Origin of the sequence: Pseudomonas sp. zfem002, assembly GCF_032621685.1 — a bacterium.
In the GTDB taxonomy this organism is placed as follows: Bacteria; Pseudomonadota; Gammaproteobacteria; order Pseudomonadales; family Pseudomonadaceae; genus Aquipseudomonas; species Aquipseudomonas japonica.
Map to the genome: position 1 here is coordinate 112,660 of NZ_JAVYJH010000023.1, position 57,548 is coordinate 170,207.

The following is a 57,548-nucleotide window of genomic DNA, read 5'->3' on the forward strand; positions in this document are numbered from 1 at the left end:
AGGGCCACGCGCTTCTGCGCATTGGGCAGGCGCGCCAGTTCGCACCAGCGCCGCGCCAGCTCGGCGACGAAGTCCATGCGCTCGACCTGCGGCCGGTAGCAGACCACGTCGGACTGGCTGCGCTCGCTGCGCCAGGCCAGGTCCTTGAAGCTGATCGGCCGGGTGATGATGCGCCCGTCCAGTTCCGGCAAGGCGATGTGCATGGCCAGGTCACGGGCCCCGAGGCCCTGCTCGCTGGCCTGCCAGCCGGGCTCGTTGTCTTGCGCGCAGATCGCCTGCAGCACCGGGATGTCGCGGCGGAACGGGCGCAGATGAGGTTGCTCGGGGCTGGACTGGGCGAAGCCGGTGGTGTTGATGATCAGCGCCGCGTCGGTTTCGTCCAGCCAGTCCTCGACCTGGGCCAGGCAGCCGGCCTCCTTGAGGCTGGCGACGGCGATCGGCAACGGATTGAGCCCGGCGCCGGCCAGGCGCTCGCAGAACACATCGATGAACGCGGTATTCGCTGCCTGCAGGTGCGAGCGGTAGAACAGCACCGGCACCACCGCTTGCGCGGGCTGCCAGTCGGCGCGCCAGTGGGCCAGTTCGGCCTCGGCCTGGCGCGGGTGATACAGGCTGGTACGCGGCAGTTGCCGTGGCTCGTCCCAGGGATAATCGCGCCCCAGCCAGAGACTGGCCAGGCAGTTGAACAGGTTCAGGGCGTTGGCCTTGCCCCCCTGGCGCAGGAAGTGCCAGAGACGCTCGGCCGTTGCGTCGGTGACGCTGCCCAGGCGGGTCAGTTCCGGGTCCGGACGGTCATCGCCCGGGACCAGGATCAGCTGCACGCCACGGGCAGCCAGCTCCACCAGTTGCTCGACGCCATAGCGCCAGTAACCGATGCCGCCGTGCAGCGACACCAGGATCACCTTGGCATGGCGCAGCACCTCATCGACATACAGGTCCACCGACGCATGGTTCTGCACCTGCATCGGGTTGGCCAGGCGCAGGCTGGGGTAGTCGGGCGGCAGGTCGCGGGCGGTTTCCGCCAGCAGCGCCAGGTGCGAGTCGCCGCTGCAGAGGATCACCAACTCGGCCGGGGTCTGGCCGAGGTCGGCAATGCTGTCGTCCGGCACGAAGCCGCCGGGCTGGGTCCGCAGCAGGTGCATGGATCAGGCGCCCAGGGCCGCGCGCAGACGGGCTTCCAGGGCCGCGGCATCGAGTTCCTGGCCGATCAGCACCAGGCGGGTGATGCGCGCTTCGTCACTGCGCCAGGCACGATCGAAGTGCTTGTCGAAACGGCTGCCCACGCCCTGGATCAACAGGCGCATCGGCTTGCCGGGGATCGCCGCGAAGCCCTTGATGCGCAGGATGCCGGTGTCGGCCACCAGTTGGGTCAGGGCATCGAGCAGCAGGCTTTCGTCGGCTTCGGGCAGGTCGAGGGAGATGGAGTCGAAGGCGTCGTGATCATGGTCGTCGTGATCGTCGTCGCCGTCATGGTGCGAATCGTGGTGGGTGCGCCGGCCATCGATATGCGCTTCCGCCTCGGCCCCCAGGCCCAGCAGCACTTCCAGCGGCAGCACGCCCTTGCTGGCCTCGATCACCTTCACCGCCGGCGGCAGTTCTTCCTGCACTTCGGCGCGCACCGCGGCCAGGGCTTCAGGGGCGATCAGGTCGGCCTTGTTGAGGACCACCAGGTCGGCGCTGGCCAACTGGTCGGCGAACAGCTCATGCAGTGGCGATTCGTGGTCCAGGTTCGGGTCCAGCTTGCGCTGGGCGTCCACCTGCTCGGGGAAGGCGGCGAAGGTGCCGGCGGCCACGGCCGGGCTGTCGACCACGGTAATCACCGCGTCGACGGTGCAGGCGTTGCGGATTTCCGGCCACTGGAAGGCCTGCACCAGCGGTTTCGGCAAGGCCAGGCCGCTGGTTTCGATGAGGATCTGGTCGAGGTCGCCACGGCGCGCCACCAGCTCGCGCATCACCGGGAAGAACTCTTCCTGCACGGTGCAGCACAGGCAGCCGTTGGCCAGTTCGTAGACGCGGCCGTTGGCCTCTTCCTCGGTGCAGCCGATGCTGCATTGCTTGAGGATCTCGCCGTCGATGCCCAGCTCGCCGAATTCGTTGACGATCACCGCGATGCGCCGGCCATTGGCGTTGTCCAGCATGTGCCGCAGCAGCGTGGTTTTGCCCGAGCCGAGAAAGCCGGTGACGATGGTGACGGGGAGTTTGGCCAGTGTTTTCATGTCGGATGCCCTTGGCAGGATGGCGGGCATGCGGGACGGGAGCCGGGTGCCTGACACCCGGGCGCGTTCGCCACCGGATCACCCCGCCCGGTTGTATGTGGAAACTGTCCGAGGCAGGTCTCCTGGCTCGCGCTGTGCCCGAAGGGCGGCTTCGACGCCTTCCCGCCTCGGTTGTCGGCAGTGGCAATGGTCGATGGATCAGCACTTACAGTTGCGGGGGCAGCCGCGGAATGGCCTTTGGCAAAGCGCACCGCGTTCCCGTCTTAGCTCCGGCCAGCGCCGGAGAACCTCGAAGCGGCAAGGCTACGCAGTGCTCCGGAGCCGGTCAACCGCTGTATTGACGGATGTCAACGCGCGTGATTTCCTAACGCGATTCGTTTGGGTGCCTTTTTTATTACAAGGTGAAACGGGAAACCGGTGCGTCGCAGCCTCCACAGGGTGTCGACAAGGCCGGTGCTGCCCCCGCAACGGTAAGCGAGAAAAGCGTCTTGACCACTGTGCCAGCCGTACGGCATGGGAAGGTGACGCTCCCCGGCTGAAGTCCGCTTCCGCCCTCGCCAGCCCGGAGACCGGCCCAACGCAGACTTTGACACAACCCGCGGTGGGCGGGCGCTGTTGCACCCCCTGGGCGACTCCGCGCAGGGGTTTCGCGCGCTTGCCTGTTGCCGACAACACCCAGAGGAAAGCGCCATGCCCGTCTCCACCACCGCCCGTCACGCCGTCGCCACACCGACGACCCTCAGCCAGCGCATCGTCGCCGCCGTCAGCGCCTCGGTGCTGGGCCTGTGCCTGGTCTATTTCGCCGGGTTCTCGCACATCGAAGCGGTCCACAACGCCGCCCACGATACCCGCCACAGCGCCGCTTTCCCTTGCCACTGAGGCCCGACCGCATGTTCACTCGCATCGCCCGCACCGCCGGTTTCACCGGCCTGCTCGCCGCCCTGCTGCTGACCCTGCTGCAGAGCTTCTGGGTCGCACCGCTGATTCTCCAGGCGGAGACCTACGAGAACGCGGCGCCGGCCGCCGCCCAGGAACACCAGCACGCCGACGCCGCCGCGGCTGCCGACGGTCATCACCATGACGAAGAAGCCTGGTCGCCGGAAGATGGCTGGCAGCGCGTGCTGTCCACCACCGGCGGCAACCTGGTGGTCGCGGTCGGCTTCGCTCTGCTGCTGGTCGCCATGTACACCCTGCGCACCCCCGCCAGCATTGGCGCCGGCGCCCTCTGGGGCCTGGGCGGCTTCGCCGTGTTCTGCCTGGCGCCGAACCTCGGCCTGCCACCGGAGCTGCCGGGCACCGCCGCCGCCGACCTGGCCCAGCGCCAGTTCTGGTGGGTCGGTACCGCCGCGGCCACCGCGGTGGGCCTGGCGCTGATCGCCTTCGCCGGCAACTGGGTCCTGAAAGCCGCAGGCCTGGTGCTGCTGGTGATCCCCCACGTGATCGGCGCGCCGCAGCCGGAAGTCCACGAAAGCCTGGCGCCGGAAGCCCTGGAAACGCAGTTCATCATCGCCTCGCTGCTGACCAATGCCGGCTTCTGGCTGGCCCTGGGCCTGCTCAGCGCCTGGCTGTACCGGCGTCAGGCGGCCTGATGCCCTTCCCGCCCGGCGTCATCCCGCTGTACGCCGGGCTGGGCTGTCGCCGTGGCATCCCGGCCAGTGACCTGGCCGGTCTGCTGCGCGACGTGCTGCAGGCCCATGACCTGCCGCGCGCCGCACTGGCCGGACTGGCCAGCATCGATCTCAAGCGCGGCGAGCCCGGCCTGCTGCAATTGGCCGAAGAGCTTGTCCTGCCCCTGCACTTCTACAGCGCCGCGCACCTCGCCGCATTCACCCCGCGCCTGAGCCATCGTTCGGCCACGGCCTTTCGCCACAGCGGCTGCTATGGCGTCGCGGAAAGCACTGCCCTGGCCCTGGCCGAGCAACTTGGCGGCGCCCCGGCGCAACTGCGGGTCGAACGTCACGTGCAGGGCGACATGACCCTGGCATTGGCCTGGATACCCGCTTCTGGCGGATAATCCGCCGCCTTCCGTTCAGAGACTGCGCAATGACCGTCTATTTCATCGGTGCCGGCCCCGGCGATCCGGAGCTGATCACCGTCAAGGGCCAGCGCCTGATCCGCCAGTGCCCGGTGATCATCTACGCGGGTTCCCTGGTGCCCGCCGCGGTGCTCGAAGGGCACAGCGCCGCCAGCGTGATCAACAGTGCCGAACTGCACCTGGAGCAGATCATCGAGGCGATCCGCACGGCCCACGCGCAAGGCCACAACGTGGCCCGCGTGCACAGTGGCGACCCGAGCCTGTATGGCGCCATCGGCGAGCAGATCCGCCATCTGCGCGAGCTGGGCATTCCCTACGAGATCGTCCCCGGGGTCACCGCCACCGCGGCCAGCGCCGCCCTGCTGGGCTGCGAACTGACCCTGCCGGACATCGCCCAGAGCGTGATTCTCACCCGCTTCGCCGACACCTCGCCGATGCCGGAAGGTGAAGCGCTGGCCAGCCTGGCCAGCCACAAGACCACCCTGGCGATTCACCTCGGCGTGCGTCACCTGGCCAGAATCGTCGAGGAACTGCGCCCGCATTACGGTGGCGACTGCCCCATCGCCGTGGTCCACCGCGCCACCTGGCCGGACCAGGACTGGGTGCTGGGCACACTGGACGATATCGTCGAACTGAGCGCGGCCAAGGGTTTCCGGCGCACCGCGCTGATCCTCGTGGGACGGGTGCTGGCCAGCGATACGTTCAGCGAGTCGGCGCTCTATCGCGCAGGGCATGCGCACCTGTACCGCCCCTGAAACATATTGCATTGCCCTTGGGGCGCCTGCACATTAGCGCGACGACCACCCTTGAAAGGACCGCCCCGATGCTGGAACTTCGCCCCTGTTGCGAATGCTGTGCCACGCCACTGCCCGGCGACAGCCGCGACGCGATGATCTGTTCATTCGAATGCACCTACTGCCGCAACTGCGCCGAACACACCCTCAAGGGCCAATGCCCGAACTGCGGCGGTGAACTGCAGCCACGCCCGACGCGGGTGGGCGAGAAACTGGCGAAGAACCCGGCGACGACCCAGCGCACGGTGAAGGCCGAGGGCTGTCCGGTGCATTGAGCTCCGGCGTTCCTTATTGATCCAGCGGGGCCGGCGTGGGAGCGGATTTATCCGCGATTGGGCGCGAAGCGGCCATAAAACCTGTATTGGGGGGTGTCAGAAGAACCCAGGATTCAGGATTTACGACGGCTGCGCCGCCGATCGCGGATCAATCCGCTCCTACACCAATCCCACAAGTGGCGCGGCGCACGACTCATCCTGTACAGGGCATCCATGCCCACCATCCCGAATCCCGAGATTCAATGCGCCTGCATCTTGCTCTTGATGAACCCCGCCACCCAGGTCAGCACCGCGCCGCCGGCGCCGCCGCCGATCACGCTGCTGATGATCGCTGGAAGATCCAGGGAACCCTCGGCCCCGGCCTGAGCCAGGGATTGATCGCCGGTGAGCGTGGCCAGGATCTGCCCCACCACCACACCGCCCACACCGCCAAGAATGGAATTGAGCAGCGGCCCGAGGCCGTGCTTGGTCATACCTGCCGCATTGCCGCCTACCACACCACTGATGACCTGCACGGCCAGACTGATGATATCCATCGCAAATGCCCTCTGTAGCGCCTGAAATGACGACTCGCGTGCGGGCTACTACGGATACGGCACTACCACCGGGCATTGGAGACGTCGTGGTCCGACCAACGACGGCAAGCTGTTGCGGATATCCGACAGTATATGTAGGACTTTTCAGTTACGCGAATGACGTGCCACGGCTCAGGGCCTGACGTTCTTCAACTCGTTGAGCAAGCCCAGCAGCGCCTGCAGTTTCTCGTCGCCGAACTGTTCGAGGATGCGCTGGTAGTTGCGCTCCATGTCCTCGCTCATGTCGACGAAGCACTGCTGGCCCTGCTCGGTGAGGCCGACGAAGACCCGCCGCTGGTCCTGCGAGGACTTCTTGCGACGCACCAGGCCATCGCGCTCCAGGCGGCTGAGCACGCCGGTCATGCTGGGCTTGAGGATGCACGCCTGCTCGGCGAGCTGATGGCTTTCCAGCTCGCCCTGCTGGCGCAGGATGCGAATCACCCGCCACTGCTGTTCGGTCAGGCCGTGTTCGTTGAGGGAGGGACGGAAGAAGGCCATGGTGGCCTCGCGGGCTTGCAACAGGGTCAGGGTCAGGGAAGGTCTTGGAATGGGCATGATCAGGCTGTTGTCGACGGTGATTGCGCAGCTTAAGAGCGGGGCTTTCGTGTCGCAAGGGCCATCATGGGCATGGTTTCCCGATCGTCAAATATATTGAACTGAAGCGCCAGGTAAAAATCACATTTCTGCTTGGTAAATCAGCCAGTTAAACGATAAATCCAAGGTTTAACGTTAAAAAATACGGACACAAACAGCTTATTCCGCTTGATATATTTAACGGCTCTGGCAAGCTATGGGCAGGTTTCGACCGGGAATCGACGTTCGCGTGCAACCCGGCAGTGCTCGAAACCTCAGGCAGTACCAGGTCCGCACCGGTGCGCCTGCACAACAATGACAGGCTGCGCCTGTCCCAAGGTGACATATGCCCAACAGCAACATTGGCAATAAGAATCAGAAATCCCGCAAACCCGTGGTCCTGATGACCATGGGCGCTCAAGAGCGCAAGGGTCACGACTATCAGGTGATGACCCACAAGTACATCGTGCCGCTGGTGGAACACGCCGGCTGCGTCCCGGTCCTGGTGCCGACCTGCTGTGGCATCGAAGACCTCGAACAGTACCTGGACATGGCTGACGGCGTTTACCTCACCGGTGCCGGGAGCAACATCGACCCTGCCCTCTACGGCCAGGAAAACCAGACCCCCGGCAAAGCCCAGGACCGCGACCGCGACCTGTTCGACCTGCCGCTGGTGCAACTGGCGATCGCCCGTGGCCTGCCGATCTTCGGCATCTGCCGCGGCATGCAGGAAATCAACGTGGCGCTGGGTGGCGACATCTACCAGAAGGTCTACGCCGAACCCGGTTTCAACGACCATCGGGAAAACCCGGAAGATCCGGTGGACGTGCAGTACGCCCCTTCGCACAGCGTGCGCCTGAAACCGGGCAGTTGGCTGCGCGACCTGCTGCAGAGCGACGAGATCCGCGTCAACTCGCTGCATGGCCAAGGCCTGAAAACCCTCGGCGACGGCGTCGAACCACTGGCCCATGCCGAAGACGGCCTGGTCGAGGCGATCCACGCCCCGAGCCTGTCGCCCTTCCTCTTCGCCGTGCAGTGGCACCCGGAGTGGCAGGCGGCGCAGAACCCGGATTCGGTGCGGATGTTCGAAGCCTTTGGCGAAGCCTGCCGCGCCCAGGCGGGCAAGAAGCAGCAGAGCAAGACTCAAAGCATTGCTTGAGAATTAAATCGTGAAACATTGATTTAAAAGAAATAAACGGCCGTATCGAAGCAAGCCTCGATACGGCCTTTTTATTTCTTAAAATACTTTCATATTCATCTGTATCAGATTGATTTTTAACGATAAAAATCATTCGAGAATTCACTTCAACATGACCGACTACGGAATCGCGTCCATCCGGGGCTCCATCTGCGCCGGCTCCATCAGATTCCCCTCGATCTGCCCCGACAACGACCAGACCCCGGCCATCACCCCGGTGGCATGGTTCTCCATCAGGTTCTGCCACTCCTCGTTCAACGCCACGTTGAGGATCACCCGCAGTTGCTCGACCATCTCCGGCCGATCGCTCTCGTGCATCATGGCGCCAATCCCGGCCGAGGCCAGGGAGATCGCCATCCCCGCCGCCTTGCCCACCGCCGCCGCCACCGCGCTGAGTGCGCCACGGGGGGCCAGGGTCGCCTCGAGACGGGTGCTGGCCTTGCTCGCCACCGAGGACAGGCCGTTGTCCGCTGCCGAAGCGTTGGCCGCGGCAGCCCGGCGAATGTTCTCGTCCAGGGCCAGCCACGCCGGCAACTTTATCAACGGCCGCGCCGCCAGCAGTTGCCGCAGGCTGGCGTCCCGCGCCGCCGGCGGGCCCAGGGCGATGGCGGGAATGCGCTGCAGATGCAGGGCGAACTGATCGGGGGCCGGGCGATAGCGCTGCTGTATCCCCGCCAGTTGCTGGCCGAGCAACTGCACATAGAGTTCGGTGGCGCGCTCGCGGATCAGGTCGGGGTTGATCTGCTCGGCCACCGGCTCCAGCACCCGCTCGCGGTAGGCCTCCTGCAGGTACAGGGCCAGGCGGTTGTCGCCCTGCGCATGCTCGCGGTCCTGGCTCATCTTGTACCAGGCCACCTTGAGGGTCAGCCATTGCTGAGTCCAGTAGCCGGTGAACCAGGGAATGAAATTCGCCTCGGTGTGCTTCTGCACTTCCTCGCGCCACACACGCATCGAGCGCCGGGCATAATCGCCGGCGGAACCGGCGGCGCCACGAGACGCCATGACGATCTCGCGATCGACCTGCTGCCAGGCCGCGGGCGACAGCACCACCGGCGGGATTTCCGCCACACGCGGGGACGAACTGCAGGCGGCCACCACCAGCAGTGCCAGCAACAACGCGAGATTCAACAGAGGCCGGACCACGACCGCACCCCGCCAGCAACGAGGGACCTTCCCCGAGTATAGGAAGCGCCACCCGGCGCCGATCTAACTTCTGGCGATATCAGCCAGCGGCCATTGCCCCAGGGCTGGATAGCGGCCCCTGGAGGATTCGTAGAGCACGAACTCGCGCGCGTTCCAGTGAAACCCCGGCGCCTGCGCCGTTTCCGGCACGCCATCGCGAAAATCGCGCATCAGGGTCAGGTGCGGACGAAACTCCCGCGGGTCGACCAGGAAACCCAGGGGCGACATCGCCTCCTGCAAGCCGTAGACCCAGCGCAGCAACGCCGCCGGCGCGTGCTCCGCGGTAAGCACCAGGGCCTGGCTTCGGCGCCACACTTCCAGGCGATCGAGCACCAGCGGTTCCAGGCGCTCCAGCGGCCGCAAACGCGCGGCGGCTTCAAGGATCGCGGGCAACTGCGTCACCCCCACCGAGCCAAGGAACATCAGGGTCAGGTGGAAATTCTCGGTCGCCACCGGCCGCCCGCTGCGCAGCCGCAACTCGCCGCGCCAGCGGGACAGCGCCCGGCCCTGCTGCGGCGTGCAGGGCAAGGCGAAGAACAGGCGCTTGAACGGTTCGTTCGGGCCGGCTTCGTTGCTGCTCATGGGCATTCCCCCCTTCGTGGTCATGGGCAAGCGTGCATTGACCTGTGACCTGAAACAAGACGTTGCGATCCGCGACGTTTATCCTCGTCCCTGTCCTCGCCTGAAGAAAGGAGTCCCCATGAGCCTGGAACTACGTGCCGCCACACCGGCGGATGTCGAAACCCTGTTCGCGATCCGCACCAGCGTCGTGCAGAACCATCTGTCCCGCGAGCAGATGGCCGAACTGGGCATCACCCCCGAAGCGCTGGTGTCGATTCTTGCAGCAGAGCCCTGCGCCTGGATTGCCGAGGTCGACGGCGCGGCCGCCGGCTTTGCCATGGTCGATAGCGAGATTGGTGAGGTATTCGCCCTGTTCATCCGCCCGGAGTTCGAGGGATTGGGCATTGGCCGGGCCTTGCTGGCCCTGGCCGAGGCCTGTCTGTTCCAGCGCCACGAACGGATCTGGCTGGTCACCGACGGCAACCCGCAGGTGCGCGCCAACGGTTTCTACCAGCGCCTGGGCTGGCACCAGGTGGCGCGGGTGGACGCACGGGATGTGCGCTTCGAGAAGCAGCGCTGAAACGCGAAATTGCCCAGGACTCTGCAGGCACTTGCCTCACGGAGTCACTGGGCCCGACAAGGGCAGCGCACCCTCACACCGGTGAAATCGTCCCCAGCGCGCCAATCACGATCGCCAGCACCAGAAACCCGAACAGAAAAATCGCCATCTTGCCCATCACAGCCTCCACTTACCGATGACCACGGCGATCACCACCCAGGTGATCAGCCGGTCAGACAGCCCGGACCGGGAGCGCCCGCTCCGTCCTGGGGCCGTCTGCATGGGGCCTATTGTCGATAAGCAGCTGTTTGCATAACAGCGTCAGAAAGCACTGAAAAATACGGATCAGATTCAGAAGCGGAAGTGCCCCACCATCACATGCAACTGGTTGCTCAGGTGGCTCAGCTCGGTACTGGCGGCGGAAATTTCCGCGCTGGCGGTGGCCGATTCCTCGGCGGTCTCGCGCACCCGGGTCACGCTCTGGTTGATTTCCTCGGTCACCGCCGCCTGCTCTTCCGCGGCGGTGGCGATCAGCTCGCTCATCTGCTGGATATTCGAGACCTGGCGGGTGATGTGCTCCAGCGCCATGCCGGTGTCGCGCACGCCATTGACCGAGGCATTGGTCTGCTCCAGGTTGGTCTGCATCATCCCGGTGCTTTCGTTGGCGATCTGCTGCAGCGTGATGATCAGTTGCTCGATCTCGCTGGACGACGCCTGGGTGCGCTGGGCCAGGTTGCGCACCTCGTCGGCGACCACGGCAAAGCCGCGCCCCGCCTCGCCGGCACGGGCCGCCTCGATGGCGGCATTGAGCGCCAGCAGGTTGGTCTGCTCGGCCACCGCCTTGATCACATCGAGAATCGCCCCGATGCGCCCGCATTCCTGCTGCAGACGGCCCAGGGACTCGGCGGAGATACCCACGCCACTGGCCATCGCTTCGATCTGCCGGATCGCCTGCTGCGACAGGGCCAGCACGCTGGTCACTTCATGATCGGCGCCCTTGGCGGCGCTGGCGGCTTCCTCGGAGTTGCGTGCGACTTCCTGCACGGTGGCGGCGATTTCGTTCATCGCCGTGGCCACCATGTCGGTCTCGTTGCGCTGGCTGTCGATGCCTTCGCGGGTGGTGCTGGTGATCGCCGCCAGTTGCGAGGCCGAGGCCGCCAGTTGCTGCGAGCCGCAGCCGATCTGCGAAATCACTTCGCGCAGGCTGCTGTTCATGGTGTCCAGCGCACGCAGCAGCACGCCCAGCTCATCGCCGCGCGCCGAGGGGATATCCACGGTCAGGTCGCCATTGGCGATACGCTGCGCGGCTTTCACCGCCTGGCGCAGCGGGTAGACGATCTGCCGGCTGATCAACAGGGCAACGATGATGCCGCAGACGATCGCCACCAGGGTGATCGCCGCCAGCAGCATGTGCATGCTCTTCACCTGTGCCGAAGCACGCGCCTCCTCGGCGTAGTACAGCGCGTTGGCGCCGTCCTGCAACTGCGAGAGCAACTGGTTGGCGGCGGTCAGCTCGGCCACCGAGCGGGCCTGGTCGCGCGCCTTGCCGTAGGCCTCGAGGCCGCTCTGGAGCTTCTCCGCGGCCACCAGGTCCTGGGCCGGCCAGCGCCCCTCGCGGGCATCCAGGACCAACTGGTCGAAGCCTTGCTTGAGTTTTTCGTGATGCTCCCGGTGCAGCGCCTGGTGACTGGCATCGCTGCTCAGGGCGAGGTTGTAGTTGGCCTCGCGGGTGAAGACGATCTCGTCGAACAGGCCACTGATGAAACTGATGCGCGCCAGCGATGCACTGCTGTTCTGCAGCCCGAAGCCGCCGAGCAGCGACAGCAGCAGGGCGAACACCAACAGCAGGCCAAAGCCGAGGCCCAGTTTGCGGGTAACGCTGAGGTTCTTCAGCGTGAATGCCTGTGACATACCTTTCTCCAACCTGTGAATTCACCCTCGCCGGTCCGCAGGTAACGGTGACCGGCACGTCCCTGAACATCCGGGAGTACTGTCGTGACGTCGAAGCCATTGGCGAGCCGAGCCGAGCCGATGCCGATGGCACAGGCCCTGGTGCACAGGAGTGTTCCGGAGGGGATTCACGCGCTGGGCATCCATGCGGCTCCCCAGGGGCGGGAAACCTCAATTTGCCCGGGCGTCCACTGCCCGGCATTCCCATACTTAAAGTAAGGGAATGGTACATCCGCAAACGATTGATCTCAATATGACACTAATGTCCGTTTGCCGCTATCGTCCCTCCCGCTCAGTTGCACGCTCCTACGCGGAATCCATCCAATCAATCGAAAGCGTGAAACAACCGCTCCAGCAACTGCGGCCGCCATTCCAGGTCGCCCAGCACCCGCTCCAGCAGGCCCTTGTGCGGCGCACCCGGCACCACCAGCAGCGAACGCCATTGCGCATTGACCGCCTCGTCGTACAGGCGTCGGGGGATTTCCAGTGGTATCACCTCGTCGTCGCCAGCGGCGATCACCAGCAGCCGCCCGCGATAACGCGAGAGGATGCCCCAGGCATCGCTGCCCTCCCAACTGCGCGGCTGGCGGATCAGCGCGGAAAACGCCGGACCGAAGGGCACGGCGTGGGCAGCGGCGTGATAGATGCCCGGCACCACCAGCACCAGGACCGACGGCTGCCAGGTTTCGCTCAGGCGCACGGCGTTGTACGCGCCCATGCTCGCGCCGATGATCGCCGTAGGCCGGCGCGTGGCCTCGATCACCGCACGGGCCTGCGCTTCCCGCTCGCGCAGCGACGAGCCCTCCTTGACCCCGCCGGTCAGGCCATGGCCGATGCAGTCGAAGGCGGTGGAACCGATACCGCGCTGCCAGAGCGCCTGGCGAACCCCGGCGAAGACGCCCAAATGCCCCTCTCCAGCGCCGTGGATCGCCAGCAGATGGGCGTCGCCGGCCCCCGGTCGGTGATCGACCTGCAGCCGCCGACCGGCATAACGCACTTCAATCCTCATGTAGCTCCTTCGCCGCCTGCGCCAGCAGCCAGTCCTGCACCAGCGCCAGGGTCGCCTCGTTGCGTGCCTTGCGCGGTGCCACCAGATAGAAACCCGCGTCCGCCCGCAGGACCTTGTCGAACACCCGCTGCAAGCGCCCCGCGTCGATATCGGCCTGGACGAACAAACGACTGGCCAGCGCCAGGCCCTGCCCCGCCACCGCGGCATCGATCGCCAGGCTGGTCTGGTTGAAGCGCAGGTTCTGCGCTGCCACCGGCAGGGCCTGGCCGAACACCTGCTGGCAGAACTGCGGCCAGGCGTTGTGGGCATCGTGCAGCAGCGCAAAGCGTTGCAGATCCGCAAGCGTAGCCGGCCGGCCCAGGCGCTCCAGCAAGGCCGGACTGGAGACGGCGACGATGCCCTGCTCGAACAGCAAGCGGGTCTCCAGCCCTGGCCCGAACGGCGGCTGGCCAAAGCGCACGGCCAGGTCCACCGCATCGGTGTGGAAGCTGGACAGGCGCTCGGTGGCCAGCACCCGCAGGTCGATATGCGGCCAGGCCGCGGTGAAATCGGGCAAGCGCGGAATCAGCCATTTCGAGGCAAAGGTCGGCGTCACGCTGATGGTCAGGTGCAGAGGTTCCGGGCGCAGCGCACGGGTGGCCTCGGCGATCAGCTCGAAGGCGCGGCGGATGCTGGCCTGATAGCCGCGCCCGGCATCGGTCAGCGCCAGGCTGCGCGGCAGGCGCTCGAACAGGCGGATCTCCAGGTCCGCCTCCAGCCCGCGGATCTGCTGGGCCACCGCGCCCTGGGTGACCCCCAGTTCCTCGGCGGCGCGACGGAAATTCAGCTGACGCGCCACCACTTCGAACACGCGCAGGGCATTGAGGGACGGCAAGCGTTCGGACTGTTCACTCATGACGATAGATTTTCTACAGGATCGAAGACATAAAACTGACTCTCTCGGCCAGCCTGATCGCTGCTAGCCTTGATCCAGCTTAAACCTTCAGACAGGAGAACGCGCAATGACAGTAGAAAAAGTGGCGATCATCACCGCCGGCGGCAGCGGCATGGGTGCGGCGGCGGCGCGGCGCCTGGCGGCGGACGGGTTCAAGGTCGGCATCCTCTCCTCCTCCGGCAAGGGCGAGGCTCTGGCGCGGGAGCTGGGCGGCATCGGCGTGACCGGCTCCAACCAGTCCGACGCCGACCTGCGCAGCCTGGTGGACCAGGTGGTCGCGCGCTGGGGGCGCATCGACGTGCTGGTCAACAGCGCCGGCCACGGCCCGCGCGCACCGATCCTGGAAATCAGCGATGAAGACTGGCACCGCGGCCTCGACACCTACCTGCTCAACGTGATCCGCCCCACCCGCCTGGTGACCCCGGTGATGCAGCGCCAGCGCGACGGCGTGATCATCAACATCTCCACGGCCTGGGCGTTCGAGCCGAGCGAGATGTTCCCCACCTCGGCGGTGTTCCGTGCGGGCCTGGCCTCCTTCAGCAAGATCTTTGCCGACACCTATGCCCGCGACAACCTGCGCATGAACAACATCCTCCCCGGCTGGATCGACAGCCTGCCGGCCACCGAGGAGCGTCGCGCCAGCGTGCCGCTGCAGCGCTACGGCAGCAGCGAGGAAATCGCCGCCACCGTGGCCTTCCTCGCATCCAAAGGGGCGGCGTACATCACCGGGCAGAATCTCCGGGTTGACGGTGGGATCACCCGCTCGGTGTGACTCACAGCCACATCCTTTTTCACGGAACAGGGCTTTCGGGCCCTGCCTCTGCCGATATCTCGTAGTACTTTTCTTTAACCATAAGTAGGGCCATTCGGAAAATATTGAAGTCCATCCATTTCGCCTTGCCCCTCCGCGCCCGCCTGGTCCAAGTTGCCCGGCGTCGCGCGGCAGAGCTCTTCTGCGAGGACTGAGGAAGCGCCGTGCGTGCTCCCCGGTTCAGTTGCGACAGCGCACTGGACCCATTTGCCACGGATCGACTTCCCATGTTCGGAAAAAATCCCTACGACCTGCGCGTCCGCGACCTGGACGACAAGTTCCTCGACGTCTACGCCTTCGAGGGCCAGGAGTACCTGAGCAAGCCCTTCCGCTACACCATCCGCTTCACCTGCGGCGAGCCGCGGGAGGTGTTCAACGGCGTCGTCAGCATGACCCAGGAGCAGTTCCTTGCGCGCAACGAGCGCAAGAACTCGCCGCTGGACCTGGACATGCCCAGCATCCTCAACCGCACCGCGCGTTTCGCCATCTATGGCAAGCCGCCGAAGGTGTTCGCCTGGCGGATCAAGAACGAGATCCATGAACCGTTGCGCGAGCTGTTCGGCCTGATCACCGGCTTCCGGCGCATCGGCGGCTCGGTGGACGAGGGGCACTACGAGATCACCCTGGAGCCGCGCCTTGTGCGCCTGGCCCGAGGCAAGCGCTATCGGATCTTCCAGCATCAGTCGGTGCCGCAGATCGTCCGGCAGATCCTCGAGGACCATGGCTTCTTCGTGAACAGCGCCTTCCGGTTCGACCTCAAGCGCGAATACCCGCGGCGCCGGCAGGTGATGCAGTACGGTGAGAGCGATCTGGCATTCATTGAGCGGCTGCTGGCGGAAGTCGGCATCTGGTACCGCATCGTCTTCGTCTCGGAGCTGAAGGTCGACCAGGTGCGCTTTCATGACTGGCAGTGCCACCTGGACTTTGGTGTCGAACTGCCTTGCCTGACCCCCAGCGGCCTGTCCAGCAGCGATGCCGATGCGGTGTGGCAGCTGCGCACGCAGCACCAGGTGGTGGAAAAGGAGGTGTTCTTCCGCACTTACGATCCGCGCCAGGCCAATCTGCGGCTGCAGGGCGAAGTCAGCCGGCCGCCGGGTTTTTCGCTTCCCGAGATCCGTTATGGCGAAACCTATGAATACGCCATGCCCTACACCGAAATGGGCACGCAGACGATGCATGGCTATGGCGCGGAAACGGAGTCCGGGCATTTCTTCGCGCGGCTGAGTCAGGAACGCAGCCTCAACCAGCGCGTCCTGCTGAGCGGCACCACCTGCAGTCCGACCCTGATGCCGGGGCAGGTCCTACGGGTAACCGGGAATGCGCCGCAGGATTTCGCCAACCGGGTGCTGGTCCACACCATCGATGTCAGGGGGGCGCGCAACAAGCTGCACACGGTCGAGTTCAGCGGCATTCCCTACGACGAATACATCTGCTTCCGACCGCAGCTCAAGCCCAAGCCGAGCATCAGCGGCACGCTGCCGGCACGTATCACCAGCCAGAACGACGACGATCTCTACAGCCATATCGATGACGAGGGGCGCTACCGGGTCAGGTTTCTGTTCGACCGGGACGAATGGGATGCCGGCAAGGAAAGCGTCTGGTTACGCCTGGCCCGACCCTATGCCGGTGCCACCTACGGTCTGCACCTGCCGCTGGTGCAGGGCACGGAAGTGGCGGTGGCTTTCGAGCAGGGGGATCCGGACCGGCCCTACATCGCCCATGCGCTGCACGACAGCCAGCATCCCGATCACGTCGCCAACCGCAACAACCGACGCAACGTGCTGCGGACGCCGGCCAACAACAAGCTGCGCATGGAGGACGAACGCGGGCAGGAGCACGTCAAGCTCAGTACCGAGCACAGCGGCAAGAGCCAGTTGAACCTGGGGCACCTCGTGGACAGCCAGCGCAAGCCCAGGGGTCAGGGCGCCGAGTTGCGCAGCGACGGCCATGGCGTGTTTCGCGCGGGCAGCGGCCTGTTCCTCACGGCCGACAAGCAGACCAAAGCCCAGGGCGACATGCTCTCCATGCCGGAAGCCATCGGCCAGCTCGAAGAGGCCCTGCTGCGCGTCCAGACCCTGGCGCGCAACGCCGCGGCAGCGGGCGCCCAGGAGGTGGACAGCAGCGTTCCGGAGCACCTGAAGACGGCGCTCAGCCAGTTGAAGGAAGCGGGTTTCCTGGTTTCCGCCCCGGCGGGCATGGCACTGGTCACGCCGGAACATGTGCAACTCTCTGCGGGGCGCACCCTCAACGGTGTCAGCACCGACACCGAGTTCAGCGCAGTGAAGAACTTCACCGTCGCCGCCGGCCAGGCCATCGGCCTGTTCGCGCAGAAGCTCGGCCTGAAGTTCTTCGCCAACCAGGGCCCGGTGGCCATCCAGGCGCAGAACGACCGCATGGACCTGCTGGCGCGGCAAGGCCTGGACATCACCAGCAGCGAAGACGAGATCCGCATTACCGCAAAGAAGAAGATCACCCTCAACTGTGGCGGCAACCACATCACCCTGGCCCCCTACCGCATCGAGATCGGCTCGCCGGGCGATATCGAGATCAAGACGCCGCACTTCGCCTACATCGGCGCCCCCGGCCGCGTGAAAAACCCGCTGCCCGACCTCGCCGAACGCCTGCCCGACGCCCCGCGCCGCCTGGCGCTGAACTTCTTCGACGCCAATGCCAGACCGGTGCCGGGGGTCGGCTACACCCTGAGCTTCGAAAACGGCCAGGTGCTCGAAGGCACCCTGGATGACAAGGGCCACGCCGAGCACCTGATCGCCACCGACGGCGCGGCGCGGGTGACGTATCGCTTGCCGGAGCCGGAGGAGGATGCAGCCTGGCCGACCTATGACGAGCTCTACGGCAGCTTCCCGGAGACCGAAGCCAGCAAGGAGACCCCATGAACGAAAACATGCAGAACGCCTTGGCCTTCTTCAGCCCCGCCCCGCAGGGATGGTTCCATGACGCACAGAGGCGGGTCGAAGCCGGCGGCGTCTGGTTGTGGGAAACCTTGCAGGGCGACTTCCACGACAATCCCACCACCGCCCAAGTGGTCACCGGCACGGTGATTTCCATGATCCCGTTGGTGGATCAGATCTGCGATGTCCGCGATTTCGTCGCCAACTGCCGGGCGATCGATGAAGACCCGGACAACACCGCGGCCTGGGTGGCACTGGTGGTGACGCTGGCCGGGACCTTGCCGGTGCTGGGGTCGTTGGCCAAGGGTTGCTACAAGGTGATGTATTACCGCAAGCAGGTGAAGTTCCAGGAAAAACGCCTCGCCCATCACAAGGAAAACAAGGATGTCGGCAGGACGCCGGATGAGTTCGAGGCGCCGCTGCGCCGACTGACCCAGCATCTGGACAGTGCCCCGGTACGAAAGACACTGAGCTGGATGCGAATTCACAGCCCTTATCAATACATGGCCGAAAAGCTCGACGTACTGCGCCAGGTGCTCGATTCGGCTGGAGTGCTGAAGGCAATGCAACAGATGCGCGAGGTTTCGCAGAAGTTGCTTGAGCGCGCAGCGAAATGGGGGCCGGAAAGCATAAAGGCACCGATTCGACAGACCATCGAGCTGATTGACAGAACCGTCGGCAGAGCCGGAGCGCACCTCAAAGGCCTGGATGAAACGGCTGAGTATCTGGAGGGGTTGGCTAACCGCTTGCGGGTGGAGGCAGACAAGGCTTATCGCGCACGGCCGGGGGAGAATAATCATGTTCTTGGGCAGCGTGGATCTGCCGAACTGCAGTTGTTCGAGAACAAGCAGCCGAATTGGGTGGACAATGATGCAAAAATGCAATTTAAACCTTTAAAAAAGGTTCCTGAAATTGTCCCCAGCAAGATAAGCGACGGCTGGCCAGATGTAACAAAAAACTTTGACACCTTTGATAACAGCATGCGAGCAGCAACTGTCGCTCCGGGTGAACGTCTTTACCGAGTGGTTGACCCAAACTCCTCTGACAACTCTTTTTTCTGGATGCGAGAAAAAGAATTTCATCAGCTCTCGTCAAAATCCGAATGGCGCCGAAATTTTTCCGTCTGGAAGCATTGGAACGAGAACGGGGAGTTTGTGACATACACAGTACCCAGGGATAGAACTTTAAAAGTATGGGAAGGCAGAGCAGCTTCGCAGCAGTTCGATTCTTCGTCCAAATACACGCTTCAGGGTGGCCGTGAACAAATATTCGTGAACACCAAGGATTTAGACACAGCACATATAAGCGCACGGAAACGTACTGGATGGGGCTACGATGACGGAACAGGTGATATTGATCTGGACCCTTCAAAGCCTTTCCTTGGGCTGCCAGAATTGACGCACAAATGGTATCCACAATAAGGAAAAAACAATGGCAGTCTTGCACCCGATTGAATGCTATCTACTGGAGCATTTTACTTCCGCCGAATACATAGCTAAAACGCGCGACGCGGTCATTCGACTTATTGATGCGCATGAAATAGCTTTTGCAAGGCATCAGAGCGAGCTTGAACCTCGTGTACGTAGCCAGCCGACTTGGCAACAAGGCGACATAGTATGGGGAACACGAGTACTACCTAATATCCGCCCCGCCAGGGAGCGGTATATAAAGTCACATATTGATCGCACACATAATGACCCAATGTGTTTTAGCCGTATCGGAAATACACTATCGAATTGGAATCGCGGAATTTGCGAATTCTGGGATGGGTGGATGACAGAGAAAGAGAAAGAGCAGATTTCAAAAGCCAAGGCTACAGCGTCAAAACTGGATCTTGCTTTAGGAGCCAGCATTAACGGAAGTTGGGAAGAAGGCGACTTGACTTACGGAGGTGTGAGTCATTTTTACAGCAGGTCAGATTTTCCCTCTGCTATACCACGGTACGAACTGGATCCATCTATTCGAATCGAAAAATATGCCGAGATCAAGGAAATGGGGATCTATCTGCCAGACGTTGACTTCGCGCCAGCACGTTTTCTATATCCAAACGGGTCTCGGAGAGCTATCGAAGCAGTTCAAGGAATACGCCGGAGCGACTATATCTGCGAGATGACAGGTAAACGCTCTCATGCATGGATAGAAAGTCGCGATGTCGAAACAACCTGGACCCTCATCCGCAAAGTCAAAGGCGAATTCATCCTGATCCCCCCCGAGGGGCACTTCCCACAGGGCGTTCCAGGTGAGCTCTACAACTGGCCTTCTCGCGAGAATTACTACGTCGAGCGCCGCAACAGACGCCCTACCTTCCGGATGTCAGGCGACCGCGTGCCATGTGCCGGACTCTGGAGTATCGCGGAAGGAAACAAGAGCGGTCATGTAACGCTCCAGACCGATCAGATCCTGCCTGACCACCAAGGCAAACCTGTCAGGTGGATTCTCAATCATCGCCCTGACGGTGGAGAGCTTGAGGAGTTGATACCTGACTACGAATAGCTTTCTTTTTCTTATCCGGTGAATCCCGATGCACAGGAGTTGCTGACGTCGCAGCGCTTCAGCGAACGCCGGTTTCAGCAGTTCATGACATTGCCAATCCTCACCCACCCGGAACCTGATGCCCCATGCCCGTTCGCCTGTACGACATACCCCCGTTCCAACCACGCCCGCCCTTCCCTCACTTCATTCCCTGGACACTGTTCCTGCTGCTCTGTCTGTCGATTGCCATGACGCTGTCCTACACCCCTCAGGAAGACGACACGGTGGTCCTCGACCCGGACTGGAAAATCTCGCTGATGAAAGCCCTGATCGTGTGGATGTCGGCGTTGATCCTGCGAATGGCCTGCTACTCCTGGGTCTTCGACCGTACCCAGGCAGAGAACGCGGACAACCAAGCCTACCGACAGGTGGCGATACGGATAGGCCAGCGCTGCCATGACGTGCTCGCCGTCAGCCTGCACACAGCCTTGCGCCCGGAGGGCGGGAACGCGGCCGAGCTGCAACGGGAGGCGCTCGCTCGCGGTGACAAGGCCCTGAAAACCCAGGCCGACTGGCAAGCCTCGGAAGAAGGCAGTCGCCATAGCCGACTACCGGTGTTGCCTGGCGACACGGCGCAGGCCCTGCTCGAACGCACCCTCCGGCAGGGTCTTGCCGACATCGCGCCAACACTGGCGCAACTGCCGGAAGACACGCCGCTGCGGGTGCTGCGCGAAATCGACAGCAGCATCGACGAGGAACAATGTGAAGCACTCTGGCAAGACGCCTGGGCTGCCTCGGGCATCCGCCAAGCCGTTTCGTACAGCGACGAACGCGGGCTTGCGGTGGTGGATAAACGCCTGGATGAAGATGCCAAGCCCACTGCACTGCTGCTGGTAGTGGCGGGTCGGATTGCGCCGGAGGCCGTGGCCGACTCCGCCGAATCACTGGCCTTGCTGTTGCTGGCAGACGCGCGACAGCAGATCACCCTGCCCTCTCTCGCCCGTCTGCATCGACCGGAGCTGGAATGTGAAACGAGCAGCAACGACCTGTCCCGTACCCTGCTCCAGGCCCTGGACTGGGCGCCGCTGGACGCTCAGGCCATTCGCCATTTATGGGTGGCGGGTCGTCCTGCGCAGCGCAACGGCGACTTCAACCAGTTGCTGGTCGACACCTCGCTGCTCAAGGAGGATCACGCAGCACTGCATGACATCGACGCTTTCCTCGGCCAACCGGGGGTCGTCGCCCCCTGGCTGGCAATCGCTGCTGCGAGCGAATCGATCAAGGCCGTCGCAGAGCCGCACCTGGTGCTCAGCGGCGATCAGGCCCAGGGCCAGCGTCTCTGGTGCACCAGCGTGTCGCCGCCCAGCGCCAGACCTCAATAGACAGTCCCCACCGGATAGACAAACGCATTCACGTCATAGAACGGCGTGCGCTGATAGAACCAGTTCAGGCGCGCCTTGGGATCCGCGGCGAATGCCGGGTCGTCCTTCAGCTTCTTGTCGAACGCGGCCTTCAGCGCCGCGTCCTGCTCCAGCATCTTGCGCGCCATCGGCTCCATCACGTACTCCTCCGGTTCTTCGGCGGCGATCAGGGTCGAGTTGAAGAAGCCCCACGACCAGAACGAATCCGGGCTTTCCGGGTGCAGCAGGTTCACCGCCAGCACGCCCAGCGGCTGGTCGACATCGATCAGCACCGAACCCGCCGGGAAGGTCTGCAGACGCTGGAACGGCTTGCCCGTGCCGCTGACCAGCAGATGCCCCTCGTACCCGGGAATCTGGTTGACCGCGGCGCGGTCCGGCTCGAAGCCGCCCGCCACCTTCACGTCATCCATGCGGTACAGGGTCACCGCCACGGCCGTGGGTTTGTCGAGGGTGCGCATGGCGATGCCGTGGGCCTTGAGGCGGGCGATGACCTCGCGCCACTGCGCCGGGACGATGTACTGCTTCGGCCGCTTGACCACCAGGTCCGGCTCGGTGTTGCCGGTCACCGGCACGTCGAGCTGCTTGGGCTGGTTGCTCCAGACGATGCTCCTGGCCCCGGTGATCGGCGAGGTTTCGTAGCGGTAGTCACCCACGGTGAACGGCACGGTCTCGGCCTTGCCGGGTTTCCAGGTGAGGATGACGTCCTTCTGTGCGGCAAGGCGCGCACGGTCCTGGTCGATGGCCGCGCGCAGCGACCCGGCCTGCTCGCCGATGACCTGGAACATGGCCTTGAGCATCACGTAGTTGCCCAGCACCTGGGTGCGGTACGGATGCAGGGCATGCTGCTCGATGAGGATCGAGGGCACGTTGCGGATATCGCCGTACTGGTTGGAGAAGCGCGCCAGGTCGCTGCGGTAGGGGTAGTAGCCCTGGGTCGGGTCCTGGTTGTCGTTGAAGCTGATGCATTCGTGGACCACATGGCCCTCGTCCTGCAGCGCCTTGTACACCGGGGCGCGCAGGGTCTGGTCCATCCACGCGCTGCTGGCCGGCGACCAGCCGTTGCCGTTGTGGCAGTACGAGCTGTCGTAGGGGTACATGGCGCCGTCGGTGGAATGGGTATCGGCGAAGAAGCTCAGCTCGTAGGTGTTGAAGACCCAGGCGACGTTGCGGATCTCGGCGCTGTCGAGCTTGGTGAAGTCGCGGTTGAGGTTGTAGTTGAGGCCGTTGACCCGCCAGCCGGCGATGTCCGGGCCGTTCTGGTTGATCCGCCCGTAGGCGCTGCGGCGCACGTCGCCATCGATGTTGACGGTGGGGATGAAGAGGATATTGACCTGCTCCAGCAGCGCGGCCAGGGGTTTGTCGCCGCTGGTCATGTCGCGCAGGAGCATGAACATGGCGTCCTTGCCGTTGGATTCGCCGGGGTGGATCTCGGCTTCGACGAAGATCGTCGGCTTGCCGGTTTTCTTCAACCCGGCGGGAGACTTGTCGCTGGACAGGGAGACCACGGCGAGGATCATCGGGTAGCCTTCGGCACTCTTTTCCGGCAGTTCGCTGAGGGCGACCTTGCCAGCGGAGGCCGCCGCCAGCTTGCGCAGCCAGGCGCGGCTTTCCTCGTAGGTGCTGGTCTGCTTGAAGTCGCTGGCTTCGGCGGTGGTGATCAGCGGGTTGTCGGCCTTGGCAATGTAGCGGGTGCTGGTCAGGTGCTGTTCGAACATCGGCGGCAGGATGCGCTGTTTCGCCGCCGGCGGGTAACCGCTGTCATCGATGTAGGCCGGTGCCGACGGCAGGCTGGCGGCATGGACGGACTGGCTGGCGCCGAGCAGCAGCGCGGCGAAAAACAGGTTCGGGTGGGGCATGAGGAGTTCCTTCTCGCACAGGAACTGGCAACCTTAGAACACATTGCAAAATCATACGAGGGGCGTTTCAGCCATGTTGAGCAACCTGTTCAGCGGTATCACCGACTCAGCCACGGAAGAACGTTTCGACGATCTGCTCGCGCGGCCCGGCGTGCGCATCGAGCGCATCGTGTCCAGCGGACAGAGCAGTCCGCCGGACTTCTGGTACGACCAGGACGAGGGGGAATGGGTGCTGCTGCTGAGCGGCTCGGCGGGGCTGCGCCTGGAGCACGAAAGCCAGACGCGGGTGCTGCGGCCGGGGGATTTCCTGGATATTCCGGCGCACTGTCGGCATCGGGTGGAGTGGACGGATGCCGGGCAACCGACCGTGTGGCTGGCGGTGTTCTATGCCATGTCTTGAGGGCCTCATGGCGGCCTGGGTATGTACACAGCTTTTAGGGCCTGGCGGGGAAACGCATGAAGGCCGCCAGGTGCCTGACTTGAGCCTTGCAGCGCCCTCCAGATCGAGCGCCGCCCGCGCGGCGCATCGCGGATGAATCCGCTCCCACATTTGTTGCAACGTTCCATGGCCTGTGGGATTTGGGTTGTCAGCCTTTGTTTTTTCGGCGATGTATCGCGGGGAGGCTGTTGGGCACGACTCGGTATCGAGTCGAACCAACAAGGCGGTCAACCATGGCCTGACAGACATAGGTACGTTGCAACAAATGTGGGAGCGGATTCATCCGCGATGCGCCGCGCGGGCGGCGCTCGATCTGGAGGGCGCTGCAAGACTCAAGACAGGCACCTGACGGCCTTGATGCGGTCCCCCGACAAGCCTTCGAAGATGTATAGATACCCACGCCCATCGCGGGCAACGCCCGCTCCCACAAGGTCCGAGTACGCCGCAGGGCGTTGCCCGCGATGAGGCCAATGGGCTTCACACCGCCCGCAACATCCCCCGATCGACGATGAAGTCGATCAGCGTCTGCAAGCCATGCCCGGTCTTCAGGTTGGTGAACGCCCACGGCCGCTCCGGGCGCATGCGCCGGGTGTCGCTCTCCATCACCTCCAGCGACGCGCCGACATAAGGCGCCAGGTCGATCTTGTTGATCACCAGGAAGTCCGACTTGGTGATCCCCGGCCCGCCCTTGCGCGGGATCTTCTCGCCCTCGGCGACATCGATCACGTACACGGTGAGGTCGGCCAGCTCCGGGCTGAAGGTGGCGCTGAGGTTGTCGCCGCCACTCTCGACGAAGATCACTTCGAGGTTGCCGAACTTGCGCGCCAGCTCTTCCACCGCCGCCAGGTTCATCGAGGCATCCTCGCGGATCGCCGTGTGCGGGCAGCCGCCGGTTTCCACCCCGACGATGCGCTCCGGCGCCAGGGCCCCGGCCTCGGTGAGGATGCGCTGGTCTTCCTTGGTGTAGATGTCGTTGGTCACCACGGCGATCTCATAGTGGTCGCGCATGGCCTTGCACAGCGCTTCCAGGAGCGCGGTCTTGCCGGAGCCGACCGGGCCGCCGACGCCGACACGCAGGGGTTGCTTGTAGCTTTGCATAGGGAATTCCTCAGGAGCGGAACAATCGGGTGTATTGGGTTTCGTGGCGCGACGAGGCAATCGCCAGCAATGGCAGGCCGCCGCCCAGTGCGTCATCGGGCAGCGCCAGGGCACGCTCCAGCACTGCCGGCAGGTCTTCGCAGAGATCACGCAGCAGGCTCTGCGCCGCCTGCTGGCCGAACGGCACCAGCTTGACCCCGGCCATCACCGCGCCCTCCAGCCAGGCGAAGCCATGGCCCAGGGCCAGGTCGCGCAGCGGGATACCCCAGTGCGCGCCGAGCCAGGCCATGCCGCCCAGCTGGCTCAGCTCCAGGCTGGCCCGCCACTGCGGCGCCTGGCCCAGTTGCCAGCCATCGAGCAGGCGGGCCAGGGCGGCACCGCGTTGGCGTTCTTCGGTGCGCAGCTCGGCGGTTTCGCGGTTGGCCAGGAGGAAACGGCTCCAGTGGCCGAAGGCCTCGGCGTCGTCGGCTGCGCAGGCACGGTACAGGCGCGCCAGTAGCGGCCAGTCGAGGTAAGCGAGGGTGTCCTCGATCTGCTGCCGTTGCCAGGCCCGAAAGCCCTCGGCGCCCTGCACCCAGCCCGCCTCCACCGCCCATTCCAGGCCCTGCGAGTAGGTGAACCCACCCACCGGCAGGCCGGGACTGGCCAGTTGCAGCAGGCGCAGCAGCTTCAGCTCGCTGTTCATCAGCCCGCCAGCAGCATCGCCGCGCCGGCCAGCAGGCCGCCGCCGAAGGCTTTCTGCAGGCCGCTGTGCCGGCGCAGCAGGCAACCCACGGCGAAGCCGGCCAGCAACAGCGCCGCGCTGACCGTGACGAAACCGGCGCTGAACAGCCAGAACGCCCCCGGGCTGGCTTCGACGCCATGGGCCCAGCCGTGGAACAGGGCGAACAGCGGCATCAGCAACGACAGCAGCAACTGGCGCTGCGGCAGCAACAGCGCCGCAGCGGCCACCAGCAGCGAGCCGAGGATCATCTGTTCCATGCCGATCACGCCACCGAACAGATGCCCCAGCAGCGCCCCGCCGAACATCGCCGCCAGGGTCAGCGCCGGCAGCAGCAGGCGGCGACCGGTCAGCGCGGCGAGGATGCCGGTACCGAGCAGCATCAGCAGGTGGTCGGGGCCGGTCAGCGGGTGCAGCAGGCCATCGTGCAGGGGGTTGCTGTCATGCCCGGAGTGGGCCATGGCCGGAACGGCCACCAGCAGCAGGGCGAAGGTCAGAAACGCTTTCATGGATCTCTCCTTGTTGGAATTCACAACGCCGCCTGGGCCGGCAGGCGGACGAACAGGTGGTCGGAATGCGTGTGGCTGTGCGGTGCGCTCTGGTAGGCGCCCGCTTCGGGCTCGAAGGGTGCCTGCTCGACGACGACGTCGAGGCCGAAGCCGCGGACCATCTCGTCCAGTACATGGTCATGCTGGTAACGCAGGAAACCGGCCTCGACCTGCAACGGCACATGGCGGTTGCCCAGGTGATAGGCGGCGCGGGCCAGGGCCAGCGGATCGCTGCAGTACACGCTGGACACCTCTTCCGAGGCGGCCACGACCCGCACCAGCGTCTCGCCCGCGTCGTCCGCCAGCAGCTCGCCGCCGCGGATCAACTGCCCGCGCTCCAGCATCAGGCCGGCATCGCGGCCATCGTCGAGGGTGATACGCACTCGGCTCTTGATCCGTGTATCCAGGTTCAGCGTGGCCGTGGCGGTGGGCTCGCCGTCGCTCACCCTGCGGGTCAACAGAATCATCGGGGTCCTCCTTGCTCAGAACAGAAAGTAACGCTGCGCCATCGGCAGCACCGTGGCCGGCTCGCACACCAGCAGCTCGCCGTCGGCGCGCACCTGGTAGGTCTGCGAATCCACTTCGATATTCGGCATCAGGCCGTTGTGCACCATGTCGTCCTTGCGCACCGTGCGACAGCCATGGGCCAGGCCGATCAGGCTGCGCAGGCCGAGTTGCTCGTGCACCCCGCGATCGAGCGCCTCGCGGGACAGGAAGGTCATCCGCGTGGCATGCCGCGCCGCGCCGAGGGCGCCGAACATCGGTCGGTAGTGCACCGGCTGCGGGGTCGGGATCGAGCCGTTGATGTCGCCCATGGGCGCGCTGGCGATCATCCCGCCCTTGATCACCAGGGCCGGCTTGACCCCGAAGAAGGCCGGCGACCACAGCACGATATCGGCCAGCTTGCCGGCTTCCAGCGAGCCCACCTCATGGGCGATGCCATGGGTCAGCGCCGGGTTGAGGGTGTACTTGGCGATGTAGCGCTTGACCCGCGCGTTGTCGCTGTACGACGAGTCGCCCGCCAGCGGGCCGCGACGCAGCTTCATCTGGTGCGCCACCTGCCAGGTGCGCAGCACCACCTCGCCGACCCGGCCCATGGCCTGGGAATCGGACGAGGTCATGGAGAAGGCACCAAGGTCGTGGAGGATGTCCTCGGCGGCGATGGTCTCGCGGCGGATGCGCGACTCGGCGAAGGCCACGTCCTCGGCGATGCTGGTGTCCAGGTGGTGACAGACCATGAGCATGTCGAGGTGCTCGTCCACGGTATTGACCGTGTACGGCAGGGTCGGGTTGGTCGACGACGGCAGCACATTGGCGAAGCTCGCCGCGCGAATGATGTCCGGGGCATGGCCGCCGCCCGCGCCTTCGGTGTGGAAGGTGTGGATGGTGCGGTCGCCGATGGCCGCCAGGGTGTCCTCGATGCAGCCGGATTCGTTGAGGGTGTCGGTATGGATCGCCACCTGCACGTCCATTTCCTCGGCCACGCCCAGGCAGCAGTCGATGGCCGCCGGGGTCGAGCCCCAGTCCTCGTGCAGCTTGAGGCCCACCGCGCCGGCGGCGATCTGCTCGCGCAGGGCTTCGGGGCGCGAGGCGTTGCCCTTGCCCAGCAGGCCGATATTGATCGGCAGCTCGTCGGCGGCCTGGAGCATGCGCGCCAGGTACCAGGGCCCGGAGGTGCAGGTGGTGGCGTTGGTCCCGGTGGCCGGGCCGGTACCGCCGCCGATGAAGGTGGTGATGCCCGAGGTCAGCGCTTCTTCCACCTGCTGCGGGCAGATGAAATGGATATGCGAGTCGATGCCGCCGGCGGTGACGATCTTGCCTTCGGCGGCGATCACCTCGGTGCCGGGGCCCACCGGCAGGGTCACGCCGGGCTGCACATCGGGGTTGCCGGCCTTGCCGATGGCGAAGATGCGGCCGTTCTTCACACCGATATCGGCCTTGACGATGCCCCAGTGATCGATGATCAGGGCGTTGGTCAGCACCAGGTCCATGGCCTCGGCGGCGAGCATCTGGCCCTGGCCCATGCCGTCGCGGATCACCTTGCCGCCGCCGAACTTGACCTCTTCGCCGTAGATCGTGAAGTCCTTCTCCACCTCGACCCACAGCTCGGTATCGGCCAGGCGCACGCGGTCGCCGACGGTGGGCCCGAACATGTCGGCATAGGCGCGACGGGAAATCCGGCTCATGCGTCCACCTCCAGCTTGCCCATGACCTTGCCCTGGAAGCCGTAGACTTCGCGCTTGCCCGCATAGGGCACCAGGCTCACGCTGCGCGCCTGGCCCGGCTCGAAGCGCACCGCGGTGCCGGCGGGGATGTCCAGGCGATAGCCGCGGGTGGCCTCGCGCTCGAACACCAGGGTGTCGTTGACTTCGAAGAAGTGATAGTGCGAGCCGACCTGCACCGGGCGGTCGCCGTGGTTGGCGACGCTGACACTGATGCTCGCGCGGCCGGCGTTGAGTTCGATATCGCCGCTGGCGGCGACCTGGATTTCTCCGGGAATCATCCTGTTCTCCTCGTTATCCCGACTCAGACGATCGGATCGTGGACGGTGACCAGCTTGGTGCCGTCGGGGAAGGTCGCTTCGACCTGGACGTCGTGGATCATCTCGGCCACGCCTTCCATCACCTGCTCGCGGCTCAGCACCTCACGGCCCAGGTTCATCAGCTCGGCGACGCTGCGGCCATCGCGGGCGCCCTCCATCACCGCCGCGCTGATCAGCGCCAGCGCTTCCGGGTAGTTGAGCTTGAGGCCACGGCCCAGGCGGCGCTCGGCAAGCAGCGCGGCGGTGAACAGCAGCAGTTTGTCTTTCTCTCTCGGGGTCAGCTCCATGGTCGCTCTCTCAGGTGGCCCAGATCCGTGGCGGGCATGGCGCAAGACCGGTGATGGCCGGGCGCAGCGCCTGCCACAGGCGCAGCAAGGTGGATTGAAGGCGTTGGTTGTCGTGGTCCAGCAGGCGGACCACCAGCAGTTGGCCAAGCAGGGTCGCGCCGGCAGGTACGGCGAGGTGCTCGATAAGGGTGCGCGCCTGCTCCAGCAGCTCGGCGGTGGCCGGGGCCGCGCAGAAGGTCGCCTGCAGCGGGTAGCCGGCGAGCTTGTGCAGGCTGTCGCCGTCGATGCGCAGGCGTTCGTGCAGGCCGGGGTCGTCGGGCAGGTCGATACGCAGCAGGCTGTCCACGGCGCCGTGGCTGAAGCGCTCGTCCATCACCGGGCGGCCCAGGCACAGGGTTTCCCAGGCCAGCAGGCGGGCGCCGGGGGCCAGGCTGAAGCGGTTCTCCAGACGGGCACGGGCGCCGGGGAAGCAGATATTGCCGTGGGGCAGCCACTCCAGGGTGGCGCCCTCTGCCACATGAAAGTGCTGCTTGAGCACCGAAACGGGGCCGGCGCTGCGGTAGAACTTGGTCGCCCCGGGCATGGTCAGCAGCGCGTGGCTACCGGCTTCGAGGTGCACATCGAGGGTCAGGCGATCGCCGCCGACCACGCCGCCCGGGGGATGCAGCACATAGACGTGGCACGGCGCGCCCTCGGGGTAGAAGGGTCGCTGCACCAAAAGAGGTCCGAAATGACGCCGCGCACCAATACAGGTCCTGCCATCGCGCTGCACGAAGCGCAGCCTCAGCTCGGCGCTCCAGCCCGTGGCGTCGTACGCAGGTGGCAGTGGTTCGGGTAGGGACATTCCAACGTATCCGGTCAAACGCCGCGTTTATTGGGTAATCCCATGCTTTCGCGGCGGTAGGAAAATGTCCGCGACGCCCTGTTCTGGCGCGGTGCCGCGGACCTGATCGATCGATCAGCAATCGTTGGAAGGGGTAAAAGCACATTGCGGGCCAGAATGGCGCGTGTAGGGGGATTCTGGCTTTGGCTGCACTGATGTGTGTCGTTCTTGCGGCCGTCATCGCGGGTAATCGGAATCGAAGGCTTGTCGGGGGACCGCATCAAGGCCGTCAGGTGCCTGTCTTGAGTCTTGCATCGCTCTCCAGATCGAGCGCCGCCCGCGCGGCGCATCGCGGATGAATCCGCTCCCACATTTGTTGCAACGTACCTATGTCTGTCAGGCCATGGTTGACCGCCTTGTTGGTTCGATACCGAGTCGTGCCCAACAGCCTCCCCGCGATACATCGCCGAAAAAACAAAGGCTGACAACCCAAATCCCACAGGCCATGGCACGTTGCAACAAATGTGGGAGCGGATTCATCCGCGATGCGCCGCGCGGGCGGCGCTCGATCTTGAGAGCGCTGCAAGGCTCAAGACAGGCACCTGGCGGCCTTCATGCGGTTCCCAGCCAGGCCATCAAAGTTGTGTAGATACCCATGCAGCGACAGGGCCCTGAAGATCGACAAAGGCCCCGGATCAGAACCCCGGCGCAATCTGCCCCTTGTAGCGGGTCAGGATGAACTCGCGCACTTCAGGCGTATTCAGCGCCTTGGCCAGCTTCTGGATCCCCGGGTCCTGCAGGTTGTCCGGCCGCGCCACCAGGTACTCGACGTACAGGTCCTTGCCCTTCTCGACGATCAGCGCGCTGCCGGTATCGATCCCCGCCTCCAGGGCGTAGTTGGCGAAGACGAACGCCAGGTCCACCTGGTTCACCGCGCGGGCCAGCAGCGCGCCTTCCAGTTCGCGGATCTTCAGCTTCTTCGGGTTCTCGGCGATATCGCGCTGGGTCGCCAGGGTGTTGGCCGGATCCTTCAGCTTGAGCAGCCCCGCCTCGTGCAGTAGCACCAGCGCGCGGCCGGCGTTCACCGGGTCATTGGGGATGGCCACGCTGGCACCGTCGGGCAGGTCCTTGAGGTCCTTGATCTTCGTCGAGTAGGCGCCGAACGGCTCGATGTGCACGCCCACCACCGGCACCAGGTCGGTATGCCGGGTCTTGTTGAAGTCATCGAGGAACGGCCGGTACTGGTAGTAGTTGGCGTCGAGGTTCTTTTCCGCCAGCTGCAGGTTGGGCTGGATGAAGTCGGTGAACACCTTGATGTCGAGGTCGACGCCCTCCTTGGCCAGCACCGGTTTGACGAACTCGAGGATCTCGGCATGGGGCACCGGCGTGGCGCCGACGGTGAGCTTTTCGTTGGCCTGGGCCGAAAGGCCGAACAAGGCGACGGCCAGGACCGCCAGGGACTGCTTGAACATGATGGAACTCCTAGGGGTATGCACGAGGCCGTCACAGGGCGAGCGTAGGGCCGGATGGGGAAAGGTTTTCAACGTCGGGTGAAGTGCCGCACCAGGCGATCGCCACTCACCTGCAAGGCCTGCACGAGCAGGATCAGCAGGAGCACGGTGACCACCATCACATCGGTCTGGAACCGCTGGTAACCGAAGCGGATCGCCAGGTCACCGAGGCCACCGCCGCCGATCACCCCGGCCATGGCGGTGTAGTCGACCAGGACGATGGCAGTCACCGTGACCGCGGCGATCAGCCCGGTGCGCGACTCCGGCAACAGGGTGTAGCGGATGATCTGCCAGGTGCTGCCACCCATGGCCTGGCTGGCTTCCACCAGGCCGCGGTCGACCTCGCGCAGGGCGGTTTCCACCAGCCGCGCGAAGAACGGCGTACAGCCCGCCACCAGCGGCGGAATGGTCCCGCGCACCCCCAGCGAGGTGCCGGTGAGCAGCGTGGTGAGCGGAATCAGCACGATCAGCAGAATGATGAACGGCAGCGAACGCAGGACATTGACCAGCAGCGACATCACCCGGTACAGCGCGGGCCTGGCGAGCAGCTGGCGCTGTCCGGTGAGGTACAGCAGCACGCCCAGCGGCAGCCCGAGCAGCACGGTGAAGCCAAGGGCAGCGGCGAGCATGCTCAGGGTTTCCAGGCTGGCTTGGGCGATTTCGCCCCAGTTGAGGTTGACCAGCCATTGATTCATTGCCCGCCACCTCGACGCAGCGCCGCCACCGGATGCGGCGCGCGCAGGCGGTCACCCTGGCCGAACAGCTTGTGGCGCAGGGTGCCTGCGGCGTACTCGCGCTTGAACAGGCCGCGGGCCTGCAGCTCCGGCACCAGCAGATCGACCACGGCGACGAAGGTTTCCGGGGCGACCACGCTGGCCAGGTTGAAGCCATCGACCCCGGTTTCCTCGACCCACTCCTGCAACTGGTCGGCGACGGTCTGCGCCGAGCCCACCAGCACCGGGCCGTCACCGCCGATGGCGCAGTAGTCGGCGATCTCGGCGGTGGTCCAGGTGCGCGTCGGGTCGGCGCGGGTGAAGGCTTCCACCGCCGACTGGATGGCTTCGCTGGGCACCTCGCGCAGCACCTGGTCGGGGTCGTAGCGGGAAAAGTCGATGCCGGTCCAGCCCGACATCAGGGTCAGCGCGCCCGTCGCGCTGGCGTACTCGCGGTATTCGCGCAGACGGGCCAGGGCCGCTGCGTCGGTCTCGGCGACGATCACCGTGAGCTGTTCGAGGATGACGATATCCTCCGCCGCGCGCCCGGCAGCCACCGCGGCGGCGCGGAACTCGGCGACCTGTTTCTTCAGCACTGCCTTGCTCGGCGCGGCGACGAACACGCACTCGGCATTGGCCGCGGCGAACGCCCTGCCGCGGCTCGACGCACCGGCCTGGTAGAGCACCGGGGTGCGTTGCGGCGACGGCTCGCTGAGGTGGAAACCGGGGACCTTGAAGTACTCGCCCTCGTGCGCGATGCCATGCACCTTCGCCGGATCGGCATACACCCCGCTGGCGCCATCGGCGCGCACCGCGTCCTCGTCCCAGCTGCTTTCCCAGAGCTTGTAGCAGACCTGCAGGTACTCCTCGGCCAGGGCATAGCGCTGGTCGTGGGACAACTGCTCGCGCTGCCCGAGGTTGCGCGCGCCGCTGCTCAGGTACGAGGTGACGATGTTCCAGCCGGCCCGCCCGCGGGTCAGGTGATCGAGGGTGGACATGCGCCGGGCGAAGGGAAACGGATGCTCGAAGGACACCGAGGCGGTCACGCCGAAGCCCAGGTGCTCGGTGGCCGCGGCCATCGCCGGGACCAGTTGCAGCGGGTCATTCACCGGCACCTGCGCGGCAGTGCTCAGCGCCGCGTCGGCGGAGCCGCCATAGACGTCGTAGACCCCGAGCACATCGGCGATGAACAGGCCGTCGATGCACCCGCGTTCGAGGGTCCTGGCCAGCTCGACCCAGTAATGGATATCGGTGTAGCGCCGCGACTGGTCGCGGGGATGCCGCCAGAGGCCGGGCGACAGGTGCCCGACGGTGTTCATGGCGAAGGCATTGAGGCGGATCTGCTTGGACATGGCCGGGCCTCAGTTCCAGTCGTGACGGGTTGGCTTGATGCCGTTCAGCGCCCAGTTGCCGACCAGGTGGTACTTCCAGCGCACCGGGTCGTGCAGGGTGTGCACCCGGGCGTTGCGCCAGTGCCGGTCGAAGTTGTGCCGGGCCAGGGAGGACCGGGTCCCGCCCAGCTCGAACAGGCGGTTGCTGGCTTCCAGGGCCGCTTCGGTGGTCAGTACCTTGGCCTTGGCCACGGCGACCGAGGCGGCGGCGACATTGTCTTCATCGGGCGCCGGCTTCGCCGCGTCGAGGACCAGGCCGGCGCGTTCCAGCAGGGCTTCGGCGGCTTCCTGGCGAATGTCCAGCGAACCGATCTGGATGATGGTCAGCGGGTCGTCGCCGGCCTTGTCGACCTTGGCATCGACCCACGGCCGGGCATGCTCGCGGACGAAGGCGATGGTGTCGTCCAGCGCCGCGCGGCCGATGCCGGCGTCGATGGCGGCGGTGGTCAGCTGGGCGAACGGACCGGCCAGGGTCGGGACTTCGTAGGAGCGGTAGCTGGGGAACACATTGAAGGCCGGCACGCGCAGGCCATCGGCGAGCACCGTGCCGCTGGAGGTGGTGCGCTGGCCGATGCTGTCCCAGTCGTCGACCACCACCAGGCCCGGCGTGCCGCGCTCGACGAAGGCCAGTTGCGCGCGGTCCTGTTCGTCGAGGGCCAGCACGCCGATCCAGTGGGCGTAGAGCGAACCGGTGCAGTAGCCCTTGCGCCCGTCGATGCGGTAGCCCTCGCCTTCGCCGACCAGGCGGGTCTGGATGTCCTGCACGGTCTTGCCGCCGGTTTCCGACAGGGCATTGGCGAAGCGATGGCCCTTGAGCACCAGGTCGAAGAAGAAGCGCTTCTGCTCGTCGGTGCCCTGCAGGCGGATGTCTTCCAGCAGGCAGTAATGGTTCTGCGGAATCTGGCCGAGGGACGGGTCGGCGGCGGAGACGATGGCGATCACCCTGGCCAGGGTGGCAAAGGACACTTCGGCGCCGCCGAACACCCGGGGCACGGTGATGCCCCACAGGCCGCTGTTGGAGAAGGCATCGACCACATCGGCCGGGACCCGGCGCTGGCGATCGCGCTCGGCGGCGCCTTCGCGCAGCAGCGCGGCGACCTGGTGGGCGACGGCGATGGCTTCGGCATCGTCGCGGATGAGATGGGCGTCCGGCTGGCGGATGTCGTAGTGGGCGGAGATGGACATGGGTGGATCCTTGGAATACGTGGACAAGGGTCCTATCGCATTTCCCATGCCAAGGATGAAAATCCTTATTTTTCAGTTAGTTATGAATTTAAGGCAACAGTTTGGCGGGGTGGGTGGACAGCAGAATGTTGGGTTGGTGTTGCTGGGTGGACAGTTGGGAGGGGATGTGATCTTCAGGGCCTCATCGCAGGCAAGCCAGCTCCTACGGGGATCCGCGCACGTCCAATCGGCGTACCTCGAATCGGTGTACCTCCAATCGGCGTACACCGATCCCCGTAGGAGCTGGCTTGCCTGCGATGAGGCCCGAGAGAACAACACACCCTCGACCCGTTTAAAAATAGAACTCACGAAAGTCGCACTTCCAACAACTAGAAAAACCACGACAACAATAACCACCACACAAACTAAACGCCCACTTCAGGAAACCGCCGGCAAACACCCACGCCCCGCTTCACTGGCCAGCAGCCGGGCCCGCGCGGTGCCCCAGTTCATTGCCCGGCTCATGCTCTCGCCCGGCCGCGAATCATAGGTTTCCTCGAACATCAGCGTGCCACCCGCGGAATAGACGCCTATGAACAACTGGGTCGCGCCGATGCGCGACAACCGCACCTGCACATCGACGGTTTCACCACTGTCCAGCACCTCTTCATGGGCGCGGCTCATCAGGGGTGCTTCGCTCCAGGCCCAGTAATGCTTTCCGCGATATTTCATGACCACGCTCCCGTGCTGGATCGACAAGTAGGTGCAGTGAGACTAATGCGCCCGGGTTATTGCGCAAACAAGCGCAACGACTTTTTTATCAATTAACGGACCACCGGTAATTTCTCGCTGCAATAACGGAACTCGCACCGATACATAAATAAAGTTGGAACTATATAAATAACCGCCGGTGCAGAAGCGACGACCATTCGGCCCCTGCTCCGGACAAAAACTGAACAGGCGAAAACAGACCCGCCTCCAATGTTCACGACCCTCGATGGTCATCGATCAGGAGACGGCTCCATGAAAGCGCACTTCATGAAACTCATGACCCACCCGGACTACGCCTGGGTGGATATCCGCAGCGAAGAAGAACGCCAGCCCCGCCACTACCTGCCGCACCTGCTGCTCTGGGCCCTGCTGCCGGCGGTGTGCCTGTTCATCGGCGTGACCTGGACCGGCTGGAGCCTGGCCGGCGGCGAGCGGGTGCGGGTCAGCGTCGCCAGCGGCCTGCAACTGGGCGTGCTGCTGTACCTGACCCTGCTGTTCGGCACGCTGATCATGGGCGGTTTCATCCGCTGGATGTCGCGCACCTTCGACGCCCGGCCGACGCTGAACCAGTGCATCGGCTTCGTCGCCTACACCACCACGCCGTACTTTCTCGCCGGCATCACCGGCCTGTATCCGAGCCGCTGGCTGGCGGTGACCGCGCTGATCGTCGCCGGGGCGTATGCCACGTACCTGCTGTTCGTCGGCCTGCCCAAGTTCATGCGCCTGACCCAGGACAAGGGCTTTCTCTACGCCGCCTCGGTGTGGGGCGTCGGCCTGCTGGTGCTGGTGACCATCCTGGTCAGCATGATCCTGTTCTGGTTCAACACCCTGCAGCCGGAGTACCTGCGGCCGGCGATGTTGCCTTGAGGCCTGCTCGATCCTCTGCGTAGGAGCGTGGCTTGCCCGCGAACGGCGGCGAAGCCGTCGCAAATCCCCAACCCCGTGATGGTCTGACGCTCCCGGGACTCAGGGTTTACGACGGCTTTGCCGCCGTTCGCGGGCAAGCCACGCTCCTACGAGTAATTGGGGCCTGCAGGAGCAAGGATCAGGCAAGCACGATCACCAGTCGTAGGTCACCTGCAGCGAAGCCACCCGCTCCTGCCCGTAGTAGCAGCCGAAGGCATAGTTGCAGTCCGAGACATACTCCCGGTCGAACAGGTTCTGCACGTTCAGGCTCGCCTGCAGACCGCGCAGGCCCGGTTCCAGTTTGCCCAGGTCATAGCGCAGGGTGGCGTCGTAGACGGTGTAGGCCGGCACATCGAACGAGTTCGCCGAGTCCCCCGGCTTGCGCCCGGTATAGCGTGCCCCGCCCCCCAGGGTCAGGCCCTCGACCCAGTGATAATCCAGCCACAGGCTCGCCGAAACCGGCGCCTGGGACTCGTTGCGGTTGCCCTGGTCGCCATAGGTGCTGCGGGTGTAGAACGAGTCGACATAGCCCGCCGCCGCCAGGACATCGATGCGCTCGAGGCTGGTCTTCAACTCGAGTTCCACCCCGCGCGAACGCACCTCCCCGCTCTGCACCTGGTACTCGGGGTATTCGGTGTCGCCGGTCAGCACGTTCTTCTGCTTGACCTGGTACACCGACGCCGTGATCAGGGTCTTCTCCAGCGGCTGGTATTTCAGCCCCACCTCGTACTGCTCGCCCTCGGTCGGGTCGAAGGCCTTGCCGCCACGCTGCGGCGCCGCGGTGCCAACGGTGGGCAGGAACGACTGCGAATAGCTGACGTAGGGCGCCAGACCGAACCCGGTGACGTAGGTCAGGCCCACCCGCCCGGTGAACTTGTTGTCACGCTGGGACACGATGGAGTGCGCGAGCAGGTCCTTGTTGTCGATCTCGGCCCAGTCCTGGCGCCCGCCGACGGTGAGGATCCACTGGTCGAGGCGAATCTGGTCCTGGAAGTAGGCGCCGACCTGGCGCACGGTGTTGTCCCACTGGGTGCCCAGGACCGGGACGGTGCCGGAGGTATCGCCGTTGTTCTTGCCGTAGAGGTCCACCGGCGTCGCATCGTAGGCATTCAGGCCGTCGTAGCGGCGGGTGAAGTGCCGGTAGTCGATACCCGCCAGGGCGGTGTGCTGCAGGGCGCCGGTGGCGAAGGTGTACTGCAGGTTGTTGTCGACGCTCCAGGCGATATTGTGCTGGCGCCAGTCGACCTTGGTGCGGTTGGCCCGGGTGTAGTCGGTCACCCCGGCGTCGTTGACGAAGCTGCGCAGGTAGAACCCCCGATAACGGTCGCGGATATCGATGTAGCGGGCGCTGGAGCGCAGGGTCAGGTCGTCGTTGACGGCATGGCTCAGGTCGTAGCCGAGGATCAGCTGGTCACGCTTGTAGTCGTTGTAGCGCGAATCGCCGGAATAGAAGTCGCGGTCGATGCGCTGGCCATTCGGCCCACGGTCGAGGGCGCCGATGCGCGGCAACGACTGATAGTCGGCCGCGCCGTCATCGCGCTGCACCTGCGCCAGCAGGGTCAGCGTGGTGGCCTCGCTCGGCATCCAGCTCAGGCTCGGCGCCAGCAGCAGGCGTTCGGCGTGGGTGTGATCGACCTGGTCGTTGCCCTTGCTGGTCACACCGACCAGGCGATAGGCGAACTCGCCCTGCTCGTCCAGCGGCCCGCTGCTGTCCAGCGCGCCGTTGACCCGGTGATAGCTGCCGGCACCGAGCTTGACCTGGTTGCGCGCTTCGCGGGTCGGACGCTTGGACACCAGGTTGACCAGGCCACCCGGCTGGTTCTGGCCGAACAGCACCGAGGACGGACCCTTGAGCACCTCGATGCGCTCCAGGGTGTAGGGATCGATCTGCGGCGCACCCCCCAGGCTGCCGGCATAGGGCACGTAGGCGCCGTCGAAATACAGCGGGGTCGGGGCAAAGCCGCGGCTGGTGATCTCGTCGGCGATGGCGTTGCGGTCGGTGAAGCCGCCGACGTTCAGCCCGGGGGTATAGCGCAGCGCCTGGGTCAGGTTGCGCGCGCCCTGGGTCTCGACCTGCCGGGCCGTGATCACGTTGATGCTCTGCGGGATCTCCAGGATCGGCGTATCGGTCCTGGTCGCGGTGGCGCTGCGGCTGGCGACATAACCGTCCACCGGGCCCCAGGCCGACTCGACGGCGGCACCGGTGACGCTGGTGCTGTCCAGCTGCACGGCGCCGTCATCGGCCAGCGGCAGCAGCGAGTAACTGCCGTTGGCCTGGCGCAGCGCCTGCACGCGGCTGCCGGCGAGCAGCTGGCGCAGGCCGTCGTCGACGCTGTAGCGACCGTGCAGGCCCGGCGACCTCAACCCGCGGACATGCGCCGGATCGAACGACACGGTGACCCCGGCACTGGCGGCGAAGCGCGTCAGGGCGCTGTCCAGCGGACCGGCGGGGATATCGAAGAGGCTGTCGACCTGGCTCTGCGCCATGGCCGGGGCGACACCCGGCAGCAGGCTGGCGGGTCCGCTCAGGGCCACGCCGAGCAGCGCGCAGCGGATCGCCCGGCGCAAGGCGGACGAATTGCAGATCTGGGGGGTGCGATCGATGGAACGGGACATGCGGTTTCCTTTCGCCCTGTGGCAGTGATGAATGGCGTCTCTGTGGCGCCTCTACCTACAAGTCGAAGCAGTCCGGCAATCGATAACCCCCGCGCGAAGTTTTTTTCAGACCGCCTCGACCCGCACCCAGAACCGGCTGAAGCGACGGATGCGCACGGGCAAGGTGGCGGTCAGGTTGTCCAGCACGATATCGCTGTCCGCCAGCTGGAAGGCTCCGGAGATGCGCAGCCCGGCGATGCCCTCGGCGCAGCTCAGCCGACCGGGGCGATAGCGTTGCAGCTCGGCGATGAAGTCCCCCAGGCGCCAGTCGCTGACCACCAGCATGCCGTGGCTCCAGGCATCGGCCTGGGGCGCGAGCGGCCGTGGCGGCCCGGGCTGTTCGGCACTGAACGCCAGTTGCTGGCCGGCGTCGACACGCAACGTCTGCTGCGCGCGGGCACAGTGCACCTGCACCGCGTGTTCGAGCACGCCGACCCGGGTCAGCCCGCCCTCGCGGCGTACCAGAAAGCGCGTGCCGAGGGCGCGGATGCGGCCCTCGGCGGTGTGCACGACGAAGGGGCGATCCAGGGTGTCCGGTGCGGTGTCCACCAGGATCTCGCCGTCCAGCAGGTCGATCCGCCGCAGGTGCGCGCTGTAGCGGATATCCACGGCGCTGGCGGTGTTGAGCTGCACCCGGCTGCCGTCCTCCAGGGCCAGGGTGCGGCGCTCGCCGGTGGCGGTGCGCTGGTCGGCCAGCAGGTCGGGCAGCGCACCGCCGCGCCAGGCGAGGCCCCCCGCGCCACCGGCGGCGAGCAGCAGCGAAAGGACCTTGAGCACTTCGCGGCGCTTGGCCCGGGCACCAGCGAGGGTGCTGCGCGCCAACGGCGGGGCGACCCCGGCGAAGGTGTCCTGCAGGCGGTCGAGGCGCGCCCAGGCCTGGCGGTGGCGCGGGTCGCTGTCGAGCCACTGGTTATGCGCGGCCCGGGTCGCCGCGTCTGGCTGGCAGCGCAGCTCGACGTACCAGTGCGCCGCGCGTTCGAGGATCTCCCGGCTCAGCGCCACGCCTCAGTCCTCGACCAGCAGCAGGCAGTGGGTCAGCGCGCGCACCGCGTGTTTCTTCACCGTGGTCACCGAGACCTGCAGGCGCCGGGCGATCTCCACGTAGCTCAGGCCATCGAGCTGGGCCATGAGGAAGATCTCGCGGGTACGCACACCGAGCCCGTCGAGCAGGCGGTCGATTTCGCTCAGGGTCTCGAGGATCGACAGGCGGGTTTCCGGGGAGATGTCCAGCGCCTCCGGGCGCGCCGCCAGGGCTTCCAGGTAGGCCTGTTCGAGGGCGCGGCGGCGGAACGCATCGATCATCAGGCTGCGCGCCACGCTGCTCAGGTAGGCCCGCGGCTCGCGCAGTCCGGCGGCCTTGCGCAGGGCGATGACGCGGATGAAGGTGTCCTGGGCCAGGTCCGCCGCGTGCTCGACGCAGCCAAGACGGCTGCGCAGCCAGCCGCACAGCCAGGGGTGGTGCTCCTCGTACAGCGTGTGCACGGCCTTTTGCAGGGAGAGGTCAGCGGAGGACATGAGGATTCCGGCGAAACAAGTGGTAATGAATCTCATTTAACAGGAGTAACCCGGCGAAAGGCAAGGACCGGACGCGATTGGACCCCGTAGGGGCTTGCCTGCGAAAGGACCCCGTAGGAGCTGGCTTGCCTGCGAAAGGACCGCGCAGCGGTCCCCGATGACACCGCAACCGGGACCGCCTTGCGGTCCTTTCGCAGGCAAGCCAGCTCCTACAGGATCCATCGCGGACAAGCCGATGCCCGGAAGAGCGACATCAGCCACACACGCCCCCCAGTTTTTTTAACGCCTGAAAACACATATTTACTAATTTCGCCCCCGCCGCACTGCCCTCAAGATCGGCCCCCTACAAGAAAAGGCGTCGCCCCTGCCGACGCCAACCGAAGTACGCCGAGCGTACTCACCCTTGCCTTGGAGTCCGTCATGACCAACGCAGCGTCATCCGCACCGCTCATCGAAAAACACACGATCGGCTACGTGCCGCCCGAAGATCGCCATGGAAAGGTCAGGGATCTGTTCACCCTCTGGTTCGGCGGCAATATCGCGCCGCTGCCCATCGTCACCGGCGCCCTCGGCGTCCAGCTGTTCCACCTGAACCTGGTCTGGGGCATCGTCGCGATCCTCGTCGGCCATCTGGTCGGCGGCGTGCTGATGGCCCTGCATTCGGCCCAGGGCCCGCAGATGGGCATCCCGCAGATGATCCAGAGCCGCGCCCAGTTCGGCTCCCTCGGCGCCCTGCTGGTGGTGGTCATCGCCGGGCTGATGTACATCGGCTTCTTCGCCTCCAACATCGTCCTCGCCGGCAAGTCGCTGCACGGCGTGGTGGACAGCGTGCCGGTACCGGTGGGCATCGTCGTCGGCGCCCTCGGCTCGGGAGTCATCGGCATCATCGGCTACCGCTTCATCCATGTGCTCAACCGCATCGGCACCTGGGTGCTGGGCATCGGCATCGTGGTCGGCTTCGCCTACATCCTCACCCATATCCAGAGCGACGACTTCCTCACCCGCGGCGGCTTCAACCTGTCCGGCTGGCTGGCCACGGTGTCCCTCGCCGCGCTGTGGCAGATCGCCTTTGCGCCCTACGTCTCCGACTACTCGCGCTACCTGCCGGCCGACGTACCGGTGGCGGCGACCTTCTGGACCACCTACCTGGGCTCGGCGCTGGGCTCCAGCCTGTCCTTCGTCTTCGGCGCCGTGGCGGTGCTCGCGGTACCGGCCGGGATGGACAGCATGGACGCGGTCAAGCTCGCCACCGGCGCCATCGGCCCGCTGATGCTGGTGCTGTTCCTGCTCAGCGTGATCAGCCACAACGCCCTCAACCTGTATGGCGCGGTGCTGTCGCTGATCACCCTGGTGCAGACCTTCGCCTGGCGCTGGATCCCCACCGCGAAAAGCCGCGCCGTGCTGTCGCTGATCGTCCTGCTCGGCTGCTGCGTGGTGGCGGTGTTCGCCTCGGCGGACTTCATCGGCCACTTCGTCGACATGGTCCTGGTGCTGCTGGTGGTCCTGGTGCCGTGGACCGCGATCAACCTCATCGACTTCTATGTGATCCACAAGGGCGACTACGACATCGCCTCGATCTTCAAGGTCGATGGCGGCATCTACGGGCGCTACAACCCGCAGGCGCTGCTGGCCTACGCCATCGGCATCGTGGTGCAGATCCCCTTCATGAACACCCCGCTGTACGTCGGCCCGGTGTCGGTGCATATCGACGGCGCCGACCTGTCGTGGCTGGTCGGCCTGCTGGTGACCTCGCCGCTGTACGGGTGGCTGGCGACCCGTGACAGCGCCTACCGCCGTCGCCAGGTCAGCGCGAAGCTGGCCACCGCTCACTGAGGGTCTGCGCCAGGGCCTTGAATCGGCTGGAGTTTCGCCAGGCGGCGGCACCTACCTGATATTTCTGTCAGTTGTGCCGCCGCCGTCGTTGGTTCTTCAATCTGCTCAGCCGCCCGGCCGCGAGCGGATACGGAGAGCCCTCATGACCATCGAAGCCCGCACCGCCCCCAGCGACACCCTCGACCCGCTGCTGATCCCCGGCCTGATCGTCCCGGTGTACACCCCGGGCGCCGACGGCGGGGTCAACTACCACATGGTCCACGTCAATGTCCTCGGCCTGCCGGTCTTCGTCCAGGCCTACCTGAACATGCGCGAGGGCGACTGGGTCAGGGTGTTCTGGGGCGACCCCGGCACCCCGGTGGCCTCCGGCATGGTCCACGCGGAAGACGTCGACCAGGATTTCGGCCTGTTCATCCGCGCCGAGTTCATCCCCGAAGGCATCAGCGCCGTGCACTGCGTGGTCACCCGCGCCGGCAGCGGCAACGAGGACGCCTCCCTGCCGCTCAACGTCCTGGTGCGCACCGAGGTCCCCGGCGGCACCGACCCCGAACCCGACCTGCCCGGCCACCAGCGCCTGCCGCCCCCCGACCCCGAACTGCCGACCAGCGGCATCATCGACGAAGAGGCGGCGAAGAACGGCGTCAAGGTGACCATCGGCGCCTACCCGAACATGCGCGAGTTCGACGTCATCACCTTCAGCTGGGGCGGCGAACTGCTCCAGCACAGCGTCACCCAGACCGAGGTGGAGGCCGGCTCGCTGGACATCCTGGTCACCGAGCAGACCATCCTCGCCGCCGGCGACAGCGATGAACTGGTGCTGGTCTACCGGGTCCACGACGAAGTGCACAACCCGTCCAGCGAGTGGTCGCCGCGCACCCTGGTGGTGGTCGAGGTCGGTACCGGCCTGTTCGCCCCGCCACTGATCAAGAACCCCGACGTGGAAGCCGACCCCTTCGATGTGATCGACCTCGAAGTGCTCGGCGACGCGGACCTGGAGGTGGAGGTCTATGCCGCGAAGGGCGGCGACCTGCTGATCGGCGACGTGGTGGCCCTGACCTGGATCGGCACCACCGCCCAGGGCGAAGCCATACCGGTCAGCCCGCCCGAGCTGACGGTGCTGCGCCTGCCCATCAGCCTGGAGTTCTACATTCCCAATGCCAGCCTGCTGCCCCTGGGCCGCGGACGGGGCGTGGCCTCCTACCGGGTGACCCGCGAGGAAATGCCCGCCGGCGTGTCCAAGCGCAGCTTCGTGACCTTCCTTGGCGAGGAGCAGCGCCTGCCCAGACCGACGGTGAGCGAGGCAGTCGACGGTGTGCTCGACCCGACCCTGGTCGAGGCCACCGCGATCGTCCCCGGCGATGCCCTCGAAGCCGGCGATACCCTGATCCTGACCTGGCTCGGCACCCGCGCCAACGGCACGCCGCTGCACCGGGCGATCTCGCGCTCGATCAGCGGCGGCAACGCCGGCAGGCCGCAGAGCATTCCCATCGCGGGCGCCGAGCTGATCGCCCCGCTCGATGGCGGCAGCGTCAGCCTCTACTACAGCGTGGAAAAACGCTCGGGCCTGATCCTCGAATCCGACCGCGAGGAACTGAGCGTCGGCCAGGCCCGCGGCGAGCTGCCGCCCCCCTTCACCCGCCCAGCCCCGGTGGACGGCGTGCTCGACCCCGACAGCCTGCCGACGCAGTTGCAGATCGTCGTGCCGCCCTGGCCGGGCGTGCACGACGAGCAGATCCTGCATGTGCGCTGGCAAGCCAGCAGCGGACCCCACTACGACGACTTCATGCCCATCAACCCGGGGCTGGTCGGTGAGGAAGTGGTGTTCTACCTCCCCCGTGAACATGTCGAGGCGAACCTGGGCGCAGACATCGAGATCAGCTATCGCGTGGAAGACACGCAGGGGCCGGACCAGTTCTCCGCCGTCGCCACCCTGCGCATCGGCGCCCGACCCACGCCCCTGCCCCTGCCGCGGATCCTCGAAGCCGAGGGCGACCAGCTCGATCCGGGCGACGTGACGCAAGGTGCCAGCGCCTACATCGACGCCAGCGCCCGACTCGAAGACGGCGACCTGATCACCCTGCACATCGTCAGTCCCGCCGAAGACGGCAGCCTCGACATTCCCTTCGAGGTCGAGGACGGGGATGGCGGCGAAGCGGCGACCATCACCATCCCTTACGCCACCATCGTCGCCAGCATCGGTACCCGCATCAGCGTGCACTACAGCATCAGCCGCGCCGCGGGGGGACCGGTGGAGCAGTCCGGGACGGTCAGCTACACGGTGCACAGCGAGCTCGGCCACGGCCCGCTGCGCATCATGGGCGCGCGCTTCTACGCCGGCGCCTGGCTGCATGGGCGCGTGCCACGGATGCTCAGTGCCCTGCATGCGCAAACCCTGGCACCGCTGCTCGCCGAATGGCGCTACGAGGGCGACTCGCAGTGGACCACCGGCACCACCTGGATCGACCACAAGCCCTGGCTCAAGCTCCATGTGCGCAGCACCAGCCAGACCTGGGAGTGCCGACCCGTCAACGTGTTCGGTAACGGCTACGCCAATGCGACACCGGCAGCCTTCGTCGTGATGCGCGACGAAGTCATGGGCGCTGACGGCCCCGAAGTCGACATGATCGCCTGGGGCAACGGACCCAACGGCGGGCACTTGAAGCCCGAGGTGGCCGACCTCACCGACGTGCAGGAGGTCGCCGCGACGGCATACGCCTTCGCGGCGCGCCTGCGCAGCGGCAATGTCGCCTGCTGGGGCAGCATCGAGATGGGCTCGCAGTCACCAATCATCGAAGGCGACTACATCCAGGTCAGAGGCAGCCTGCAGTCCTTCGCCGGGCTGCAGCGCAACGGCGAGCTGTTCGCCTGGGGCCATGAAGACGACCCCTGTGTCCCGGTACCGCCGCCGGTCATGCAGTACCACGACTACGTCGACCTGTACGGCGCGGCCGCGGCCTTCGCCGCGCGGCGCGCCAGCGGCCATGTGGTCGCCTGGGGCGAAGCGGCTTTCGGCGGACGCCTGAAACCGGGGCAGGACCAGTACGACAATATCGTCGATGTGGTCAGCACCGTCGGCGCCTTCGCCGCGCTGCGCGACAACGGTACCCAGCGCTGGGTGATCGCCTGGGGAGACAGCGTCAACGGCGGCGATGTCCCCGATGTCATCAGCCACCTCGATAACGTCAGGCGCCTGTTCGCCACCGCCGCGGCCTTCTGCATCCTGCTCGACAGCGGCGCCGTGAAGGCCTGGCCCCATACCGTCGCCAGCGGCAACATTCCCCAGCCGATCTCGGTGCTGAGCAATATCGTCGAGGTCAGCGCGACCTGGAATGCCTTCTGTGCGCGGCTGAGCAACGGCCGGGTGGTCGCCTGGGGCGAGGACGACTGGGGCGCCGACCTGAGCCCGGAAGCCGGCGATGCCTCGAACGTCATCCAGGTAAGCGCCACGTCCGCGGCCTTCGCCGCGCTGTGCCGCGACGGCACGGTCATCGCCTGGGGCGACCCGATCCGCGGCGGCGATACCTCGGCAGTGGCCGACAAACTGGTCGACGTGCGCGCGATCTATGGCAACGCCCAGGCCTTCACCGCACTGACCGGCACTGGCGAGGTGGTGACCTGGGGCGACACGTTCAACGGTGGCAACAGCGACGCGGTGCAGGCGGAACTCACCGGCAAGGTCACCACCGGCCGCCTGCTGCCAGCCGACGAGGCACGCGCAGTGGCCGAACCGAACCTGCGGCCTGAAAGCAACGGATGACCTCACCTTGAAACCGGCGGGTGGTTGCGTCCTGGGGAGAATCCTGCGGCCGGCAGCAATCCTTGTGGGAGCGGGCGTTGCCCGCGATGGCGTAGTCCCGGACACCGCCTTTGTCAGTGCCGGCCTCATCGCGGGCAATGCCCGCTCCCACAGGTTTTGCGGCGAACCGGAATCCAGCGGCCGACAGTAATCCTTGTAGGAGCGGGCGTTGCCCGCGATGGCGCAGTTCCGGACACCGCCTTTGTCAGTACTGGCCTCATCGCGGGCAATGCCCGCACAGGTTTTGCGGCGAGCCGGAATCCTGCGGCCGACAGTAATCCTTGTAGGAGCGGGCGTTGCCCGCGATGGCGTAGTCCCGGGCGCCATCTTTGTCAGTGCCGGCCTCATCGCGGGCAATGCCCGCTCCCACAGGTTTTGCGGCGAGCCGGAATCCTGCGGCCGACAGTAATCCTTGTAGGAGCAGGCGTTGCCCGCGATGGCGTAGTCCCGGGCGCCATCTTTGTCAGTGCCGGCCTCATCGCGGGCAAGGCCCGCTCCTACAGGTTTTGTGGCGAGCCGGAATCCAGCGGCCATCATTGGCAAACAGGCATTCATACAAATCACCTCAAGGCATCTGCTTGAATCCTCTGCTCTTTCCCCACCAAGCCCGCCCTACCTGATATTTCTGCCAGTTGTGCACCCCACCACTCCGGCTCTTCAATCTGCTCAGCCCCCTCGGCCCCGACAGGATTGGAGAACCCTCATGACCCGCGATGAAACCGCTCCCCTGAACCTCGACCCCCTGCTCATCCCCGGCCTTATCGTCCCGCTGCAAACCGAAGGTGCCGACGGCGGGGTCAACTACGGCATGTTGATCTCCAACGAGAACGGCCTGCTGATCCAGGTCCAGCCCTACCTGAACATGCAGGAAGGCGACTGGATCGACGTGTTCTGGGGTGACGCCAGTAGCCCCGTCGCCGGCGACCGGGTGCTCGACGAGCATGTCGGCGACAAGTTCGGCCTGTTCATCAGCGCCGACCTCATCCCGGACGGCATCAGCGATGTCTGGGCCAGGGTCACTCGCTCCGGTGGCGGCAATGGCGGCGAGTCCCTGCCGCTGGCGGTGCTGGTGCGTACCGTTCTACCGGGAGGCATCGACCCCGAACCCGATGTCCCCGGCCACCAGGCCTTGCCGGCGCCCGAACCAGAACTGCCACCCAGCGGCATCATCGATGAGGAAGCGGCGAAGAATGGCGTCAAGGTCACCATCGATGGCTACCCCAACATGCGCGTGTTCGACACCATCACCTTCAGCTGGGGCGGCGTGCTGCTGCAGCACGAAGTGACCCAGGACGAAGTGGACGCCGGCTCACTGGAAATACTGGTCACCGAACAGACCATCCTCGAAGCCGGCGACAGCGACGATCTGGTACTGGTCTACCGCGTTCGCGACGAAGTGCACAACCCATCCAGCGACTGGTCCATGCGCACCCTGGTGCATGTGGAGGTCGGCAAAGGCCTGTTCAATGCGCCGATGATCGTCAACCCCGATCCGGAAGCCGAGCCCTACGACATCATCGACCTCGATGTGCTGGGCGATGACGACCTGGTGGTCAGCGTCTACGCCGAACCCGGCGGCAAGCTGCAGATCGGCGACGTGGTGACGCTGAAATGGGTCGGCACCACCGCCCAGGGCGAACCCATCACGGTTCAGCCTGAAGCAAAGACCGTGGCACGAATCCCGATCAATCTGGAATTCATCATCCCCAATGCCGACGTGACGCGCCTGGGCCGTGGTCGCGGCGTTGCCTCCTTCACAGTGACCCGCGATGACACCGCCGCCGGCGTGTCCAAGCGCAGCTTCGTCACCTTCCTCGGCGAAGAACAGCGCCTGCCCAAGCCGATAGTGCCCGATGCCGTGGACGGTGTGCTCGATCCGAGCCTGAGCGAAACCACGGTGATCGTCCCCGGCGAGGTGCTGGAAGCCGGTGACTATGTCTGGCTGTACTGGCTCGGCAAGCGTGCCAACGGCAGCCCGCTGCTGCATGAAGACGGACGCTCGGTCAGCGGCAGCGGTGCCGGCAAGCCGATGACGTTCACCATTCCCGCCACGGCCATCGCGCCGCTGGATGGCGGCAACCTCAGCGTCTACTACAGGCTGTCCAAGAACGGCGGCGTACCACTCGAATCGGAACACGAACGCCTGACGGTCGGCGAAGCCCGCGAAGAACTGCCCGCCCCTACCACTCTCCCAGCCGCGGAGGACGGCGTGCTCGATCCCGCCGACTTGCCGACGCAGTTGCAGGTAGTCATCGCCCCCTGGCCAGACATGCAGGCCGGGCAGACCGTCCACCTGCGCTGGCGCGCCAGCAGCGGGCCGCACCTCGACGACTACATCCCGGTACATGCGCCGCAGGTGGGCCAGGAGGTGGTGTTCCTCCTCGACCGTAGCGCCATCGAGGGCAACTTCGGTGCCGATATCGAGATCACCTACCTGGTGGAGTCTCCGGGTGAACCGAGCCGCCTATCCGCCCCGGCGACCTTCCGCCTCGGTGCTCGCCAGGATGTCGGTTCGGGGCCGATGCGCGTCATGGGGGCGCGGTTCAACCCCGGGATCTGGCGCGGCACCTCCACGCCACGGATGCTCACGGCCCTGCATGACGAAACGCTGGAACCGATGCTCGCCGAGTGGCGCTACGAGGACGAGCAGGAATGGACGGCGGGCAGCACCTGGATCGATACCAGGCCGGCGCTCAAGCTCTATGTGCGCAATGCCAGCGAGACCAGGGAGTGCCGGGCCGTCAATGTCATCGGCAACGGCAGCGGCCCCGTCTACACCGGCGCGGCGGCCTTTGTCGCGATGCGCGACGAGGTCGAAGGCGATAGCGGCACAGTGGTCGACCTGGTGGCATGGGGCACGCGCGACTATGGCGGGGAGCTGGGCCCTGAGCAGATCGTCCTCGATAACGTCGCGGAAGTTTCCGCGACCGCCTTCGCGTATGCAGCGCGCTTGAACGATGGCAATGTGGCGTGCTGGGGGAATTCGTTCAATGGCGGTTCCCCTGCCCTGATCCGTGGCGATTTCGTTCAGGTCAGGAGCAACATCGGGGCATTCGCCGGACGCCAACGAAACGGCGAGCTGCTCTCCTGGGGAGCGACGCCCAATCACGGCGTTCCGGTACCGCAGGAAATCCTCCAGCACAGGGATTATGTCGATCTGTACGGAGCGAGAAATGCCTTCGCCGCGCGCCGCGCCAGCGGCCATGTGGTCGCGTGGGGCGCTGCGGATCATGGCGGGAAGCTGCACGAGGGACAGGAAACCTTCGACGACATCACCCAGGTCTGCGGCAACTCCGCCGCCTTCATCGCCCTGCGCGATCGTGGTGAGGGCAAAAGCGTGATTGCCTGGGGGCACGGCAGCACCGGTGGCCTCCTACCCGACGATATCGCCAGCCTGGACAACGTCAGAACACTGGGTGCCGCTACCGATGACGCCTTCTGCATCCTTCTGCAAAGCGGTCAGATACGGGCCTGGCCCGAGGAAAACCCGAGCGGCACGGTACCGGACTACATAGCCAAGTTGACCAGTGTGGTGGAAGTCACCGCGAACCATGCTGCGTTCTGCGCCCGCCTGAGCGACGGCAAGGTCGTCGCCTGGGGCGGCACAGGTGGCGAACTGCCAGGCGACGTTGCGCTCAGGTCGGACATTGTTCAGGTGGTGGGCAACTACTACTCGTTCGCGGCGCTGTGTCGCGATGGCTCGGTGGTCGCCTGGGGTTATCCAGGTACCGGCGGCGACACCTCCAGCGTGGCCGAGCGGCTGGTCGATGTGCGGGCGATCTATGCCTGCAATCAAGCTTTCGCGGCATTGACCCAGGATGGTCGGGTAGTGACCTGGGGCATGCCGACCGGTGGTGGCGACAGCGACAAGGTGCACTGGCAACTGACCGGCAAGGTCACCCACAACCGTCTGCTGCCGGCAGAAGAAGCAAGGGCCCTGGCCGCTTCACAACCCACCCCCGCGGTTTCGCAACAGTCCGGAGAACGACCATGAACAACGAAGCCACCCGCGATTCAGCCGACACCCTGAACCTCGACCCCCTGCTCATCCCCGGCCTTATCGTCCCACTGCAAACCGAAGGCGCCGACGGCGGGGTCAACTACGGCATGTTGATCTCCAACGAGAACGGCCTGCTGGTCCAGGTCCAGCCCTACCTGAACATGCAGGAAGGTGACTGGATCGACGTGTTCTGGGGCGACGCCAGCAGCCCCGTCGCCGGCGACCGGGTGCTCGACGAGCATGTCGGCAACAAGTTCAGCCTGTTCATCAGTGCCGAATTCATTCCGGACGGCATCAGCGACGTCTGGGCCAAGGTCACCCGTTCCGGTGGCGGCAATGGTGGTGAATCCCCGCCGCTGGCGGTACTGGTGCGCACTGTGCTTCCTGGAGGCATCGACCCCGAACCCGATGTCCCCGGCCACCAGGCCTTGCCAGCACCTGAGCCCGAACTGCCAACCAGCGGCATCATCGATGAAGAGGCCGCGAAGAACGGCATCAAGGTCACCATCAGCGCCTACCCCAACATGCGCGTGTTCGACACCATCATCTTCAGCTGGGGCGGCGTGCTGCTGCAGCACGAAGTGACCCAGGAAGAGGTGGACGCCGGCTCACTGGAAATACTGGTAACCGAACAGACCATCCTCGAAGCCGGCGACAGCGACGATCTGGTACTGGTCTACCGCGTGCGCGACGAAGTGCACAACCCATCCAGCGACTGGTCCATGCGCACCCTGGTGCATGTGGAAGTCGGCCAGGGCCTGTTCAATGCGCCGATGATCGAGAACCCCGATCCGGCGGCCGATCCCTACGACGTGATCGACCTCGACGTGCTCGGCGAGGACGATCTGCTGGTCGAGGTCCAGGTCGTGGAAGGTGGCGCGTTTCTGGAGGGCGATGTGGTCGCGCTGAAGTGGGTCGGCACCACCGCCCAGGGCGAAGAGATCATCGCCGAGATCCCCGCGCAGACCGTGCCACGCTTGCCAATCAACCTGAAGTTCTACGTCGCCAATGCCGACCTGATCCGCCTGGGCCGTGGCCGCGGCGTCGCCTCCTACACGGTGAGTCGCGACGACACGGTCATCGGCGTATCCAAGCGCAGCTTCGCCACCTTCCTCGGCGAAGAGCAGCGCCTGCCCAAGCCGACAGTGCCCGATGCCGTGAATGGTGTGCTCGACCCGACGCTCGACGGCACCACGGTCATCATCCCCGGCGAAGTGCTGGAAGCCGGCGACTACGTCTGGCTGGTCTGGCTCGGCACACGCGCCAACGGCAGCCCGCTGCTGCATGAAGACGAACGCCCGGTCAGCGGCAGCGGTGCCGGCAAGCCGATGACCTTCACCGTTCCCGCCACGGCCATCGCGCCGCTGGATGGCGGCACCCTCAGCGTCTACTACAGACTGTCCAAGAACGGCGCCAGCCCTGTGGAATCGGAACGCGAACGCCTGACGGTCGGCGAAGCCCGCGACGAGCTGCCCGCGCCCACCACCCTTCCTCCCGCGGAGAATGGCGTGCTCGATCCCGCCGACCTGCCGGCGCAACTGGCAATCGTCATCCCGCCGTGGCCAGACATGCACGTCGATCAGACGTTGCATGTGCTCTGGCGCGCCAGCAGCGGGCCGCACTACGACGACTTCATCCCCATCAGCGCGCCGATGCTCGGCAAGGAGGTGGTGTTCTACCTCGAACGTGAGCATGTCGAGGCGAACCTGGGGGCAGAGATCGAGATCACCTATCGGGTGGAAAGCGGGGACGAACCGGACCAGATCTCCGCCGCCGTCTCGTTCCATATCAGCTCCCGTGACGGTATTGGTTCCGGTCCCCTGCGGATCATGGGCGCGCGGTTCTGTCCAGGTGTGCTGCGCGGCGGCTCCACCCCGCGGATACTCAGCGCCCTGAATGACCAAACCCTGGAGCCGATGCTAGCCGAATGGCGTTACGAGGACAGCGAGGACTGGACCGCGGCCACTGGCTGGACCGATGACAAGCCCTGGCTGAAGCTCTATGTGCGCAACGTCACTGAAGCTTGGGAGTGCCAGGCGGTCAATGTCATCGGTACCGGCAGCCTCCCCGCGTCACAGGGCCTTTCGGCGTTCGCCGTCATGCGCGATGAGGTTATGGGTGCAGACGGCCCCGAGGTCGATATCGTGGCGTGGGGCACGTCCCACTACGGCGGCGAGCTGACGCCCGAAGTGAGGGAGCTCAAGAATGTCGCCGAACTGTCCGCCAGCGCCTATGCGTGTGCGGCACGCTTGCGCGACGGCAATATCGCCTGTTGGGGGCACGCAACCAGTGGTGGCGAGCCTGCGAAGATCTATGGCGATTTCGTGCAGATCAGAAGCAATCTCCAGGGGTTTCTCGGGCGCAAGAGGAATGGTGAGCTCTTTTCCTGGGGGGTGGAAGAACGTGGGGTTCCGGTACCAGATGTGGTTCTGCTGCACCGAGACTATGTCGATATATACGGCGCGGATATGGCTTTCGCAGCACGTCGAGCCAGCGGTCACGTGGTGGCGTGGGGGCTCCCGGATTTGGGTGGGCAACTGCGTCAGGGGCAGGAGGCGTTCGACGACGTCATCCAGGTATGCGGCAACCCTGCTGCATTCGCCGCAGTACGCGGCAACGGTGCCACGAAGCGGGTCTTTGCCTGGGGGGATATGAACAAAGGGGGACTGGTTCCCGACGATATCGCCCGGCTCGACAACGTCAGGACTATCGCCGCCTGCACGCAAGACAGTTTCTGCATCGTTCTGCAAACAGGTGAGGTGAGGGCCTGGCCAGCGAACACGGAGGGCGGCAACCTGCCGGACGCTATCGCAAACCTGACCACTGTCGTGGAGGTCACTGCCACCCGCCATGCCTATTGTGCCCGGCTGAGCGATGGTACGGTCGCTGCCTGGGGCAGTCCGGGCTTGGGAGGCAATCTGACCGGTCCGATCGTCGGCGCATCGAACGTCGTCCAGGTCACCGGCAACGGCGGCGCCTTCGCCGCCTTGTGCAGCGATGGAACGGTGATCGCCTGGGGTAATCCGATGGTCGGCGGCGATACCTCCGTAGTAGCCGACAAGCTGGTCAATGTACGTGCGATCTATGGCAACGGCTCTGCCTTTATCGCCTTGACCGCAGATGGTCGAGTGGTGACTTGGGGTGCCAAGGACGGTGGCGGCGACAGCAGCAAAGTCCAGCACCAACTCAATGGCAAGGTCAGCCACAGCCGTCTTTTGCTGCTTGCTGAAGCTGTGGCGCGAAACGGTCACTACTGAGTATTCGCAAGCGCACCGCGTTTGGCGCGGTGCGCTTGCGAAAACCTGTCGCATCCCGCCACGAAAATTCACCTATCTCCGACTTTCTTGTAGGCAATTTCCCAAGCATACTCCCCGCCCCCGCCTGGTGGTTGCGTCCCGTGGAAACGCTGCCTAATCTCCGCCGGTCGTTGCCAAATCAACGACCGGATTAGCAGTCCGAACGACATAACAACCTTCCCAGGTACGCCTTATGGCGGCTGTGCGTGTGGGCACCTTCGGGTGCGCCGGGTTGTTGTGTCCTCGGTCTGCTAACCCACGCACGGTCGCCACCCAATCGTTTAGCGGCGAGAAGTGGTGACTCCCTGAAACGACACAACCGAGTCAGCCATGAAAAAACTTGTCCCTGATCCACCCCCCATCCTCACCATCAAACCCGGCCTCACCCATGACCAGGCCATCCGCCTCGCCGACGAACACCTGAACAGCGCTCTTGCCGCGTTGACCAGACTGCCCCTGCAGTCCAAATCTTGCGACCAGGCATCCCTCGAAGGTGCGGAAATCGAGCTGAGAATCGGCAAGGCCCTGCTCAGGGTCGCCCAGGCCGAATCCACCGTCAGCGTACCGATCCTCTAAGCCCTGGCGCTGAGGCGGCAAGCCGGAATCTTGCGGCCGGCCCAGTAATCCTTGCGGGAGCGGGCGTTGCCCGCGATGGCGTAGTTCCGGACACCACCTTTGTCAGTGCCGGCCTCATCGCGGGCAATGCCCGCTCCCACAGGGTTTCCTGCCAGACAACAGGCATTCGTACAAATCGCCTCACGGCATCTCCTTGAATCCCCTGCTCTTTCCTCATCACACTCGCCCTACCTGATATTTCTGCCAGTTGTGCGCCCCACCGCAGTGGATCTTCAATCTGCTCAGCCCCCTCGGCCCGACAGGATTGGAGAAACCTCATGACCCGCGATGAAAGCACTCCCCTGAACCTCGACCCCCTGCTCATCCCCGGCCTCATCGTCCCGCTGCAAACCGAAGGCGCCGACGGCGGGGTCAACCACGGCATGTTGATCTCCAACGAGAACGGCCTGCTGGTCCAGGTCCAGCCCTACCTGAACATGCAGGAAGGCGACTGGGTCGATGTGTTCTGGGGCGACCCCGACAGCCCCGTCGCCGGCGACCGGGTGCTCGACGAGCATGTCGGTGACAAGTTCGGCCTGTTCATCAGCGCCGACCTCATCCCCGACGGCATCAGCGACGTCTGGGCCAGGATCACTCGCTCCGGGGGCGGTAATGGCGGCGAGTCCCTGCCCCTGGCGGTGCTGGTGCGCACTGTGCTTCCGGGAGGGATCGACCCCGAACCCGATCTGCCTGGCCACCAGAACCTCCCCGCGCCTGAACCCGAACTGCCAACCAGCGGCATCATCGATGAAGAAGCGGCGAAGAACGGCATCAAGGTCACCATCAGCGCCTACCCCAATATGCGTGTGTTCGACACCATCACCTTCAGTTGGGGCGGTGTACTGCTGCAGCACGAAGTGACGCAGGAAGAGGTGGACGCCGGCTCGCTGGAGATCCTGGTCAGCGAAGACGTAATCCTCGAAGCCGGCGACAGCAACCAACTGGTACTGGTCTACCGCGTGCGCGACGAAGTGCACAACCCGTCCAGCGAGTGGTCGATGCGTACCCTGGTGCATGTGGAAGTCGGCAAGGGGCTGTTCAATGCACCGATGATCGAGAACCCCGATCCGGCGGCCGATCCCTACGACGTGATCGACCTCGACGTGCTCGGCGAGGACGATCTGCTGGTCGAGGTCCAGGTCGTGGAAGGTGGCGCGTTTCTGGAGGGCGATGTGGTCGCGCTGAAGTGGGTCGGCACCACCGCCCAGGGCGAGGACGTGATCGTCACGCCCCCCGAACAGACGGTGGTGCGCGTGCCGAGCAACCTGAGGTTCTACCTACCCAATGCCGATATGAAACGCCTGGGACGCGGACGCGGGGTCGCCTCCTACGCCGTGACCCGCGACGACGCTGCCGCCGGCGTCTCCCGGCGCGCCTTCGTGACCTTCCTCGGCGAGGAACAGCGCCTGCCCAAGCCGACGGTGAGCGATGCCGTGGAAGGCGTGCTCGACCCGAGCCTGGCGGCGACCACGGTCATCGTCCCCGGCGCGGCCCTCGAGGCCGACGATACCGTGAGCCTGACCTGGCTGGGGATCCGCGCCAACGGTACCCCGCTGCTGAGGACCTTCGTGCGGGGGGTCAGCGGCGGCAACGCCGGCCAGCCGATGCTCTTTCCGATTGCCGGCGACGAGCTGATCGCGCCACTGGATGGCGGCACGCTGAGCGTCCACTACACCCTGAGCAAAGGCTCGGGCAGCGGTCTCGAACTGGAATCCGAACGCGAACGACTCAGTGTGGGCGAAGCCCGCGGTGAGTTGCCGGCCCCGTTCACCCGACCTCCGGCTGAAGGCGGCGTGCTCGATCCCGCGGATCTGCCAGGCCTGCTGGACATCGTCGTGCCGCCCTGGCCGGGCATGAGCAGCGGGCAGACGGTGTACCTGCTCTGGCGTGCCAGCAACGGCCCGCAGCACGATGACTCCATGCTCATCAGCCCGCCCCTGGTGGGCCAGGAGGTGCTGTTCAGCATGACGCCCGCCCAGGTCGAGGCAAACCTCGGCGCGGATATCGAACTTTCGTACCGGGTGCAAAGCCCGGACGCGCCACCGCAGTTATCGGTGATCGGCCGCTTCAGCATCGGTACCCGCGAGGGGTCGCTGCCACTGCCGGAAATACTCGAAGCCGACGGCAACCAACTCGCCCCCGATGACGTGGTCCAGGGCGCCAGCGTGCGCATTGCCGCCGAGGCCCGGTTCGCCACGGGTGATTGGGTGACCCTGCGCCTGGCCAGCGATGCGGCGGGCGGCAACATGAGCATCGAACACTGCATCGAGGACGGCGAGGCGGGCCAGGCCCTGGTCCTCACGGTGCCCCATGGGGTGATCGACGCCAGTGTCGGCAGGCGTATCGAGCTGCATTACCAGATCGTTCGCGCCGCGGGAGGGCCGATCCAGCATTCGGCGATTGCCGGCTACGACATCAGCGCGGACATCGGCAGCGGGCCAGTGCGGATCATGGGCGCGCGCTTCAATGCCAGCATCGCCCGCGCCGGAGCCACGCCGCGGATACTCACGGCCCTGCATGACACCACCCTGAGGCCGATGCTGGTCGAATGGCGCTACGAGGACAGCCAGCAATGGACGGCCAGGAGCTACTGGATCGACGCCAAGCCCTGGCTGAAGCTGTTCGCGCGCAGTACCAGCGAAACCTGGGAGTGCCGGGCGGCGAACATCATCGGCAATGGCGCTGGCAACCCTCCGGGCGGCAGCGCGGTCTTCGTCGCGATGCGTGACGAAGTCCTGGGCGAACAGGGTATCGAGGTCGACATGGTGGCCTGGGGCACGCCGCTCTATGGCGGCACGCTGAATGACAGCCTGAAGCAGATCAAGAACATAGCGGAGATTTCCGCAACAGGCTCCTCCTATGTCGCTCGTCTGCGCACCGGCAACCTGGTTTGTTGGGGACATTCGAGCACTGGCGGCGTTCCGCCAAGCATTTCAGGAAACTATGTCCAGGTCAGAAGCAGCCACTGGGCATTCGTCGCTCGCGACAGCGCGGGCGGGCTGTATGCCTGGGGCAACCCAAACGGTGGTGTCCCGGTACCGGACAGGATCCTGCGGCACAAGGATTACGTCGATCTGTGCGGCGCGGTCGCTGCATTCGCCGGGCGACGTGCCAGCGGGCACGTGGTGGCCTGGGGCAACGAGGAGCGTGGTGGCCGGTTGCTTCCGGGCCAGGAAGCGATGGACGACATCGTCCAGATCCAGAACAACGAGGGCGCCTTCGCCGCGCTGCGCGACAACGGCAGTTCACGCCGGGTCATTGCCTGGGGCGCACATGGCGCGGGGGGCGACGTGCCGACGGAGATTGCCCGGCTTACCAACGTCAGGTCGCTCGGCGCGGGTTCGCACCAGGCCTTCGCCATCATTCTCGACACCGGTGAAGCGAAGGCCTGGGGGGCCTCGACTTCAGGTGGAAAGATACCCGAGACGCTGACACCGCTGATGAATGTGGTGGAGATCACGGCAACGGCGTATGCCTTCTGCGCGCGCCTGAGCGACGGGCGCGTGGTCGCCTGGGGTGCGGAAGCCAAGGGTGGCAAGATCACCGAAGAAGTCGCCGGCAAATCGAACATCGTCCAGGTCGTCGGCAGCTTCA

At 65.4% G+C, this 57,548-nt stretch carries 46 protein-coding genes and 2 riboswitches (2 of these 48 only partly in view); of the genes, 20 read left to right on the forward strand and 26 right to left on the reverse strand.

Annotated elements, in window-relative coordinates:
• On the reverse strand, nucleotides 1-1,142 hold the 5' end (the start) of the coding sequence (gene cobN, locus RTI28_RS23420) for a cobaltochelatase subunit CobN (protein ID WP_316922666.1). 2,620 nt of this gene lie to the left of the window's left edge; only the first 1,142 of its 3,762 coding nucleotides appear in the window; it begins with the start codon at nucleotides 1,140-1,142; its stop codon lies beyond the left edge, outside the window.
• A gap of 3 nt (nucleotides 1,143-1,145) precedes the next feature.
• The gene (gene cobW, locus RTI28_RS23425) at nucleotides 1,146-2,216 is read right to left on the reverse strand and encodes a cobalamin biosynthesis protein CobW (protein WP_316922667.1); all 1,071 of its coding nucleotides are present in this window, start codon (nucleotides 2,214-2,216) and stop codon (nucleotides 1,146-1,148) included.
• Nucleotides 2,217-2,310: 94 nt separating this feature from the next.
• Nucleotides 2,311-2,523, reverse strand: a riboswitch (cobalamin riboswitch).
• A 56-nt stretch (nucleotides 2,524-2,579) separates the two neighbouring features.
• A riboswitch (cobalamin riboswitch) is annotated at nucleotides 2,580-2,809 on the forward strand.
• Between the two features lie 97 nt (nucleotides 2,810-2,906).
• Here cobW and RTI28_RS23430 point away from each other — a divergent pair.
• The 5 genes from RTI28_RS23430 to RTI28_RS23450 all read left to right on the forward strand — a co-directional run bounded on the left by RTI28_RS23430 (nucleotide 2,907) and on the right by RTI28_RS23450 (nucleotide 5,320).
• Complete coding sequence (locus RTI28_RS23430; protein WP_316922668.1) at nucleotides 2,907-3,095, forward strand: CbtB domain-containing protein; 189 nt, start codon at nucleotides 2,907-2,909, stop codon at nucleotides 3,093-3,095.
• An 11-nt stretch (nucleotides 3,096-3,106) separates the two neighbouring features.
• Nucleotides 3,107-3,805 (forward strand): CbtA family protein, encoded by a 699-nt coding sequence (locus tag RTI28_RS23435; RefSeq protein ID WP_316922669.1) that lies wholly within the window; start codon nucleotides 3,107-3,109, stop codon nucleotides 3,803-3,805.
• Entirely contained in the window at nucleotides 3,805-4,230 is a 426-nt protein-coding gene (locus RTI28_RS23440) for a cobalamin biosynthesis protein (RefSeq protein WP_316922670.1), read from the forward strand. Before RTI28_RS23435 ends, RTI28_RS23440 begins: the two co-directional genes overlap by 1 nt.
• A 29-nt stretch (nucleotides 4,231-4,259) precedes the next feature.
• Entirely contained in the window at nucleotides 4,260-5,006 is a 747-nt protein-coding gene (gene cobM / locus RTI28_RS23445) for a precorrin-4 C(11)-methyltransferase (RefSeq protein WP_316922671.1), read from the forward strand.
• Between the two features lie 68 nt (nucleotides 5,007-5,074).
• On the forward strand, nucleotides 5,075-5,320 hold the full coding sequence (locus tag RTI28_RS23450) for a DUF1272 domain-containing protein (RefSeq protein WP_316922672.1): 246 nt from the start codon (nucleotides 5,075-5,077) through the stop codon (nucleotides 5,318-5,320).
• 239 nt (nucleotides 5,321-5,559) lie between these two features.
• Here the strand turns inward: RTI28_RS23450 and RTI28_RS23455 are convergent, their stop codons facing one another.
• Together RTI28_RS23455 and hpaR are read right to left on the reverse strand one after the other, a co-directional pair.
• Nucleotides 5,560-5,856 carry a hypothetical protein gene (locus RTI28_RS23455; protein ID WP_316922673.1) on the reverse strand — a complete coding sequence of 99 codons (297 nt, stop codon included), beginning with the start codon at nucleotides 5,854-5,856 and terminating at the stop codon, nucleotides 5,560-5,562.
• Between the two features lie 171 nt (nucleotides 5,857-6,027).
• Nucleotides 6,028-6,450 (reverse strand): homoprotocatechuate degradation operon regulator HpaR, encoded by a 423-nt coding sequence (gene hpaR, locus RTI28_RS23460; RefSeq protein ID WP_042129985.1) that lies wholly within the window; start codon nucleotides 6,448-6,450, stop codon nucleotides 6,028-6,030.
• A 364-nt stretch (nucleotides 6,451-6,814) separates the two neighbouring features.
• Here hpaR and RTI28_RS23465 point away from each other — a divergent pair, with 364 nt between their 5' ends.
• Nucleotides 6,815-7,627: a type 1 glutamine amidotransferase gene (locus RTI28_RS23465; protein ID WP_316922674.1), complete on the forward strand. Its 813-nt coding sequence runs from the start codon at nucleotides 6,815-6,817 to the stop codon at nucleotides 7,625-7,627.
• Between the two features lie 159 nt (nucleotides 7,628-7,786).
• On the opposite strand, the gene RTI28_RS23470 is transcribed toward RTI28_RS23465, so the two are convergent.
• Nucleotides 7,787-8,794: a hypothetical protein gene (locus RTI28_RS23470; protein WP_410479034.1), complete on the reverse strand. Its 1,008-nt coding sequence runs from the start codon at nucleotides 8,792-8,794 to the stop codon at nucleotides 7,787-7,789.
• Between the two features lie 78 nt (nucleotides 8,795-8,872).
• Entirely contained in the window at nucleotides 8,873-9,430 is a 558-nt protein-coding gene (gene thpR, locus RTI28_RS23475; protein WP_316922675.1) for an RNA 2',3'-cyclic phosphodiesterase, read from the reverse strand.
• Between the two features lie 118 nt (nucleotides 9,431-9,548).
• Here thpR and RTI28_RS23480 point away from each other — a divergent pair, with 118 nt between their 5' ends.
• Entirely contained in the window at nucleotides 9,549-9,989 is a 441-nt protein-coding gene (locus tag RTI28_RS23480) for a GNAT family N-acetyltransferase (protein ID WP_316922676.1), read from the forward strand.
• 330 nt (nucleotides 9,990-10,319) lie between these two features.
• Here the strand turns inward: RTI28_RS23480 and RTI28_RS23485 are convergent, their stop codons facing one another.
• The 3 genes from RTI28_RS23485 to gcvA form a co-directional block, all read right to left on the reverse strand.
• A complete protein-coding gene (locus tag RTI28_RS23485; protein ID WP_316922677.1) occupies nucleotides 10,320-11,879 on the reverse strand; it encodes a methyl-accepting chemotaxis protein in 1,560 nt (519 codons plus the stop codon).
• Nucleotides 11,880-12,243: 364 nt separating this feature from the next.
• Nucleotides 12,244-12,927 carry an alpha/beta fold hydrolase gene (locus RTI28_RS23490; RefSeq protein ID WP_316922678.1) on the reverse strand — a complete coding sequence of 228 codons (684 nt, stop codon included), beginning with the start codon at nucleotides 12,925-12,927 and terminating at the stop codon, nucleotides 12,244-12,246.
• Nucleotides 12,917-13,822 (reverse strand): transcriptional regulator GcvA, encoded by a 906-nt coding sequence (gene gcvA / locus RTI28_RS23495; RefSeq protein WP_316922679.1) that lies wholly within the window; start codon nucleotides 13,820-13,822, stop codon nucleotides 12,917-12,919. The genes RTI28_RS23490 and gcvA overlap by 11 nt, the downstream gene beginning before the upstream one ends.
• A gap of 106 nt (nucleotides 13,823-13,928) precedes the next feature.
• On the opposite strand from gcvA, the gene RTI28_RS23500 reads away from it, so the two are divergent.
• The 5 genes from RTI28_RS23500 to RTI28_RS23520 all read left to right on the forward strand — a co-directional run bounded on the left by RTI28_RS23500 (nucleotide 13,929) and on the right by RTI28_RS23520 (nucleotide 21,435).
• The gene (locus RTI28_RS23500; RefSeq protein WP_316922680.1) at nucleotides 13,929-14,633 is read left to right on the forward strand and encodes an SDR family oxidoreductase; all 705 of its coding nucleotides are present in this window, start codon (nucleotides 13,929-13,931) and stop codon (nucleotides 14,631-14,633) included.
• 266 nt (nucleotides 14,634-14,899) lie between these two features.
• A complete protein-coding gene (locus tag RTI28_RS23505) occupies nucleotides 14,900-17,566 on the forward strand; it encodes a type VI secretion system tip protein VgrG (RefSeq protein WP_316922681.1) in 2,667 nt (888 codons plus the stop codon).
• On the forward strand, nucleotides 17,563-19,002 hold the full coding sequence (locus RTI28_RS23510) for a hypothetical protein (protein ID WP_316922682.1): 1,440 nt from the start codon (nucleotides 17,563-17,565) through the stop codon (nucleotides 19,000-19,002). Before RTI28_RS23505 ends, RTI28_RS23510 begins: the two co-directional genes overlap by 4 nt.
• A gap of 10 nt (nucleotides 19,003-19,012) precedes the next feature.
• Complete coding sequence (locus tag RTI28_RS23515) at nucleotides 19,013-20,074, forward strand: hypothetical protein (protein ID WP_316922683.1); 1,062 nt, start codon at nucleotides 19,013-19,015, stop codon at nucleotides 20,072-20,074.
• Nucleotides 20,075-20,199: 125 nt separating this feature from the next.
• Nucleotides 20,200-21,435, forward strand: a complete 1,236-nt coding sequence (locus RTI28_RS23520; RefSeq protein WP_316922684.1) for a hypothetical protein — start codon at nucleotides 20,200-20,202, stop codon at nucleotides 21,433-21,435.
• Here the strand turns inward: RTI28_RS23520 and RTI28_RS23525 are convergent.
• Nucleotides 21,429-23,330: a M14 family metallopeptidase gene (locus RTI28_RS23525; protein ID WP_316922685.1), complete on the reverse strand. Its 1,902-nt coding sequence runs from the start codon at nucleotides 23,328-23,330 to the stop codon at nucleotides 21,429-21,431. The genes RTI28_RS23520 and RTI28_RS23525 overlap by 7 nt on opposite strands.
• Nucleotides 23,331-23,403: 73 nt before the next feature.
• On the opposite strand from RTI28_RS23525, the gene RTI28_RS23530 reads away from it, so the two are divergent.
• A complete protein-coding gene (locus RTI28_RS23530; RefSeq protein ID WP_316922686.1) occupies nucleotides 23,404-23,730 on the forward strand; it encodes a cupin domain-containing protein in 327 nt (108 codons plus the stop codon).
• Between the two features lie 516 nt (nucleotides 23,731-24,246).
• On the opposite strand, the gene ureG is transcribed toward RTI28_RS23530, so the two are convergent.
• The 13 genes from ureG to RTI28_RS23595 form a co-directional block, all read right to left on the reverse strand.
• Nucleotides 24,247-24,867: an urease accessory protein UreG gene (ureG, locus tag RTI28_RS23535; protein WP_042128532.1), complete on the reverse strand. Its 621-nt coding sequence runs from the start codon at nucleotides 24,865-24,867 to the stop codon at nucleotides 24,247-24,249.
• Nucleotides 24,868-24,877: 10 nt separating this feature from the next.
• A complete protein-coding gene (locus RTI28_RS23540; RefSeq protein ID WP_316922687.1) occupies nucleotides 24,878-25,552 on the reverse strand; it encodes an urease accessory protein UreF in 675 nt (224 codons plus the stop codon).
• Nucleotides 25,552-26,097 (reverse strand): HupE/UreJ family protein, encoded by a 546-nt coding sequence (locus tag RTI28_RS23545; protein WP_316922688.1) that lies wholly within the window; start codon nucleotides 26,095-26,097, stop codon nucleotides 25,552-25,554. The genes RTI28_RS23540 and RTI28_RS23545 overlap by 1 nt, the downstream gene beginning before the upstream one ends.
• A 20-nt stretch (nucleotides 26,098-26,117) precedes the next feature.
• Complete coding sequence (gene ureE / locus RTI28_RS23550) at nucleotides 26,118-26,603, reverse strand: urease accessory protein UreE (RefSeq protein ID WP_316922689.1); 486 nt, start codon at nucleotides 26,601-26,603, stop codon at nucleotides 26,118-26,120.
• Nucleotides 26,604-26,618: 15 nt separating this feature from the next.
• Nucleotides 26,619-28,322, reverse strand: coding sequence for an urease subunit alpha (gene ureC / locus RTI28_RS23555; RefSeq protein WP_316922690.1), 1,704 nt, complete (start codon nucleotides 28,320-28,322; stop codon nucleotides 26,619-26,621).
• The gene (locus RTI28_RS23560; protein ID WP_316922691.1) at nucleotides 28,319-28,639 is read right to left on the reverse strand and encodes an urease subunit beta; all 321 of its coding nucleotides are present in this window, start codon (nucleotides 28,637-28,639) and stop codon (nucleotides 28,319-28,321) included. Before RTI28_RS23560 ends, ureC begins: the two co-directional genes overlap by 4 nt.
• A 23-nt stretch (nucleotides 28,640-28,662) precedes the next feature.
• Nucleotides 28,663-28,965: an urease subunit gamma gene (locus RTI28_RS23565; RefSeq protein ID WP_316922692.1), complete on the reverse strand. Its 303-nt coding sequence runs from the start codon at nucleotides 28,963-28,965 to the stop codon at nucleotides 28,663-28,665.
• A gap of 10 nt (nucleotides 28,966-28,975) precedes the next feature.
• Nucleotides 28,976-29,809 carry an urease accessory protein UreD gene (locus RTI28_RS23570; protein WP_316922693.1) on the reverse strand — a complete coding sequence of 278 codons (834 nt, stop codon included), beginning with the start codon at nucleotides 29,807-29,809 and terminating at the stop codon, nucleotides 28,976-28,978.
• 674 nt (nucleotides 29,810-30,483) lie between these two features.
• Complete coding sequence (locus tag RTI28_RS23575; RefSeq protein ID WP_316922694.1) at nucleotides 30,484-31,260, reverse strand: MetQ/NlpA family ABC transporter substrate-binding protein; 777 nt, start codon at nucleotides 31,258-31,260, stop codon at nucleotides 30,484-30,486.
• A 68-nt stretch (nucleotides 31,261-31,328) separates the two neighbouring features.
• On the reverse strand, nucleotides 31,329-31,994 hold the full coding sequence (locus RTI28_RS23580) for a methionine ABC transporter permease (protein ID WP_316922695.1): 666 nt from the start codon (nucleotides 31,992-31,994) through the stop codon (nucleotides 31,329-31,331).
• Nucleotides 31,991-33,364 carry an LLM class flavin-dependent oxidoreductase gene (locus tag RTI28_RS23585; RefSeq protein ID WP_316922696.1) on the reverse strand — a complete coding sequence of 458 codons (1,374 nt, stop codon included), beginning with the start codon at nucleotides 33,362-33,364 and terminating at the stop codon, nucleotides 31,991-31,993. Before RTI28_RS23585 ends, RTI28_RS23580 begins: the two co-directional genes overlap by 4 nt.
• 9 nt (nucleotides 33,365-33,373) lie before the next feature.
• Nucleotides 33,374-34,588 (reverse strand): SfnB family sulfur acquisition oxidoreductase, encoded by a 1,215-nt coding sequence (locus RTI28_RS23590; protein ID WP_316922697.1) that lies wholly within the window; start codon nucleotides 34,586-34,588, stop codon nucleotides 33,374-33,376.
• Between the two features lie 417 nt (nucleotides 34,589-35,005).
• Complete coding sequence (locus tag RTI28_RS23595) at nucleotides 35,006-35,299, reverse strand: hypothetical protein (RefSeq protein WP_316922698.1); 294 nt, start codon at nucleotides 35,297-35,299, stop codon at nucleotides 35,006-35,008.
• 291 nt (nucleotides 35,300-35,590) lie between these two features.
• Here RTI28_RS23595 and RTI28_RS23600 point away from each other — a divergent pair, with 291 nt between their 5' ends.
• Nucleotides 35,591-36,205 carry a Yip1 family protein gene (locus RTI28_RS23600; protein ID WP_316922699.1) on the forward strand — a complete coding sequence of 205 codons (615 nt, stop codon included), beginning with the start codon at nucleotides 35,591-35,593 and terminating at the stop codon, nucleotides 36,203-36,205.
• A gap of 192 nt (nucleotides 36,206-36,397) precedes the next feature.
• On the opposite strand, the gene RTI28_RS23605 is transcribed toward RTI28_RS23600, so the two are convergent.
• From RTI28_RS23605 to RTI28_RS23615, 3 genes are all read right to left on the reverse strand, one after another.
• On the reverse strand, nucleotides 36,398-38,860 hold the full coding sequence (locus RTI28_RS23605; RefSeq protein WP_316922700.1) for a TonB-dependent siderophore receptor: 2,463 nt from the start codon (nucleotides 38,858-38,860) through the stop codon (nucleotides 36,398-36,400).
• A gap of 105 nt (nucleotides 38,861-38,965) precedes the next feature.
• Nucleotides 38,966-39,901 (reverse strand): FecR domain-containing protein, encoded by a 936-nt coding sequence (locus tag RTI28_RS23610; RefSeq protein ID WP_316922701.1) that lies wholly within the window; start codon nucleotides 39,899-39,901, stop codon nucleotides 38,966-38,968.
• A 3-nt stretch (nucleotides 39,902-39,904) separates the two neighbouring features.
• On the reverse strand, nucleotides 39,905-40,414 hold the full coding sequence (locus RTI28_RS23615) for a sigma-70 family RNA polymerase sigma factor (protein ID WP_316922702.1): 510 nt from the start codon (nucleotides 40,412-40,414) through the stop codon (nucleotides 39,905-39,907).
• Between the two features lie 420 nt (nucleotides 40,415-40,834).
• Between RTI28_RS23615 and RTI28_RS23620 the strand changes: the two genes are divergently transcribed.
• The 6 genes from RTI28_RS23620 to RTI28_RS23645 form a co-directional block, all read left to right on the forward strand.
• Complete coding sequence (locus RTI28_RS23620) at nucleotides 40,835-42,247, forward strand: cytosine permease (RefSeq protein WP_316922703.1); 1,413 nt, start codon at nucleotides 40,835-40,837, stop codon at nucleotides 42,245-42,247.
• Between the two features lie 142 nt (nucleotides 42,248-42,389).
• On the forward strand, nucleotides 42,390-46,004 hold the full coding sequence (locus RTI28_RS23625) for a hypothetical protein (RefSeq protein ID WP_316922704.1): 3,615 nt from the start codon (nucleotides 42,390-42,392) through the stop codon (nucleotides 46,002-46,004).
• 742 nt (nucleotides 46,005-46,746) lie between these two features.
• Complete coding sequence (locus RTI28_RS23630; protein WP_316922705.1) at nucleotides 46,747-50,037, forward strand: hypothetical protein; 3,291 nt, start codon at nucleotides 46,747-46,749, stop codon at nucleotides 50,035-50,037.
• The gene (locus RTI28_RS23635) at nucleotides 50,034-53,300 is read left to right on the forward strand and encodes a hypothetical protein (protein WP_316922706.1); all 3,267 of its coding nucleotides are present in this window, start codon (nucleotides 50,034-50,036) and stop codon (nucleotides 53,298-53,300) included. Before RTI28_RS23630 ends, RTI28_RS23635 begins: the two co-directional genes overlap by 4 nt.
• Before the next feature lie 369 nt (nucleotides 53,301-53,669).
• Complete coding sequence (locus RTI28_RS23640; RefSeq protein ID WP_316922707.1) at nucleotides 53,670-53,915, forward strand: hypothetical protein; 246 nt, start codon at nucleotides 53,670-53,672, stop codon at nucleotides 53,913-53,915.
• A 317-nt stretch (nucleotides 53,916-54,232) separates the two neighbouring features.
• A protein-coding gene (locus tag RTI28_RS23645) for a hypothetical protein (RefSeq protein ID WP_316922708.1) crosses the window boundary here: on the forward strand, nucleotides 54,233-57,548 show its 5' portion. The gene runs 299 nt beyond the window's last position; the window shows 3,316 of its 3,615 coding nt (coding positions 1-3,316); its start codon is at nucleotides 54,233-54,235; the stop codon falls past the right edge of the window.

Excerpts from the sequence above, each read along its gene's own strand:
- cobW (WP_316922667.1), bottom strand. The coding sequence starts at position 2,216 with ATGAAAACACTGGCCAAACTCCCCGTCACCATCGTCACCGGCTTTCTC.
- RTI28_RS23430 (WP_316922668.1), top strand. The coding sequence starts at position 2,907 with ATGCCCGTCTCCACCACCGCCCGTCACGCCGTCGCCACACCGACGACC.
- RTI28_RS23435 (WP_316922669.1), top strand. The coding sequence starts at position 3,107 with ATGTTCACTCGCATCGCCCGCACCGCCGGTTTCACCGGCCTGCTCGCC.
- RTI28_RS23440 (WP_316922670.1), top strand. The coding sequence starts at position 3,805 with ATGCCCTTCCCGCCCGGCGTCATCCCGCTGTACGCCGGGCTGGGCTGT.
- cobM (WP_316922671.1), top strand. The coding sequence starts at position 4,260 with ATGACCGTCTATTTCATCGGTGCCGGCCCCGGCGATCCGGAGCTGATC.
- RTI28_RS23450 (WP_316922672.1), top strand. The coding sequence starts at position 5,075 with ATGCTGGAACTTCGCCCCTGTTGCGAATGCTGTGCCACGCCACTGCCC.
- RTI28_RS23455 (WP_316922673.1), bottom strand. The coding sequence starts at position 5,856 with ATGGATATCATCAGTCTGGCCGTGCAGGTCATCAGTGGTGTGGTAGGC.
- hpaR (WP_042129985.1), bottom strand. The coding sequence starts at position 6,450 with ATGCCCATTCCAAGACCTTCCCTGACCCTGACCCTGTTGCAAGCCCGC.
- RTI28_RS23465 (WP_316922674.1), top strand. The coding sequence starts at position 6,815 with ATGCCCAACAGCAACATTGGCAATAAGAATCAGAAATCCCGCAAACCC.
- thpR (WP_316922675.1), bottom strand. The coding sequence starts at position 9,430 with ATGAGCAGCAACGAAGCCGGCCCGAACGAACCGTTCAAGCGCCTGTTC.
- RTI28_RS23480 (WP_316922676.1), top strand. The coding sequence starts at position 9,549 with ATGAGCCTGGAACTACGTGCCGCCACACCGGCGGATGTCGAAACCCTG.
- RTI28_RS23485 (WP_316922677.1), bottom strand. The coding sequence starts at position 11,879 with ATGTCACAGGCATTCACGCTGAAGAACCTCAGCGTTACCCGCAAACTG.
- RTI28_RS23490 (WP_316922678.1), bottom strand. The coding sequence starts at position 12,927 with ATGAGGATTGAAGTGCGTTATGCCGGTCGGCGGCTGCAGGTCGATCAC.
- gcvA (WP_316922679.1), bottom strand. The coding sequence starts at position 13,822 with ATGAGTGAACAGTCCGAACGCTTGCCGTCCCTCAATGCCCTGCGCGTG.
- RTI28_RS23500 (WP_316922680.1), top strand. The coding sequence starts at position 13,929 with ATGACAGTAGAAAAAGTGGCGATCATCACCGCCGGCGGCAGCGGCATG.
- RTI28_RS23505 (WP_316922681.1), top strand. The coding sequence starts at position 14,900 with ATGTTCGGAAAAAATCCCTACGACCTGCGCGTCCGCGACCTGGACGAC.
- RTI28_RS23510 (WP_316922682.1), top strand. The coding sequence starts at position 17,563 with ATGAACGAAAACATGCAGAACGCCTTGGCCTTCTTCAGCCCCGCCCCG.
- RTI28_RS23515 (WP_316922683.1), top strand. The coding sequence starts at position 19,013 with ATGGCAGTCTTGCACCCGATTGAATGCTATCTACTGGAGCATTTTACT.
- RTI28_RS23520 (WP_316922684.1), top strand. The coding sequence starts at position 20,200 with ATGCCCGTTCGCCTGTACGACATACCCCCGTTCCAACCACGCCCGCCC.
- RTI28_RS23525 (WP_316922685.1), bottom strand. The coding sequence starts at position 23,330 with ATGCCCCACCCGAACCTGTTTTTCGCCGCGCTGCTGCTCGGCGCCAGC.
- RTI28_RS23530 (WP_316922686.1), top strand. The coding sequence starts at position 23,404 with ATGTTGAGCAACCTGTTCAGCGGTATCACCGACTCAGCCACGGAAGAA.
- ureG (WP_042128532.1), bottom strand. The coding sequence starts at position 24,867 with ATGCAAAGCTACAAGCAACCCCTGCGTGTCGGCGTCGGCGGCCCGGTC.
- RTI28_RS23540 (WP_316922687.1), bottom strand. The coding sequence starts at position 25,552 with ATGAACAGCGAGCTGAAGCTGCTGCGCCTGCTGCAACTGGCCAGTCCC.
- RTI28_RS23545 (WP_316922688.1), bottom strand. The coding sequence starts at position 26,097 with ATGAAAGCGTTTCTGACCTTCGCCCTGCTGCTGGTGGCCGTTCCGGCC.
- ureE (WP_316922689.1), bottom strand. The coding sequence starts at position 26,603 with ATGATTCTGTTGACCCGCAGGGTGAGCGACGGCGAGCCCACCGCCACG.
- ureC (WP_316922690.1), bottom strand. The coding sequence starts at position 28,322 with ATGAGCCGGATTTCCCGTCGCGCCTATGCCGACATGTTCGGGCCCACC.
- RTI28_RS23560 (WP_316922691.1), bottom strand. The coding sequence starts at position 28,639 with ATGATTCCCGGAGAAATCCAGGTCGCCGCCAGCGGCGATATCGAACTC.
- RTI28_RS23565 (WP_316922692.1), bottom strand. The coding sequence starts at position 28,965 with ATGGAGCTGACCCCGAGAGAGAAAGACAAACTGCTGCTGTTCACCGCC.
- RTI28_RS23570 (WP_316922693.1), bottom strand. The coding sequence starts at position 29,809 with ATGTCCCTACCCGAACCACTGCCACCTGCGTACGACGCCACGGGCTGG.
- RTI28_RS23575 (WP_316922694.1), bottom strand. The coding sequence starts at position 31,260 with ATGTTCAAGCAGTCCCTGGCGGTCCTGGCCGTCGCCTTGTTCGGCCTT.
- RTI28_RS23580 (WP_316922695.1), bottom strand. The coding sequence starts at position 31,994 with ATGAATCAATGGCTGGTCAACCTCAACTGGGGCGAAATCGCCCAAGCC.
- RTI28_RS23585 (WP_316922696.1), bottom strand. The coding sequence starts at position 33,364 with ATGTCCAAGCAGATCCGCCTCAATGCCTTCGCCATGAACACCGTCGGG.
- RTI28_RS23590 (WP_316922697.1), bottom strand. The coding sequence starts at position 34,588 with ATGTCCATCTCCGCCCACTACGACATCCGCCAGCCGGACGCCCATCTC.
- RTI28_RS23595 (WP_316922698.1), bottom strand. The coding sequence starts at position 35,299 with ATGAAATATCGCGGAAAGCATTACTGGGCCTGGAGCGAAGCACCCCTG.
- RTI28_RS23600 (WP_316922699.1), top strand. The coding sequence starts at position 35,591 with ATGAAAGCGCACTTCATGAAACTCATGACCCACCCGGACTACGCCTGG.
- RTI28_RS23605 (WP_316922700.1), bottom strand. The coding sequence starts at position 38,860 with ATGTCCCGTTCCATCGATCGCACCCCCCAGATCTGCAATTCGTCCGCC.
- RTI28_RS23615 (WP_316922702.1), bottom strand. The coding sequence starts at position 40,414 with ATGTCCTCCGCTGACCTCTCCCTGCAAAAGGCCGTGCACACGCTGTAC.
- RTI28_RS23620 (WP_316922703.1), top strand. The coding sequence starts at position 40,835 with ATGACCAACGCAGCGTCATCCGCACCGCTCATCGAAAAACACACGATC.
- RTI28_RS23625 (WP_316922704.1), top strand. The coding sequence starts at position 42,390 with ATGACCATCGAAGCCCGCACCGCCCCCAGCGACACCCTCGACCCGCTG.
- RTI28_RS23630 (WP_316922705.1), top strand. The coding sequence starts at position 46,747 with ATGACCCGCGATGAAACCGCTCCCCTGAACCTCGACCCCCTGCTCATC.
- RTI28_RS23635 (WP_316922706.1), top strand. The coding sequence starts at position 50,034 with ATGAACAACGAAGCCACCCGCGATTCAGCCGACACCCTGAACCTCGAC.
- RTI28_RS23640 (WP_316922707.1), top strand. The coding sequence starts at position 53,670 with ATGAAAAAACTTGTCCCTGATCCACCCCCCATCCTCACCATCAAACCC.